The sequence below is a fragment of the Streptococcus infantis genome, assembly GCF_047460825.1.
Lineage (GTDB): Bacteria > Bacillota > Bacilli > Lactobacillales > Streptococcaceae > Streptococcus > Streptococcus infantis_V.
Genome location: NZ_JASHFO010000002.1, coordinates 57,672 through 107,923 on the forward strand (window position 1 = coordinate 57,672; position 50,252 = coordinate 107,923).

At 36.6% G+C, this 50,252-nt stretch carries 54 protein-coding genes (1 of these 54 only partly in view); 10 read left to right on the plus strand and 44 right to left on the minus strand.

Annotated elements, in window-relative coordinates:
• The 29 genes from QM911_RS01255 to QM911_RS01395 all read right to left on the minus strand — a co-directional run.
• Positions 1-1,731: the beginning of a phage tail spike protein gene (locus tag QM911_RS01255; protein ID WP_414312861.1), read on the minus strand. The gene continues 2,616 nt to the left of window position 1, outside the view; 1,731 of the gene's 4,347 nt are visible here — the first part of the coding sequence; the start codon lies at positions 1,729-1,731; its stop codon lies beyond the left edge, outside the window.
• Positions 1,732-2,454 carry a hypothetical protein gene (locus QM911_RS01260; protein ID WP_061421024.1) on the minus strand — a complete coding sequence of 241 codons (723 nt, stop codon included), beginning with the start codon at positions 2,452-2,454 and terminating at the stop codon, positions 1,732-1,734.
• Positions 2,451-5,504 carry a phage tail tape measure protein gene (locus QM911_RS01265; RefSeq protein WP_414312862.1) on the minus strand — a complete coding sequence of 1,018 codons (3,054 nt, stop codon included), beginning with the start codon at positions 5,502-5,504 and terminating at the stop codon, positions 2,451-2,453. Before QM911_RS01265 ends, QM911_RS01260 begins: the two co-directional genes overlap by 4 nt.
• Positions 5,505-5,686: 182 nt before the next feature.
• Entirely contained in the window at positions 5,687-6,106 is a 420-nt protein-coding gene (locus tag QM911_RS01270; protein ID WP_006153800.1) for a hypothetical protein, read from the minus strand.
• Positions 6,107-6,117: 11 nt separating this feature from the next.
• On the minus strand, positions 6,118-6,687 hold the full coding sequence (locus tag QM911_RS01275) for a major tail protein (RefSeq protein ID WP_045616007.1): 570 nt from the start codon (positions 6,685-6,687) through the stop codon (positions 6,118-6,120).
• Between the two features lie 2 nt (positions 6,688-6,689).
• Positions 6,690-7,016 carry a hypothetical protein gene (locus tag QM911_RS01280; RefSeq protein WP_045616006.1) on the minus strand — a complete coding sequence of 109 codons (327 nt, stop codon included), beginning with the start codon at positions 7,014-7,016 and terminating at the stop codon, positions 6,690-6,692.
• 7 nt (positions 7,017-7,023) lie between these two features.
• Positions 7,024-7,392, minus strand: a complete 369-nt coding sequence (locus QM911_RS01285) for an HK97 gp10 family phage protein (protein WP_414312863.1) — start codon at positions 7,390-7,392, stop codon at positions 7,024-7,026.
• A complete protein-coding gene (locus QM911_RS01290) occupies positions 7,370-7,723 on the minus strand; it encodes a head-tail adaptor protein (protein WP_075230071.1) in 354 nt (117 codons plus the stop codon). Before QM911_RS01290 ends, QM911_RS01285 begins: the two co-directional genes overlap by 23 nt.
• Complete coding sequence (locus tag QM911_RS01295; RefSeq protein WP_142557304.1) at positions 7,723-7,980, minus strand: head-tail connector protein; 258 nt, start codon at positions 7,978-7,980, stop codon at positions 7,723-7,725. Before QM911_RS01295 ends, QM911_RS01290 begins: the two co-directional genes overlap by 1 nt.
• 2 nt (positions 7,981-7,982) lie before the next feature.
• Positions 7,983-9,188, minus strand: a complete 1,206-nt coding sequence (locus tag QM911_RS01300) for a phage major capsid protein (protein ID WP_045616002.1) — start codon at positions 9,186-9,188, stop codon at positions 7,983-7,985.
• Between the two features lie 18 nt (positions 9,189-9,206).
• On the minus strand, positions 9,207-9,905 hold the full coding sequence (locus QM911_RS01305) for a head maturation protease, ClpP-related (protein WP_195916269.1): 699 nt from the start codon (positions 9,903-9,905) through the stop codon (positions 9,207-9,209).
• Entirely contained in the window at positions 9,898-11,184 is a 1,287-nt protein-coding gene (locus tag QM911_RS01310) for a phage portal protein (RefSeq protein ID WP_195916268.1), read from the minus strand. Before QM911_RS01310 ends, QM911_RS01305 begins: the two co-directional genes overlap by 8 nt.
• Before the next feature lie 69 nt (positions 11,185-11,253).
• Positions 11,254-11,592 carry a type II toxin-antitoxin system RelE/ParE family toxin gene (locus QM911_RS01315; protein ID WP_006153450.1) on the minus strand — a complete coding sequence of 113 codons (339 nt, stop codon included), beginning with the start codon at positions 11,590-11,592 and terminating at the stop codon, positions 11,254-11,256.
• Positions 11,585-11,878, minus strand: coding sequence for an antitoxin (locus tag QM911_RS01320; RefSeq protein ID WP_045615998.1), 294 nt, complete (start codon positions 11,876-11,878; stop codon positions 11,585-11,587). Before QM911_RS01320 ends, QM911_RS01315 begins: the two co-directional genes overlap by 8 nt.
• A 65-nt stretch (positions 11,879-11,943) precedes the next feature.
• Positions 11,944-13,536 (minus strand): terminase large subunit, encoded by a 1,593-nt coding sequence (locus QM911_RS01325; protein ID WP_414307747.1) that lies wholly within the window; start codon positions 13,534-13,536, stop codon positions 11,944-11,946.
• A complete protein-coding gene (locus tag QM911_RS01330; RefSeq protein WP_001007670.1) occupies positions 13,533-14,006 on the minus strand; it encodes a phage terminase small subunit P27 family in 474 nt (157 codons plus the stop codon). The genes QM911_RS01325 and QM911_RS01330 overlap by 4 nt, the downstream gene beginning before the upstream one ends.
• 44 nt (positions 14,007-14,050) lie before the next feature.
• A complete protein-coding gene (locus tag QM911_RS01335; protein ID WP_414312864.1) occupies positions 14,051-14,272 on the minus strand; it encodes a hypothetical protein in 222 nt (73 codons plus the stop codon).
• 11 nt (positions 14,273-14,283) lie between these two features.
• A complete protein-coding gene (locus tag QM911_RS01340) occupies positions 14,284-14,496 on the minus strand; it encodes a DUF4314 domain-containing protein (protein WP_414307748.1) in 213 nt (70 codons plus the stop codon).
• A gap of 51 nt (positions 14,497-14,547) precedes the next feature.
• The gene (locus QM911_RS01345; RefSeq protein ID WP_414312865.1) at positions 14,548-15,729 is read right to left on the minus strand and encodes a DNA cytosine methyltransferase; all 1,182 of its coding nucleotides are present in this window, start codon (positions 15,727-15,729) and stop codon (positions 14,548-14,550) included.
• Positions 15,726-16,982, minus strand: a complete 1,257-nt coding sequence (locus QM911_RS01350) for a site-specific DNA-methyltransferase (protein ID WP_247931846.1) — start codon at positions 16,980-16,982, stop codon at positions 15,726-15,728. The genes QM911_RS01345 and QM911_RS01350 overlap by 4 nt, the downstream gene beginning before the upstream one ends.
• Position 16,983: 1 nt before the next feature.
• Positions 16,984-17,415 carry a hypothetical protein gene (locus QM911_RS01355; RefSeq protein WP_061421036.1) on the minus strand — a complete coding sequence of 144 codons (432 nt, stop codon included), beginning with the start codon at positions 17,413-17,415 and terminating at the stop codon, positions 16,984-16,986.
• A gap of 263 nt (positions 17,416-17,678) precedes the next feature.
• Positions 17,679-18,044 carry an HNH endonuclease gene (locus QM911_RS01360; protein ID WP_414312866.1) on the minus strand — a complete coding sequence of 122 codons (366 nt, stop codon included), beginning with the start codon at positions 18,042-18,044 and terminating at the stop codon, positions 17,679-17,681.
• A 1-nt stretch (position 18,045) separates the two neighbouring features.
• Complete coding sequence (gene metK / locus QM911_RS01365; protein ID WP_414312867.1) at positions 18,046-19,083, minus strand: methionine adenosyltransferase; 1,038 nt, start codon at positions 19,081-19,083, stop codon at positions 18,046-18,048.
• A 49-nt stretch (positions 19,084-19,132) separates the two neighbouring features.
• Positions 19,133-19,327 carry a DUF6900 domain-containing protein gene (locus QM911_RS01370; RefSeq protein WP_049520278.1) on the minus strand — a complete coding sequence of 65 codons (195 nt, stop codon included), beginning with the start codon at positions 19,325-19,327 and terminating at the stop codon, positions 19,133-19,135.
• A 56-nt stretch (positions 19,328-19,383) separates the two neighbouring features.
• On the minus strand, positions 19,384-19,611 hold the full coding sequence (locus QM911_RS01375; RefSeq protein WP_414312868.1) for a hypothetical protein: 228 nt from the start codon (positions 19,609-19,611) through the stop codon (positions 19,384-19,386).
• Between the two features lie 186 nt (positions 19,612-19,797).
• Positions 19,798-20,280, minus strand: a complete 483-nt coding sequence (locus QM911_RS01380; RefSeq protein ID WP_045615983.1) for a hypothetical protein — start codon at positions 20,278-20,280, stop codon at positions 19,798-19,800.
• Between the two features lies 1 nt (position 20,281).
• A complete protein-coding gene (locus QM911_RS01385; RefSeq protein ID WP_414312869.1) occupies positions 20,282-21,649 on the minus strand; it encodes an SNF2-related protein in 1,368 nt (455 codons plus the stop codon).
• Positions 21,630-21,911 (minus strand): VRR-NUC domain-containing protein, encoded by a 282-nt coding sequence (locus QM911_RS01390; RefSeq protein ID WP_001208474.1) that lies wholly within the window; start codon positions 21,909-21,911, stop codon positions 21,630-21,632. The genes QM911_RS01385 and QM911_RS01390 overlap by 20 nt, the downstream gene beginning before the upstream one ends.
• 279 nt (positions 21,912-22,190) lie before the next feature.
• Entirely contained in the window at positions 22,191-24,476 is a 2,286-nt protein-coding gene (locus QM911_RS01395) for a phage/plasmid primase, P4 family (RefSeq protein ID WP_414312870.1), read from the minus strand.
• A gap of 305 nt (positions 24,477-24,781) precedes the next feature.
• Between QM911_RS01395 and QM911_RS01400 the strand changes: the two genes are divergently transcribed.
• The 5 genes from QM911_RS01400 to QM911_RS01420 all read left to right on the plus strand — a co-directional run bounded on the left by QM911_RS01400 (position 24,782) and on the right by QM911_RS01420 (position 29,160).
• On the plus strand, positions 24,782-24,916 hold the full coding sequence (locus QM911_RS01400) for a hypothetical protein (RefSeq protein ID WP_257994450.1): 135 nt from the start codon (positions 24,782-24,784) through the stop codon (positions 24,914-24,916).
• Positions 24,891-25,208: a hypothetical protein gene (locus QM911_RS01405; RefSeq protein ID WP_414312871.1), complete on the plus strand. Its 318-nt coding sequence runs from the start codon at positions 24,891-24,893 to the stop codon at positions 25,206-25,208. The genes QM911_RS01400 and QM911_RS01405 overlap by 26 nt, the downstream gene beginning before the upstream one ends.
• On the plus strand, positions 25,201-26,322 hold the full coding sequence (locus QM911_RS01410; protein WP_414312872.1) for a DUF2800 domain-containing protein: 1,122 nt from the start codon (positions 25,201-25,203) through the stop codon (positions 26,320-26,322). Before QM911_RS01405 ends, QM911_RS01410 begins: the two co-directional genes overlap by 8 nt.
• A gap of 4 nt (positions 26,323-26,326) precedes the next feature.
• Positions 26,327-26,872: a DUF2815 family protein gene (locus QM911_RS01415; protein ID WP_000208941.1), complete on the plus strand. Its 546-nt coding sequence runs from the start codon at positions 26,327-26,329 to the stop codon at positions 26,870-26,872.
• Between the two features lie 332 nt (positions 26,873-27,204).
• The gene (locus QM911_RS01420; protein WP_414312873.1) at positions 27,205-29,160 is read left to right on the plus strand and encodes a DNA polymerase; all 1,956 of its coding nucleotides are present in this window, start codon (positions 27,205-27,207) and stop codon (positions 29,158-29,160) included.
• A gap of 41 nt (positions 29,161-29,201) precedes the next feature.
• Here the strand turns inward: QM911_RS01420 and QM911_RS01425 are convergent, their stop codons facing one another.
• Positions 29,202-29,801, minus strand: coding sequence for a hypothetical protein (locus QM911_RS01425; RefSeq protein WP_414312874.1), 600 nt, complete (start codon positions 29,799-29,801; stop codon positions 29,202-29,204).
• Positions 29,802-30,168: 367 nt separating this feature from the next.
• Here QM911_RS01425 and QM911_RS01430 point away from each other — a divergent pair, with 367 nt between their 5' ends.
• Genes QM911_RS01430 through QM911_RS01440 form a run of 3 tightly spaced genes read left to right on the plus strand, consistent with a single transcriptional unit; the run spans position 30,169 to position 33,191 of the window.
• The gene (locus QM911_RS01430; protein ID WP_414312875.1) at positions 30,169-31,350 is read left to right on the plus strand and encodes an ABC-three component system protein; all 1,182 of its coding nucleotides are present in this window, start codon (positions 30,169-30,171) and stop codon (positions 31,348-31,350) included.
• The gene (locus QM911_RS01435) at positions 31,334-31,564 is read left to right on the plus strand and encodes an ABC-three component system middle component 7 (RefSeq protein ID WP_414312876.1); all 231 of its coding nucleotides are present in this window, start codon (positions 31,334-31,336) and stop codon (positions 31,562-31,564) included. The genes QM911_RS01430 and QM911_RS01435 overlap by 17 nt, the downstream gene beginning before the upstream one ends.
• Positions 31,548-33,191: a DUF2326 domain-containing protein gene (locus QM911_RS01440; RefSeq protein ID WP_414312877.1), complete on the plus strand. Its 1,644-nt coding sequence runs from the start codon at positions 31,548-31,550 to the stop codon at positions 33,189-33,191. The genes QM911_RS01435 and QM911_RS01440 overlap by 17 nt, the downstream gene beginning before the upstream one ends.
• A gap of 43 nt (positions 33,192-33,234) precedes the next feature.
• Here the strand turns inward: QM911_RS01440 and QM911_RS01445 are convergent, their stop codons facing one another.
• From QM911_RS01445 to QM911_RS01510, 14 genes are all read right to left on the minus strand, one after another.
• A complete protein-coding gene (locus QM911_RS01445; RefSeq protein ID WP_414312878.1) occupies positions 33,235-34,710 on the minus strand; it encodes an LlaJI family restriction endonuclease in 1,476 nt (491 codons plus the stop codon).
• Complete coding sequence (locus QM911_RS01450) at positions 34,710-36,818, minus strand: McrB family protein (protein WP_414312879.1); 2,109 nt, start codon at positions 36,816-36,818, stop codon at positions 34,710-34,712. Before QM911_RS01450 ends, QM911_RS01445 begins: the two co-directional genes overlap by 1 nt.
• Before the next feature lie 22 nt (positions 36,819-36,840).
• On the minus strand, positions 36,841-38,127 hold the full coding sequence (locus tag QM911_RS01455) for a DNA cytosine methyltransferase (RefSeq protein WP_414312880.1): 1,287 nt from the start codon (positions 38,125-38,127) through the stop codon (positions 36,841-36,843).
• Between the two features lie 593 nt (positions 38,128-38,720).
• Entirely contained in the window at positions 38,721-40,076 is a 1,356-nt protein-coding gene (gene rlmD / locus QM911_RS01460) for a 23S rRNA (uracil(1939)-C(5))-methyltransferase RlmD (protein WP_414312881.1), read from the minus strand.
• A gap of 74 nt (positions 40,077-40,150) precedes the next feature.
• Complete coding sequence (locus QM911_RS01465) at positions 40,151-41,125, minus strand: DUF1002 domain-containing protein (protein ID WP_414312882.1); 975 nt, start codon at positions 41,123-41,125, stop codon at positions 40,151-40,153.
• An 82-nt stretch (positions 41,126-41,207) separates the two neighbouring features.
• The gene (locus tag QM911_RS01470; RefSeq protein ID WP_223141039.1) at positions 41,208-41,810 is read right to left on the minus strand and encodes a lysozyme family protein; all 603 of its coding nucleotides are present in this window, start codon (positions 41,808-41,810) and stop codon (positions 41,208-41,210) included.
• Positions 41,810-42,784: a nucleoid-associated protein gene (locus QM911_RS01475; RefSeq protein WP_414312883.1), complete on the minus strand. Its 975-nt coding sequence runs from the start codon at positions 42,782-42,784 to the stop codon at positions 41,810-41,812. The genes QM911_RS01470 and QM911_RS01475 overlap by 1 nt, the downstream gene beginning before the upstream one ends.
• Positions 42,785-42,791: 7 nt before the next feature.
• A complete protein-coding gene (gene glyA, locus QM911_RS01480; protein ID WP_414312884.1) occupies positions 42,792-44,048 on the minus strand; it encodes a serine hydroxymethyltransferase in 1,257 nt (418 codons plus the stop codon).
• Positions 44,049-44,114: 66 nt separating this feature from the next.
• Positions 44,115-44,546, minus strand: a complete 432-nt coding sequence (locus QM911_RS01485) for a GNAT family N-acetyltransferase (protein WP_049527103.1) — start codon at positions 44,544-44,546, stop codon at positions 44,115-44,117.
• Between the two features lies 1 nt (position 44,547).
• Complete coding sequence (locus QM911_RS01490; protein ID WP_414312885.1) at positions 44,548-45,150, minus strand: L-threonylcarbamoyladenylate synthase; 603 nt, start codon at positions 45,148-45,150, stop codon at positions 44,548-44,550.
• The gene (gene prmC / locus QM911_RS01495) at positions 45,134-45,970 is read right to left on the minus strand and encodes a peptide chain release factor N(5)-glutamine methyltransferase (RefSeq protein WP_414312886.1); all 837 of its coding nucleotides are present in this window, start codon (positions 45,968-45,970) and stop codon (positions 45,134-45,136) included. The genes QM911_RS01490 and prmC overlap by 17 nt, the downstream gene beginning before the upstream one ends.
• Entirely contained in the window at positions 45,970-47,049 is a 1,080-nt protein-coding gene (gene prfA, locus QM911_RS01500) for a peptide chain release factor 1 (RefSeq protein ID WP_001028810.1), read from the minus strand. Before prfA ends, prmC begins: the two co-directional genes overlap by 1 nt.
• 9 nt (positions 47,050-47,058) lie before the next feature.
• Entirely contained in the window at positions 47,059-47,538 is a 480-nt protein-coding gene (locus QM911_RS01505) for a GNAT family N-acetyltransferase (protein ID WP_414312887.1), read from the minus strand.
• Positions 47,528-48,127, minus strand: a complete 600-nt coding sequence (locus QM911_RS01510) for a thymidine kinase (protein WP_414312888.1) — start codon at positions 48,125-48,127, stop codon at positions 47,528-47,530. The genes QM911_RS01505 and QM911_RS01510 overlap by 11 nt, the downstream gene beginning before the upstream one ends.
• A gap of 123 nt (positions 48,128-48,250) precedes the next feature.
• Between QM911_RS01510 and QM911_RS01515 the strand changes: the two genes are divergently transcribed.
• Positions 48,251-48,433: a 4-oxalocrotonate tautomerase gene (locus QM911_RS01515; RefSeq protein ID WP_001117401.1), complete on the plus strand. Its 183-nt coding sequence runs from the start codon at positions 48,251-48,253 to the stop codon at positions 48,431-48,433.
• A gap of 122 nt (positions 48,434-48,555) precedes the next feature.
• Positions 48,556-49,929, plus strand: coding sequence for a tRNA uridine-5-carboxymethylaminomethyl(34) synthesis GTPase MnmE (gene mnmE / locus QM911_RS01520; RefSeq protein ID WP_414312889.1), 1,374 nt, complete (start codon positions 48,556-48,558; stop codon positions 49,927-49,929).
• The last annotated feature ends 323 nt before the right edge of the window (positions 49,930-50,252 follow it).

Sequence of the window (50,252 nt, forward strand, 5' to 3'; positions counted from 1 at the left end):
AGTATTTATAGCATCTGCAGCAACTTGTAAATCAGCTTTGGTTTTAGATATTGCTAATGCGTTCTCTGATATTCTTTGGAGTGCTTCGTTAGCGGTTTGTTTAATATTTTCTACATAGGTCTTTTCAGCTTTTAGATTTATTTTATCCTTGGCTTGTGATATTTCCGTTCGTTGTTGCTCTACGGTATTTTTGATAGCATCAAAGTCTGTCTTTGAAACCTTGTTAGTAATAACACCCGTAAGCTTATCAATTGAAGATTCTACTGTCGTAATTTGATTCAATAAGCTAATCTTGCTGAGTTCAACTAACCGATTTGCTTCAGCAATAGCTTCTTTTTTATAATTTAAGGTATCTGTTAGTACTGTATTAGTAGTTTCTTTAACTTCTTTACTGACCTCTAAGGCATGATTAGCTAAATCTCTACTACTATTTACTTTAGCCAATACATCGTTGTATCTATTTTCATTCAGTAATTCATTAGATAGAACTTTAGAATCAACATCAGCAATCTTTCCTTCAATCTCTTGACGAATACCATCTGCGTAGACTTCTGCACTAGCTTTGACTTTTTCAATATCATCTAGAATTGATTCTTTTTGTTTAGTGAATTCGGCATCAAATGCTGTGTTCGCATTTCTCAAAGCTTTTTCAATTGCGACTTCTTGTAATGTGAAACCAGAGTCTAAAATTTCATTTGCCGCAGTTGAAATTGCACTATTTGAAGTTGAAGCACCTACCATTGGTTTATCATCAAAAGTAATCGAGATATATTCTTGTGTCAGTGCATCAAATTCATAAGCAACTGCCTTTTTGGGAATATCGATCCCATGTTTCAAACTCTTGATATTTACGGTATCCCCTAAATGTACAACCTGCCCATCGAGTTCATAGGCTTCAATCGTAATAGCATCCGATAACTTATCAATTCCTTCATTCTTAAACTTAGCCTCAGCCCACTTCCTTAACTCCTCAATGCTTTTAAGAGTATTATTTTCGTACTCTTTTTCATTGATATATGGATAGAAAGTGATTAGAGGACTATCGACAGTAATTTTAATTGTCTGGTCTTTATCTTTGCCATCTGGTTTAAATGTTGATTTTGCATGAATACGAGTAATGATTGATTGAGTTGATTTGGTTCTCTTGTAAGACTTTAGATTCTTATGTGTTGTTATGACAACACCCCTATTTTCACCTCTATTCTTCTTGATTGTCAGAGCCAGATTGTCACGAATCAACTCCCCTTCCCAAGTTCCTATGATAGAATGGGCGCCATCCATTAAGACAGCGTAGAGTGTCTTTACTTCGTGTGTATTGAAAGTACGGCGATCTGTAACATCACTCGTAAATGAAAAATCACCAAGATCGGTCTTAGTATTTTGAACCATTTGGGATAAGGCCATACCACAAGTAAGATTAGCAACACTAATTGGTTCAATAGACCGTTGCATAATATCATCTGAAATATGGTAGGCGGTTATATCCAAACTATCATCGTTTTCAATTGGCTTTTTAATACGAAATAGCTGGAATCCTAAGACAGGCACAGGAGCCTTGATAAGCATATCCTCTTTTATTTGTTTATAGATACCAGAATCGGTAATTGGATAGCGAATAGCTAAGGTGAAATCACCGTTCAGGGTTTCTTTTACAATAGCAGAGCTAGTTTCATGAAGAGGTAATCCATTCCACTTTGCAGTTCTAATATCTTTGTTCAACAAAAATAACATTTAAGCCCACCCCCAATTTGTTTCAAAGCTTAAAGAAGTAATACCTCTACCAAGAACAACACCTACTTCTTTTTTAGCGCTTGGATCAATAGTGATAAAATCACCAGACCATTTGATGTACTTTTTGCTAACCGTTAGAAAACTTGGACTATTTGGTTCGTTTACCATCACAAGAGGTTCTATAAGTTTTTCAATTTTAATAACCTGATCTCCAATCGTAAACTGAGTCTCAGTTGCCGAATTCCCCATTATCGTTATTTTGGGGAACGCTAGAGCCGTCCCTTGAACTCTAAGTACACCGTTTGATGTCAAAGTTTGTCTATCCATTGATTTAAAAAACTTTGTAGGATGACAAATAAAGGTAGCTTTCGTCGCATACACACCATCTCTCTCTTGTTTTACCTCAGTACATTTTACTCGGTAACACCAAAGACGTGTGGATTTCATCCGTTCACTCTCAAGCCAAAACTGCTCCTTGATAAATAGACCCATAAATTGATGAAGTTGTTCTTCTGAGGGCTTAACAATGTATATTGTATATGATTTTTCAATCAAATCTCGGTGCCGATTTGTTTGCGAAAGAGCGCCACTCATTCCTTTATGTTCTAATAAACTCGTCTTACTCTCCGCTAAGATAACAGAAGGCGATTCGTGGACAATCACCTTAAAAGGAAAACTAGAAGTTCCAATTCCATCTATGACTAACTCGTTTCTTTTAATCATATAGTGGCTCCTCTCAATTGTTTTTGACGTGCTAATTCTTCTGCGATTCGACTTGCTACTTCATTTGCTATTTTTTCAATATCTGCCTGTTCTCGGATAATATTTCCAGTAATCGAAATGTTGATGTCTGGCATTCTTAAATCCATCGTTCTTGCAATACCTCTTCCAATTGACCCAAGAGTAGATTCATTTAAAGGGAGTACCGCTTCGTTTCCTGCTTCTCCTCCTACCATTAGGGAATTCCCTATTGTTCCAAAGGCAGTTGGTTTTGTTAAAATTCCCCCTTTTGCATACCACTCAATTCCGATTCTAGGAATTTGTCCCTTTAACCAATCCAGAGGGTTTGCAGATCCTGACACACTAAAATGAGGTAGAGGAATGTGTGGCCACTGAAATCTGAAATTAAAGAGATTTTTGATAGCAGTTATAGCAGTTGAAACTGCATTTTTGGCAGTGTTAATTGCATTTGAAATCGTATTTTTTACTCCATTCCAAACATTGGACACTGTACTTGAGATTCCATTTAGAATACCTGAAATAGTTGAACTGATACTATTCCAAATTGTACTGACAACGTTACTAATTGCTGATAAGAGATTACTAATTGTGTTCTTAATCCCATTCCAGGTGTTTGATATAAGTTGACTAATAGTACTTAGAACTAAGCTTACAATTGACTTGATGGATTCCCATACTGTTGAAATAACTGCCTTTATTGTTTCCCATGCACCAGACCAATCTCCTGTTATAACCTGCATGATTGCTTTAATAATGCCTAAGACAAGATTGATTGTCGTTTCAACTACTTGTTTGATGATTTCCCAAGCTGTGCTTATAATCAGTTTTATATTTTCCCATGCTGCCTGAATATAGGGTTCTAGAATTGACATAACGGTAGTTATGACTGTTGAGATTGCATTCCAAACTGTGGTTGCAGCTGCAAGAATTAAATCTTGATTGTCAGTCCACCATGAAGTTAGAGTCCCCCAAATGCTTAAAATAAAGTCTGATATTTCTTGAATGATAGTAGATATAAAAGAATATATAGCATTCCAAATATCCATTACTGCTGTTCTAAATCCCTCGTTATGTTCCCAAAGTTCTTTTATTCCAACCATTAACAAAGCTAGAACAGCTACAATTCCTAATACTATAGCAATAACAGGTGCTACACTTGCTATTAAGCCACCAATTGTGACACCCATTGCTAAGGCAGCTGCCTGAAGTGCTAAAAATATAGGGAGTAATAATCCTAATCCAGTAATCAGGCTACCTACAATAATGATAAATTGTTTTACTGGCGTTGATAAACTAGAGAACCACTCTGCAACTGAACGTAACAAATCAGCTAAAATCTCTAGTATCGGTGCAAAAGTGACAGCAATAGCATCCCCAACTTCAGCCAATGCTAACTTCGCTTCATTTTGAGCAGTTGTAAATTTATCAATTGGATCTAGTGTCGCTTCATAAGTTGAGCCGACTGTTCCTGATGTTTTCTTTGCTGTTTCAGCTAAGTCATCAAAAGATAAAGCACCACGATTAATGGCATCCACCATTCGTGGAGCACCCTTAGTTCCAAATATATCTGAAGCGAGAGTTAACTTTTCAGTTTCGCTAGTTGAATTTTTAATTTTTTCGATGGTTTCAGATAAACCTTGCTGCAAAGTCTTTCCTGATGCCGCATACTTCACAGATGCTTTTGATAAGGATGATAAAGAGGCTGATGAATCCACACCAGCCTTTTCAAATTTCCCCATTAAAGCCACACCCTCATCAAATGAAAGTCCTAATGCCTTAATTTGTGGTGCTCCAGAAACAACCTTATCCATCAGATCTTGAACACCTACACCAGTAGCTTGACTGGTAAAGGTGACAGTATCAAGAACACTAGACAAATCCGATGCCTGTAAGCCGTATGCTTCTATAGCTTTCTTAGCTGAAATAGCTGATGAGGTAACATCACTCCCATTTATGGATGCGAATTGAATGAGATAACTTGAAGCTGATTTTAAACTATCGCCGGTTAAACCAAATTGTGTGTTCAACTCTCCGACTGCACTACCAACAGTATTAAAGTCTGTTGGAATTTCAGTAGCAAGGTTCTTTGCGATAGTTGTCATTTCTTCTAAAGCTTGGCCAGAAGCACCAGTTTTAGTGACAATGATATCCATCCCTTCATCAACTTCGTTAAAAGCTTCAAGCGACTGTTTCCCAAAATCAATCAATTTTTGTGATAATTCTGCTAAACGATCACTGAATTCCATTAGGATGTCTGCCTTCAAGAGATGATTGATTTCTGATAGATTATCCTTCGCACTTGTTGAACTAGTACCCATCTCTTCCATCTCATTTTGAAGATGATTATAGGCCGTTTTGGTATCATTTAGAGTCTGTTCCAGTTTATTGGCTTCAATCGAATTTTCGCCATACTGAGATTTTGTTAGTTCTAGCTGTTTCTCTAAATTCTGAATCTGTTTTTCTAGTAAGGAGGAACTTTCATTTACTTTTTTCTGAGCTAAAGCTAGCTTTTCAGATTCACTAGCATTTGAAGAAAGTTCACTTTCTTGCAATTTAAATTGACTTGTTAATTTTTCACTCTCAGAAGCTAGACGAGCTTGTTCTTGTTTCAAACTATCCCATTGACTTTTAGTACTACCTATTCGATTACCATTTTCCGATAAGGCTTGATTGACACCCTCTAGTTTGCTTTCATAACTTTTCAGTACTGTCTGAGTAGTTTCTACTTCCCTTTGAAAGGCTCGATATTGTTCCGCCCCAATATTACCAGATTTAAATTGTGCTTCAACTTGTGCTTGTGCCTGTCTTAAGGTAGCTAACTTTTCTTTAGTAGTTTCAACTTGTTTAGCAAGCACTTCTTGTTTTTGAGTAAGGAGTGTGACATTTCCTGTATCAAACTTAAGAGCCTTATCAATTTGTTTCAATTCTTTAGTTGATTCAGCGGCTTGTTTATTTACCCCTTTTAAGGCATTTTGCAAGGGTTGTGTATCACCACCAATTTCTATTGTGATACCTTTTATATTTCCAGCCATGTTCACATCTCCTTTCTATTAAAAATTATCAAAATCACTTTGATTTGCTTTTCTTGTGTTGCTTGTTTCATTTGTCCGCAAGTTTACATAATCAGTTTGATAATCAAGAGCCATCCCAATTGAAATATGTTTTAAGTCGTCTATGGATAAGCCAGTTTCCTTACAACAAAATAAATAGCTTTCTACCGTAAAGATTTCTTCACTTGCTGTTTCTGTTTGATCTGCTTTTTTCTTGTATTCATCCCTTGGTTAAGCATGTTCATTAAGATAGTTGCTACTTCTTGAACTGGAAACTCCTCCATCTCCATAAAGAATTCTTTGAATGGTTTAATTCTTGGATTAGCAGATTTCGCAAATACCCAAAAAATTCTGTGAAAAAAAGTCATATCAAAATTGGTCAGGATAGATAGATCAATGTCACCAGTTTCGAGTTTTTCTTCCTCATTTAGGTGTTCAATCTTATCGAGAATTGACTGCGTACTCACCATTGAAAACAAGTCTTGAAAATAATCTTTACCAAACTGTTCTTTATAAGCAATCGGTGTATAGGCATTAGTAGCTAATTCATAGGTCTTTCCTGAAATTGTAATACTATCTCTCATCTGTAACTCCTTTATTCACGAGGTTCAAAGACTTCCTTGAACCAATTCTGACGAATCTCATCACTTGTTTCTTCTGTCGTTTTGCGACGAACCACCTTATCAAGTGGCCGAGGACTTGCAGTAAAGTTTAGCTCAACCTCATTAATATCTGAACCAGATTTTGTTTTTGATCCCATTGACGGACGTGATGCGTAACAGTAATACAAAACATGAAGTGTTTCTTTCTTATCTCCTTCAAAACGAAACATCAGAGCGAAATTCTTCTTTTCAGCATTTGCGATTTCAGAAATTGTTTTAGTTGTTGGATCTAATTTTTCTCCTAAGACACGAGTTAAAAATTCTTGGGTTAATAAGGCGAGCTTCAATGTTCCCTCATAACCATCATTTGATTCCGAAGTATAAAAGTTGATATTATCTGCCTTGTATGAACCTTTGTCACCAGTCGGTTCCAAGGTTAGTTCTGCTGCACCTCGTAATCGTTCAACCGTCCCATAAGTCAATGCGCCATTTGAAGCTTCAGTTGTAACTTCTGCCCAATGAACATCTTGTAATCCAAAGGTAACTTTATTTTTTTCAGTCATAACTATCCTCCGTTTAATGAAATGTAATATGTAATTTGATACAGTTTTTCAGTTGAGATATAAGTCTCTACTTTGTCAAAAAAAATTGAATGACTATCAAATAAGTCATCCATCTTAGTTTCGATTCCTAAGTCCTTCTTTAAGGTATATAGTTCCACTTGAAGATTAAGAGTCTTATGATAGCTCCAATTATCAGCTCCAGTATTTTCAGAGTCCTTAACAAGATATACAATAAATGGTGGAGCTGGACTTCTTCCTTCTTCAAAATGATGATAAGCTACTGGCAACTTTGATTTTATTAAAATGTTATAGAAATCTTTTAATGTCATGAAATCCTCACAATCTTTGTCTCAGCCTATCTTCAAGTGACTTAACGGCACTTTTTTCAATGATTTCAATATGTTTTTGCCCTTCTACTCGACCACCATTTTGTTTAGCGTGACCATTTTCTAGGAGATGAGTTAAGCCTGGTGTTCGGTTATGAATGGTTTTTGTTAAGCCTGTAGGACTGTCACTTGTTGACTTACTTTTCCAACCTCGTGCATACTTACCAGTTTTTCGTGGTGAAGAGATCTTTAAAGTATCTACAGCACTGTCTGTTACTTCTTCTACTACCTCTCGCATTGCAGATGTCGTCTCTTTAATGTAATCACCCAACTCTTGATCAATTACTTTTTCCAACTCATCCATTCCTATCCTGTTCATAGTCATTCTCCTTAGTTGCTACAATATAAATCAATTGCCTAGGAACGCTATCACCATCAATTGAATCTATCGTAAAGTAGGCGTCTCTGTATCTTATCCGAGCTTTTAATGAACTTAGATTTAGTACCGCTTTGTCGTACCTTAGTGTAAATTGGATTTTATTATAAAGGAGTTTAGACACACTCCCCTCATTTTCTGTTAAGGTCAATGGCCGACTAGAACACCATCTTTGGAAAATGGTGTTCCAAACTGAAGATTCATTTCCAATTTCATCAACCACAATTTTACGCACTTCAAATGTAAGACGATCACGTAATGGAGCAATTTTCATCAAAAGATATCCTTCCTATCAGCTAATAGTAGGTGATATAACATTTGTTTTAACTCTTTATAATTAGCAGTTTCACGGTGTTCATAAAGATAGGCAACCCCATACAGGATTGCCATTCTTAGAACCTCACTGTAAGTATTCTGTCTTAATGTTTCTTCACAGAGCTTTTTACTCGTATCAATCAATTGCATAATCAAGTCATCTTCATCTGTGTTTTCTACCTTAAGGTAAAGTTTTGCTTCTTCTAGACTTATCATGATTATTTTGCTTTCACAGTTAAAATTTTTACTGCTTCTGGTAATACTAATTTCCCATCAACACGTTGAGAAGCTAGAAAACCAATTTGACCATTATTAGCATAAAGTTCATTAAGACGTTTAAAAGTACGTCCTTGGCGATCTGCAATCCAGTAATAAGAGAAATCACCAAATGCAATAGCTTTATTCCCCTGTTCAGGTAGAGGCGCAAAGGTAGATGTATAGTATGGACGGTTAAGAATTAAATCTGGTTGTCCAGCTTGTGTAGACGGTTGCCAAATGTAATTTCCGTTATTGTCTTTCAGTTTACGGATTGCTTTTACAGTTGTATCATGAAGAATCCATACTGCATTTTTACGATACGGAGCAGGAAGAGAATGATACAATTCAATCATGTCATCAAACGTAATGTCTTTAGTCGTCGTTGTAGGACCAGTAACATTTGCTTGCGTAAAGATTCCTGTTGGTTTCTTTGAGCCATCTCCAATAAGGAATGATTTCTCTTCTTCTGTACCAATACGTCGTGCAAACTCACTAGTCATATAGGATTCTAAATCAAATACTGAGTCATTTAACAATTCTTCTGAGATTCGAATAGCTGTTCCAATCTTATGTGAATCAAGTGTTACTTGACCAAATGTCTCATCAGTTTCAGGATAAAGTCCATTTTCATCCATCCATGACGCAGTTCCATGCCCTGTAACAACTGGAATCTTCCGCTCTCCACTTGATGTTTTAATGACGGTTGCTAGACTTCGGAAGAAATTCTCTTCTTGAAGACCTTGAACTAGTTTTTTCTCATACTCATCAGGTACTAAATGCCCACCCTCTGTATCTTCTCCAACACGAAGAACATCCTTAACATCAAAGAAGTTACGCTTACGGACATTCGTCCAAAAGGTTTTGGAATAGACATCAGACTTAGTTCCCTTCTTCTCATCTTCTACCTCACTATCTTTTAAGACCGTGGTAGGCTGTCTTGTCAAAGCCTGAGAAGTTGGTTGAGCAAGTTCTAGATCAATCTTTTCTTGTCGTTCTAAGCGAGCGATTTCTTGATTATAGCGATTGATTTTACTTTCCATTTCATCATAGCGTTGAGAATCTTCTTCTGAGACTAAACCATCTTCAGTTCGCACTGAGTCTAGGAAAGTTTTTGCTTGTTCCCAAGCTTGATTTCGTTTTTCTTTTAATTCAAGTAATTTAGACATAGGTTAGTTTTCCTTTCATTATTTCAATAAATCTAATCGTTTTCTTAACTGATTGAGAGGAGTCGTTGATAAAGGTTTGTAGCTATCTATTTTGGCTTGAAGTTTAACAACAAGGTTATGATCTGCAGTGGCTCTACTAAATGAATAACTGCTAAGTTCTAGCTCTTCTTTATGTTCATCTTTACCGAATAAAATCTTGTCCGCAAAGCCAAGTTCAACTGCTTTTCTCGCATTAAACCATGATTCAGAATCCATTAAATGTGAGATTTTTGCCCTAGATAATCGTGTTCTTAACTCATAGGCATTCATAATAGACTCTTTGATTTCCCCCAACATTTCAATGACCTTTTCCATATCCTTAGCTTCACCTTGTGCAATTGTCCATGGATTGTGAATCATCATCATTGCAACAGGACTCATGGATACTGTTGTTCCAGCCATGGCAATCACACTGGCAGCACTAGCGGCAAGACCATCAATTATGACATGCACATTTCCCTTGTAATCCATCAGCATGTTATAGATTTGTGCTGCAGCAAAAACATCACCCCCTGGACTATTAATCCAGAGGGTGATATCACCTTTTCCTGCATTTAAATCATTTTTAAAGAGTTGTGGAGTAACTTCATCTCCAAACCATGTTTCATCAGCAATCTGTCCTTCAATACGAAGAGTGCGAATATTCCCTTCGTCTGAAAAACTCCAAAATTTACGCATCTTCTTCCTCCTTTGGTTTTTCTTGAGGTTGTTCAATTACCTGTTTTGTCATAAAACCACCAGCATCTTTTAATTTAGTCATATTTCCGTTAATCAAATAAAGGTTTCCTCCTTCTTCATCTGTTAAAAGATTTAAATCTTCAAGTTCTCGAATATCATTTGTAGATAGCCAGCCATTCTGTCTTGCAATAGCATACCCACTCATACGACTTTGATAATCTCCACGTAATAAACCATCTACATTGAACTTAACAAAATACTTCTTCTTTTCTTCGGGTAAAAAAAGAGACCTCTTGAAGGCCTGTTCTAAACGAACTACCCAAGGGTCTAATGTGTATTTAACAAACTCTAGTGATTGTTGCTCGATATTTGAAAATGAAGATTTTTCTAAATCACCAATCATATGTGGTGGTATCCTATACAAACGTGCAATCTCATTGATTTGAAACTTCCGAGTCTGTAAGAATTGCGCTTCTTCTGGTGGAATACCTATTTGAGTGTACTTCATCCCTTCTTCTAGAACTGCAACTTTATGCGCATTTGTGACACCGTTATAAACCGCATTCCAAGAATCACGTACTCTTTTTGGATCTTTCAAAATCCCTGGATGTTCCAATACACCACCAGGATTTGCACCATTTTTAAAGAATGATGCTCCGTAATTCTCTGTAGCTAAAGTCATCCCAATTGCGTTCTTTGCTAATGCGATGGGAGAATAACCAATCAATCCATCAAAACCAAGACCTGGAATGTGAAGGACATCTTCTTGTTTTAAAATAACACTGCCTTTATCCTTGAAGTTTGGATTTTCTTCGGTCTGACGTTGATATTTGTAGTAAAGTTTCCCATTTTCATCACGGTGTACTGACATTTTATCTGGTAATAAGGGATACAAACTGATAACCTGACCGCTCTTATCCCTTATGATTTGAATATAGGCATTTCCCCATATCAAAAGATGAGTCATCAAAGTTTCACGAAAGACAAAAGAAGACATCTCTGGATTTGGTTCATCATGAAGTAAGAAATATAGAGGGTGTTCAAATTTTTTCTCCCTCCCATTAGATGTTCTTTCATAAATGTGAATGGGTAGAGAGGCGACAGCTTCAGCTAATATTCTCACACAAGCATAAACAGCTGTAGTCTGCATGGCCTTAAACTCATCCACATTCTCCCCACTGCTAGTTCGTCCAAAGAGATAGGAAAAGTCCTGTCCCTCATAGCTATTATGCGGTTTATCTCGTGATCTTTTTCTTCCAATAAATTCTAAAAATCCCATCTAATCCTCCATTTTTGAGTACAATAAAAGCACCTCTTTTGTGAGATGCTCTACGAATTAAAATTGAATTTACTTATTGAATAACTTAGCCCAATTCTGCTTGGAATTTAAAATTCTGGAGACATAAACCTCATATTTGTCGATATAATAAAAAGCTAAGTAATTTTCAATTGGCATATATCGATAACGTTTTCCGTCATCAGTTAATTCACCGTAACCTCGGCTCGACACCAAAGGGCATGCTTCTGGAAAGGTTTCTAAAGTTTCTAGCGCCGTTAGAATAAGGTCTAATTTACTATCGGCAGATTGTTGGCTGTAAAAATTCAGTACAATATAATCATGTATTTCTCTCAAGTCTTTCTTAGCTTGATCCGTAAGAGAAACATGGTAACGTTTATGATTACTCAAGTCCAAATTCCTTTCTTACATCTGCTAAAGACGTTAGTTTACCTTGCTCAATTTCTTGATGGCCCAACAAGATTTCCTTTTTCAAGTCTTCAAAAGCAACCTGATATTGAGTCTCTTGTGAATCACTAAATACGAACTCTTTGGGATCAACCGCACCTGTCGCAATTTTACGAAGTGCAGCATTAAAAATATCTGACAGGGTTAACTTTTCATCAGCTAAGATTTCTTTTGTTTGTTGGTAAAAAGTCGAATCCGCTCTAAAATTAACAGGTTGAGTACTTGCCATGATTAATACCTCTATGTAAAGATGATTTGTAAATACATTGTAGCATCTTTATATTTAAAATTCAACTAAAAGCTCAATATTCCTCGCTCGTCATAAATACTACTATCATTATTTTGGTGTCGAATACATCTATCAATCCCCATTATAAGAGCAACAATTCCATCAATTTTTTCAACTGATTTCTCCTTATCTGGCTTGATATTTCCTGCTGGGTCTTGGCGCATGACTACGTTTTGCGACATCCATTTTAGAACTGGTTGTCCTCCGTGTTGGACACGACCTTCCATCATGAGTTTGAATAATTCCTTGGACGGTGGACTCATATCCTTATACCCTTGACCAAAAGGAATCATCGTCAGTCCCATATCTTCTAGATTCTGCACCATTTGTGTTGCATTCCATCTGTCATAGGCGATTTCTTTTATATTGTATAGCTTTGATAATTCCTCAATGAACTTCTCGATAAAGCCATAATGAACAACATTACCCTCTGTCGTCTTTAGATATCCTTGCCGTTCCCATACATCATACAAAACATGATCCCTACGACAACGAAGTTCAAGAGTATCTTTTGGTAACCAGAAATAGGGTAGAATGATGTAATTTTCTAGTTCATTCCTAGGTGGAAAAACTAAAACAAAGGCTGTGATATCAGAGGTACTAGACAAGTCTAGTCCTGCATAACATTCACGACCTTTCAAACATTCAAAATTGATAGGTGCATCCCCTTTATTGTATACATGTTCTGGAATCCAAGCAACCGTAGAATTTGTCCACATATTTAGCCGTAGTTGCTTGAATACATTTTCTTCAGCAGGATTATCAAGTGCTTGTTTATAAGCTTCTCTGACACGCTCTAAGCCAATAGTATGACCTAATGACGGATTTGCTTTTAACCAGTTACTTTCGTCATTCCAGTCCTCTTCATCAGATAAACCATAAACGACAGGATAAAAAGATGTATCTTTCTTTCTGTCGTTTAAAATATCAAGTGCTTTTGTATGTAACTCGTAACAAATTGAATTCTTATCTGTTCCTGCAGTAGTAATGATAAAAAATAAGGGTTGTTCTCGTGCATCCCCTGAACCTTTAGTTAAGACATCATAGAGGTGTCGATTGGGTTGCGCATGAATTTCGTCAAACACGAGTCCTGAAACATTGAGACCATGTTTTGTACCAGTCTCAGCGGATAAAACTTGATAGAAACCTGCATTAGAGTAGTTAACAATTCGTTTCGTAGCACCCATTATTTTTGAACGTTTCTCTAAAGGTCGACTCATTAGTACCATTTGTTTTGCTACATCGAATACAATAGAAGCTTGATTTCGGTCACATGCAGCACCATAAACTTCTGCACTGGCTTCATTATCTGCATAAAGTAGATAAAGAGCAATTGCTGCTGCTAGTTCACTCTTCCCATTCTTTTTTGGAATTTCAATATAGGCAGTTAGAAATTGACGATTCCCATCTTCTTTAACAATCCCAAATATATCTCGTACTATCTGTTCCTGCCAAGGTAAAAGTATAAACTTCTGACCTGCCCATTTTCCTTTAGTATGACAAAGGTTTTGAATAAAAGTCACTGCTCTATCAGCCTTACTTTTATCATAATGTGATGTAGCTAGCATAAAAGGAGTTGGTTCATAATGAAAAGTCATAGTAAACCTCCCAACAAATCTTCCATTTCGTCACCGTTACCAACCTCTGAATCCATAGTAGCTAAACGATTCCTAGCGGATGGGGTTAGACCAAATTGTTCACAAAACTTCAGCATGATTTTTAAATTAGTTTGACTAATTGAAACTTGTGGAACTTGCTGTAAATACCCATTTGGTGTCTTCAAGATAGAACCATGTTTTGATAAAAACTCCTCTGCTTCTTTCCAACGTGCGTAAGCTTGACAATAACCTGCAAATGCGGTCATATCCATTTCCGTCAGTAATCCCATTTGTTCCAATATTTTTCCCATCCGCTTCCATTCCCTCTTAGCATCTTCTTCAAGCCACTGGGGGCAACGTGGAGCCTTCTTTTGAGGTTTTACTTCATTCGTTGGGAGAGGCCGTTTACCAGGATTACCTTCTAGAACTTTTAAATTTGTAGGTTTCGGTTTACGTCCTCTAATTGCCACTAATTCACCTCCTAAAATAAAAAGAACTCACATCGAGTTCCAAATTATAATTTATTGTATGTATCCACTATTTCTTGATAGATAATTTTATCAAAATCATCCATTCGGTCAGTGATTTTACCATATTCATAATGAAAAACTATTTCTTTATTTCGTTTAATTTTTAGGATTGCTATCCAAGCGCCATCAATATGTCGGTCATAGGTACTAAATTCCCTAAGAAACTCAATATGATAGGGCCGACCATTGAATTCTCTAGTAATCATTTCCCACATAACTATCCCAATTTTATTATTTTATCAATTCCGTAAAGTACATTTAAATTTTGTCCATTATCCCAACTTACTAAAATTGAACCAATATCATCAACTCCAATTACCGTACCGAGAGTGCCTATAGGTGGTGCAAATGGATCCTCCATTTCGAGTAATTTAACTCGAGTTCCATTTGGATACAATGATTTCAAAGTCTTGACTTTTAAGTTATCCATAATACAACCTCTTCTCTTTTGTTTAGTACATATTAACTCTAAAATTCATTTTTATCCAGTTATTTCTGATGATATTTTTGAAGATAATATGGCACAACCAATAGCATACACAACAGGTACTGTGACTCCGTTTCCTGCTTGTTTATAAAGTTGTGCATCTGAATTTACAGCTTTTGCCTTTTCAAATAAGTCATCACTGAAACCTTGAAGTCTAAAACACTCTTTTGGAGTAAGTTTTCTAATTTTGACAACACGACCCTTCCAAACTACGGCACCCATCTGGCAGCTACATGAAAGGTTGTGAGCTATTCCTCTCCCTACTCTTGCCCTTCTCGTTAATGAACTTGGATAAGAAAGGTCAACAGAATCACCAATCTCCGCCAATTGGTAACCTTGCTTTGTTCCGTTCCTAACCTTGATACCTTGTGACGAAATTGGTTGAACCTCAAGCACTCCAGAGTTCATTGCTGTTCGCTTTGTCGCACCAGCAGTATAACGAGCAGTTATACATCTTGCTTCTTCAGTTAACTTTGGTTCAGTTAGTGATTGGTCAATCAGATAAAGACCTGTCTTAGCTCCTACTCCCCCACCCTCTCCAACAAGTGTTGTTGCAATACCACTGGGGTCATAGACACGGTAGCTTTGCATACCGCCTATAAGTTGCTTAAGATGGCTACTGCTTTCTCTGCTGAGAGGTAGTACTTTTCGTCGACCTTTTCTTCTAAGATGTCCAATAGTATAGATGCGTTCTCTATTTTGTGGTACTCCGTAATCTTTTGAGTTGAACACTTGCCATTCAAGGTCGTACCCTGATTCATCCAAGATAGAGAGATAGTCGAGATAATCTCTTCCCCCACCACTTGATAAAAGTCCTTTAACATTTTCAAGGAGAACCCATTCGGGTTTATCTTCTTCTTTTTGGCTTTTGATGAGTTCAACAAATGTAAAAAAGAGTCCACTTCGCTCACCGTATAGGCCGGCTCGTTTCCCTGCGATAGACACATTTTGACAAGGGCTTCCCGCACACCAGAGATCTGCTTTTGGTAATCGTGTTGGATCGATTGTTGTGATATCGTCATGAAACCATTCTCCTTTCGTATCATACATTGCTTCATAAGATTTGCGTGCAAACTTATCTTTTTCGCAAAATCCTATACACTTCATTCCTGCTAATTCTAGCCCATGTCGAAAGCCACCAACTCCGGAAAAGAAATCTAGAAACGTTAATGTCATACTTGTTCCTCCAACTCCTTTAACACTTGGTTATAAGTTAAAACCTCATGATTACGTTGTACGGTTACTTCAGTATCGCCTGTAACTTCTATATAGCGTTTAACAATGACATCCACAAACTTTTCATCTAGCTCGATTCCATAACAAACACGTCCAGTCTGATCTGCAGCTATTAAAGTAGAACCAGAACCTAAAAATGGATCTAAAACTATTGTTCCACGCATAGAAGAGTTTTGAATAGGGTAAGCCATAAGTTGAATTGGTTTCATGGTTGGGTGGTCTTTACTAGACTTAGGACGGTCATATTCCCAAATGGTAGTTTGCTTCCGATCACTAAACCATTGATGCTTTCCTTTTTTCTTCCACCCATATAAACAAGGTTCATGTTGCCATTGATATGGGCTACGACCTAATACAAGTGAGTTCTTTTTCCAGATACAACACCCACTCAAATAGAAACCAGCATCTTTAAAAGCTTTACGGAAGTTGAGTCCTTCCGTATCTGCATGAAAAACATAGATAGACGCATCATCTTCCATGTGATTTTCTACTTGAGTAAACATAGAAAGGAGAAACTGATAGAAGTCTCTGTCAGACATATTATCATTTAGGATTTTCCCAGCCGTCTCTTCAACGTCAACGTTATAAGGCGGATCTGTTACAACTAAATTAGCTTTCTTATCACCAAGTAATTGGTCGTAGGTTTCTGATTTGGTAGAATCACCACAAATGACTCGGTGCTTTCCGAGTTGCCAAATGTCCCCATGTCTTGATACCGTTGGTTTCTTCAATTCTTCTTCCACATCAAACTCATCTTCAGACAACTCCTTGTCATGGACATTAGAGAGGATATTATCAATCTCTGGCGGTTCAAAACCAGTCAGGTCTAGATTAAAATCAGACTCCTGTAAATCCAAAAGTAAGTCCGCTAAGAGAGCGTCATCCCATTGACCTGTAATCTTATTGAGAGCAATGTTCAATGCTTTCTCATCTTCTTTAGAAAGCTTTACAATTACACACTTAGCAGTTTCATAGTCAAGGTCTTTAAGAACTGTCAAGCGTTGATGACCACCAATTACAGTTAAATCTTCATTGACAATAATAGGGTCAACATATCCAAACTTTAGAAGCGACTGTTTAATTTTTTCATATTCCTTATCCCCTTTTTTCAGTTTCTTTCGAGGATTATAAGCTGCAGGCTTTAATTCTTTCAGAGGAAGTTCTTTTATTTCCATTGTTGGTTGGTTCGTCATTTTAGACTCCTTTGTAAAATCTTATCTGTATGTAGCAGGCATGGCTACAATACTTTCTATTGGGATTGGCATAAGATAAAAATGACCTACCACAACACTGGCAAGTCATTTCTTCATATGCAGTTTGTTCCTTATCATGCTCCTCTTGATGATTTTTCCACCAATTTATTCTGCACCTATCTGAGCAAAATTTCTTCGGTCGTCCAGTTTTATTAGGAACCATAGGTTGAAAACATTGAGGACAGTTTGTACCATCTTGAACTCGTTTCTCAACCATCAAATACGGTAATGTTCCTTGTCCCTTTAACTCAGGATTTCTTTTACAATACTTTTTAACAGAGTCCTTAGATAGACCAATTACTTTAGCAACTTCACCGTATCCTAAGCCATTTTTTCTAAGTAACCAAATTTGTTCTCGTTGAAAGTTATTCATACCTGTTCCTCACTTTTATACTAAAAAATAAGGTTATTTTCGTACCTAAATTTAAACAAATTTACGAAAATAACACTCACTTAATTCTATATTCTTACTGGATTCTTTACTATTTTGAATTGATTTTTATATCCCACCCTATCAATTTTGCGAAATTTTACGTTTAAGGGGGCTTCGGTCTTTTACGGACAAGGGTTTAGAGATTTTATCCCCCCTACCCCAGAGAGAAAAAAAATAAATACTTTTAGAACGAATCTACAATATTAAAACCGATAGGTATATTCCACATATCTATCAGTCGTCTTGGTCTTTCTATCATGACAAGATTTACAGAGAGCTTGCCAGTTAGATTGATTCCAAAAGAGTTCTTGGTCACCTCGGTGGGGAGTGATATGATCAACCACTGTTGCCTTGGTCAGTCGACCTTCTCTTTGACAGTAAACACAGAGAGGATTGAGCTTTAAGTAACGAATCCTCGCCTTATTCCACCGTGAATTGTAACCTTTAGCTTTAGTTGTCCTGGCGTCAAGTGAGTGGTTAGTCTTGTGGTCATCGCAGTACTTATTTCCATAGGTCACAAGGTTTGGACAACCATTCTGCTTGCAGGGAGTTCTTGGTCTACGTGGCATCTTACTGCTCCCAAGGAAGAGTTGGTTTCGTAAAATGTCCGAAACATGTAGATTGAGTGTAGTCTACGTTTAGAAGACCCAACTCCTTGATAATCCCTTTCGGTGTTAAATCGTACCGTTCTTTAATCATTCCTACCAATTGTTTGCTCGTATAGTTACTTGTTCCAAATGTTTCTACATGAATAGAAACCGGTTCTGCAACCCCTATAGCGTATGCTAATTGAACTTCGCATCGTTTAGCATATCCTTCACGAACGATGTCTTTTGCAATCTTACGTGCCATATAAGCTCCTGAGCGATCCACTTTACTTGGATCCTTTCCTGAAAATGCACCACCACCATGATGGGCAAATCCACCATAAGTATCAGCGATAATTTTTCTTCCAGTAACTCCAGCATCTGCATAAGAACCACCAAGAACGAAACGACCAGTAGGATTCACTAAAACATTAAAATCAAGGTTTTGTCTATACCGTTTAGCAACTTTCATCATAGATTCTTTAACAATAGCTCTTAAATTCTCAATTGTTATTTTATCGCTATGCTGAATTGATACTAAAAATGTTGTAATTCTTTTATTGTCATAATCATAAGAAACCTGTGACTTAGCATCTTTCCCTAAGAGCGGATGCTGAAGTTCCATAAGATTCTCAAGAACACGAGTTGCTAAAACGTAGGGAAGCGGCAAGTATTCATCAGTTTCGTCAGTTGCATAGCCATACATCATTCCTTGATCTCCAGCACCACCTGTATCAACACCTTGAGAAATATCATCACTTTGTAATCCGATAAGATTTGTCACAATGATATTTTTCATTCCTAGTGGTTTAACGACATTTCGAACAACAGTTTTTAAATCAAATAAGGCTGTTGTTTTCATTTCACCAGCAACCACTATATGATTATCTTTGATAAGAGTTTCTACTGCAACCCTGCTATTCTTATCTTGTTCTAAACATACTGTTAGAACTGCATCTGAAATCTGGTCACAAATTTTATCTGGATGGCCATTAGATACTTGCTCACTCGTAATAATCATTATTTCCTCCACGCAAAAAGCCTTCCCATTTGGGTAAGGCTCTGTTTTTTTATTTTGCTTTTCTACCTGCTTCATAGGCTTGTTCAAGCATTTCTTTCAATGCCCAAACGCTGATGTCATAAAAGTCAAGGCTGTCGCTATTTCTCGTTTCTAGCGTTTCAGCGCCAATTCTATTTTTTGCGATTTTTGTTAAAATATCCTCTTTCTTCATGGTTTTATCCTCTTTCTTTTTTGTTGTAACCATATTACCTCTAAGAGCGCGATATATCCAGTCATTTGTGCATTATTTTAAAGATATTTTTAAACTTTTAAAGCTTTCAAAACCGCTTCTAGAATAGCTTCCTGTTCATCAGATTCTGGGTAGATATCCCATCCTCTGTCATAAGAAATGATAGTCTTTTCAGCAACCTCAACCTCTAATTTGAATACACATCCTAAATCAATACCTACATCTGATGGTTGGTCACTGACTTTTGCTATGTAATCAACTATTTGTTCGTGATAATGAATCTGACCTCTAGTCCACATGGTTATTCTCCTCTTGTTTTTCTAGGTGTATATTACCGTAGAACCATAATTTTATCCAGTGAAATTAGCAGATTTTTTTATCTTTTTTGACATCTTAAGTATATCACAGTTATTTTTAAAAAGCAGTACCATCTTAGTAACAACTTAGTAACAGGGTAGTACCACCTTAGTAACACCCTAGTATCATTATCCATTTATACTCAAGGTTTTACCTGCAAAACGGTAATATTCTTTTACTTGTTTTAAGGCTTTTTGTCTATATCGACTAACTGTCATTCTAGAAACATTATGCTTTGGTAGTAACTCATCCCATGTTAATCCAGCTAAAACTAAATCAACTACTACATCCCTCATAATTTCATCAACAGAAGAAACAGCAAGTTCAAAGAAATCGAGATCAGTTTTTAAATGACAATACTTTTCAAACAGTGACTCCTGATATTCTCTTTCCTCTGCTAAGAACTTATCATGAAAAGATAGAGCCATATTTTCTGTTCTAACATTAGTTTTACTCGTTTTAACACGTTCTTCATTTGTCTGTCTAGTAGCAAGAGAATAGAGAAAAGCATCTTCTGAAATGGGTTTATAGTTTTCAATCAAATTCTTCGCAATCGTTAAATCTCTTTTTGCATCTTGATAGTGTTGAAAATAGTAGTCTACTTTATCCATATCAACCTCCTACTTGTGCTTTTACTGCTTCAATCAAACGTGATTGTTGTGCGTCCTTGGCAGTTAAAGCTTTTAGAATATCATCATCAATTGTACCTTCCGTTACAATGTGCTGAATAATCACTGTGTTTGCTTGTTGACCTTGTCTCCAAAGTCGAGCATTGGTTTGTTGGTAAAGTTCAAGAGACCAAGTTAACCCAAACCACACTAAGTGATGACCTCCCTTTTGTAAATTTAGACCATGTCCTGCACTAGCTGGGTGTAGCAAACCCACAGAGATATTCCCTTTATTCCATTCATGAATATCAGTTTCACTTTTAAGAACTGTACTTTGAATCCTAAGTTTGTTCAATCGTTCTTGAATACGAAGTAAATCATGCTTGAACCAATAAGCGACCAGAACTGGTTCTCCATTTGCAGCTTCAATAATATCTTCCAGTGCATCAAGTTTTTGATCATGTAACTTGATAATTCTATGATCATCAGAATAAACTGCACCATTTGCCATTTGAACCAGTTTATTGGATAAACTAGCAGCATTTGCTGCTGTTACTTCAATTTCGTTAGAATCAGAAATAACAGATTCCTTTTTAAACTCTTTATATCTTTTTGCTTCTGCGTTTGTGAGATGGACTGATTTTTTCGTTGAGATTAATGTCGGCATTTGTAGGTAATCCATTGCTTTCATAGAAATTGTGATGTCATCAATCTTGTCAAAGATTTGACACTCTGCATAGTCCATTGGAATATATTCATAGACGACGTTTCCATTTCTACGTCCCTCTCTAAAATAACGACTTCTGTATTCTCCGATAAAACGTCCCAAACGAACACCGCCATCAATGACCTTGAACTCCGCAAACAAATCCATCAATCCGTTGGAACTCGGTGTACCTGTTAAACCTACCACTCGTTTCATGTAGGGGCGCATGGCCATAAAAGCTTTAAAACGTTTTGATTGCCATGATTTGAATGAACTTAATTCATCAATGACAATCATATCCCACTTGAAATGCGGATGACACTCTTCAACTAACCAAGTGATATTTTCACGATTTACAATGTAGATATCCGCATCTTTTTGGAGTGCTTCTTGTCGTTGTTTAGGAGTACCCACAATTTTTGAATATCTCAAATGAGACAGTTCTTGCCACTGCTCTATTTCGTCACTCCATACTGTATTTGCGACTCTAAGCGGAGCAATTACCAAAACCTTTGAGACCTCATAACGGTCAAACATTAGTTCGTTAATGGCTGACAGGGTTGTAGCTGTTTTTCCCATCCCCATGTCTAAAATGACTGCTACATGAGGATTTCTTATGATGAAGTCTTTGGTGACTTCTTGATAGTCATGCAGTTTCAATTTCATCCAATATTTCCTCAATATCTTTCTTATTATCTAAAACATAGACTCGAAATCCTAAATGTTCAAATAACTTATGCCGTGACACCTGCAAAGCTCTAGGATGTTGATTAGGTGCTTTTACTTCCACCAAACCAAACTTGCCATTGGGTAAGAATACCAGTCGATCAGGTACTCCTGAAAAGGAAGGTGATACCCACTTTGGACAGATACCACCACGCTTTAAAACCTCGCTTGCTAACTTTTGTTCGATCACTTTTTCTCTCATACTTGTCCTCTCATCAGATTTAAATGGTGGAGGTCTAATGAGGTCATATCCTAAACTTTCCCTATATACTTTTTCTTAGTTATATTTCCTATAGAGATAGTTTTAGAAAAGACCATCATTGACTTACACTAAACAAAAAAATGGAAGTCGTGGAACTTAATCCATAAACTTTTTAACCATACTTCACAAATTACTTTTCACTGAATACTTCAACGACTTACACTCCAAAAATACTTGATTTAAAATCTAGTGGAGATACACCCTCACTTGTGTAAGTCATTAGTTTAGAAAATCATCGTCATCAGCTTTTAATGATAACCCCATAATAAAATTCCCTTTATTAGTTCGTTTTCGTTCATAACCAGCTTGATTAAGTGCAGCATAGAAATCAGTTGTACTTCGTGTGTATTCTAAATTTTGAAGGCAATATGCACGATACTTACTGTACAATTCTCCTGATTTCTCACTTAATTTTTCACCCACGACACAACTTTCATTGATGAAATGCCCCAACCAGTCATTAGCTTCACGGTAGGATTTGACAGAATTTATTACTGCTTTTGGAACTGTTGTTTTAAAATTTGCTTTGATGGCTTTCTCCGCTCCTTCAATAATCCACGATAAAATTGCTGGCCCAGCGTTATCGTACAGATAATCCGCAAAATTCTTAATATCTGAACGACCAGTAATTTTGGCATTAAATGGTATAACAACCAAACGTCGCCAAGTTCCTTCATCGTTTGCTCCAACTTTTGGTAAATGATTCGTATAAAGTACCAGCGTATGAGATGGAACAAAATGAAATGGATCCTTATACTTCTTTTCTGCTTGAATTTCGTCAGTTGAGGTAATCTGCTTCACAACTGCTGTATTCAATCTCATTCCTTCTGCCATTTCAGAAGCAATAACAAGACGTTTCCCTTTTAACTCAGCAAGTTCTGGACTTACATTTCGTTTATTATTCATGGTTAAAGCATCTGCAGATAATTTGCCAGAATAGCTTCCAAGTACTCTAGCTATTGTATTCCAAAAGGTTGATTTCCCATTGGCTCCTCCGCCATAAGCGATAATCATATGTTCTTGATAGACTTTTCCGATTGCTGTCATACCGATGATTTCCTGTACATAATCAATCAACTCCTGGTCATTACAGAAAAAAGTAGCTAAAGTTTCCTTCCATAATCCCAAGCCTTCATCACCTGGAGAAACCGTGGTTATCTTAGTGATGTAGTCTTTTGGGTCATGTTCATGGTAATCCCTAAGTCCATTTCTTAAGTTGTAGGTAGCGTTAGGAGTATTGAGCAACATATCGTCCTTATCAAGTTCTGATAAATCAATGGCTAGCATTGGTTTTGCAGTATTATGAGTCGCAGTAATATAGCGATAATCTCTTCGCTTCATAACAAACTGATAATAAGCTTTTGAGGAAAGATAAATAGAATGAAGTTTTTGTTGAATCGGTGTTTCAATCACTTTAGCAAGAGCTTTACCACCTTCACGAACTACTGATTCATCAATTCCGGAGTTGACTAACTCTATAACGGACTTTTCGTATTGTTCAAGAGCATCTGCTAGTTGAAAGTCCATAAACTCAAGAACCTTTCCTATGGCCAATTGTTTATCTTCTTTCCAATACTGACCATTAAAAATTAAATAGTCTGTCGCATTTGTATAAGCTAAAACATCGCCATACTCTCTAGCTAATACTCCGGCTTCTCCGATATCAGAAAAATCATCCGGTTTTAAAGAAGGCCGATTAAAGGTATCTGGCGAAACATAATCATCTGAATCTTTAATAGTCTTATTGTAAAATCGAACCGCGCTTCCCCAGATTATGTCTAGTTCAGATTTCTCTAATGGCGGTTCACATCTAGATGCCTGCTCATCAAAACCACTTCTTGCTTCTTGTGTAACTCCTAATCTTTTAAGAATTTTAGCCGCAAAAACTGACATGGTTGAATTTCGACTTCCCTCAGCGATAGGTCCTTTAGGTGGTCTATAAAAGTCAGCATCAAAATCTTCTTCTAGCTCTATAGAATTAAGTTGAAGTAAACCTTCGTCGATAGTCATCCAGGAATCATTCCATATGACTTTTGCATTTGGATTGCCAAAGAAAAACCTTGCTGCATCTTTTGCATTATCATCAAAAAATTGATACCTATTCGTGAGCTCTTCTTTCATAGCAACATAAGTTTCTCTATTGTTCGTTTCTTTAATTGGGAAATAAATATGAAATTTTGGACGTGCTATCATGGCACCCTTAGACAACATATGATTTCGGCTAGTAACTAGAGCAAAGTCATAATCAATAAAGATTTCTTTAAGGTTCTCTTCTGTAACCCACTCGTTAGGGTTATCAGTCTTGTCATTATCAATATCCATGACAATAACATCTGATTTTATAAAATTTGAGTTTGAGCGAGTATGATTGGTAAACTCTGCACCTACATGATCGTATTGAACTGTATTCAATAATGATTTGTCATCTGTTATTCTGACTTCATTGGGATATACAGTACTTGTTTGGATACCTGTCTTTCCAGAATGACATAACGAAAATTGCATCCGCAACTCCTCCTTAATCTGCTAATAAATTGAGAGTCTATTTCTCTTTCTACTTTTATAGGTAAAAATTGCCTGCTATTTTCCGGTTCAGTAGAAATTTATTTCAAAAAAAAATTACTCTTCCTTTATATGTCAAAGGGAGAGTTTTCTTTGTTTTAAATTTTTTATTAATTTTTGAAAAAACCGGAATTCAATCATCTCATTTTACCTATACAGGTGTAAGAATTAGAAATCGAATAGAAAAATATTTTTGAAATCCGGAAATTCTAAAGTGATTCTTACCTATAAAGATAGGAGGATGTGAAATGACAAAAGAACAATTGATTGAACACGATGAACAATTAGTAGATACACTAACTGCCATCAGTGTTATCTCAAAACAACTAGCTAAAAAAATTAAAGAGGACGAACAATATGAGCAAAATGAAACAACTGAATGACTTATTAAATGAGATGAAGGAATCAACAAAGTGCCAGTTAAAAATGATAGAGGAGTTTCAAGAACTACTGACTGAGGAAAACACTTCTTTAAATCACGAAAAAGTTATGGAAGAACCAAGACATGTTACTCTTGAAGAACTTCGAGGTGTGCTTGCTACAAAAGCTAGTGAAGGATTTAAAGATGAGATTCGAGCTTTGCTAAAAGCTTATGGTGCTGATTCACTTTCAAAATTAGATCCTAAAAACTACTCAGCTTTAATGGAAGAGGCTGGAGGTATTGGTATTGACTAATCATGCTGTATTATCCGCTTCTGCTTCTCATCGTTGGCTAAATTGTCCACCATCAGTAAGATTAACCGAAAAACTAGAAGATAAGGTATCAACGTATGCTTTGGAAGGAACGGATGCCCATGAGTTGTGTGCCTATTTAGTTGAGAGTGCACTTGGACGTAAGGCGCGTGATCCTACTGAAAACTTAACTTTCTATAATGAGGAAATGCAACATTGCGCAGAAGAATATCGGAACTATGTAGTTGAACAGATAGAAATTGCAAAAACATATTCTAGAGATCCAACCGTTCTTGTTGAACAGCGACTAGATTTCTCAAAATGGGTTCCAGAAGGTTTTGGTACAGGAGACTGTATTATTGTAGCTGATGGTTTACTCCAAATCATCGATTATAAACACGGTCTCGGTGTGCTGGTTGATGCTGATCATAACCCCCAAATGATGTGCTATGCTTTAGGTGCTTTAGAAATGTTTGAAGACTTATACAGTTTTGATAAAGTGACAATGACTATTTTCCAACCACGAAAGAATAATGTCTCAACATTTGAAATGGACAAAGAAAAACTACTACACTGGGCTGAAACTGAACTAACTCCTAAAGCTGAACTAGCTTTCAGAGGTGAAGGAGAAATGAAATCAGGAAAACACTGCCAGTTCTGCAAAATAAAAAGCATCTGCCGCAAACGTGCAGAAGATAATCTAGAACTTGCCAAGATGGAATTTGCTGATCCTGCTACTCTCAGTAATAAAGATATATCGGAGATTTTACCAAAAATTGAACTATTGATAACATGGGCTAACGATGTTAGAAATCATGCTTTAAATCTAGCTACAAATGGCCATACAATCCCAGGTTACAAGCTAATTGAAGGACGTTCTATTCGAAAATTCTCAGATGAAAATAAAGTAATTCAAACAGTAACTGCTGCAGGATTTGACCCCTATGAAAAGAAATTACTGAACATTACTGGGATGACTAAATTGCTTGGAAAGCAAGCCTTTAATGAGCTTCTTGGTAATCTAATTATTAAACCAAATGGAAAACCTACACTCGTTCCAATTGATGATAATCGTCAAGAAATGAACCTAGCAAAAACAGATTTTATAGAGGACTAAACTTATGACAACAAAAGTAATTACAGGAAAAGATACACGTTTTAGTTATTTAAACGCTAATGAACCAAAAGCTATTAATGGTGGTAAACCAAAGTATAGCGTGTCACTCATCATTTCAAAAGATGATGTTCAAACTATTGATAAAATTAAAGCAGCAATTGAGCAAGCCTATAAAGAAGGTGAATCTAAACTAAAAGGGAACGGAAAATCTGTTCCATCCCTAGAAGTTTTGAAAACTCCACTTCGTGATGGCGACTTGGAACGTCCTGATGATGAAGCTTATCGCAATGCTTACTTCGTAAATGCGAACTCTCCACATAAACCTGGTATTGTTGATGCTAACCGTCAAGAAATCATTGATACTTCAGAGTTATACTCCGGTATCTATGGACGTGCCAGCATCTCCTTCTACGCTTTCAATTCAAACGGAAATAAGGGAATTGCTTGCGGTCTTAATAACCTGCAAAAATTGCGAGATGGTGAGCCTCTGGGAGGTCGTACAAGTGCTGAAGATGACTTCGCTACAGACGATGATGATTTCTTAAACTAAGAAAGGAGATATGAAAGATGATTTTTTCAATTTTTATGACTATCTTAATGTCAGTTTGGCTATTCACTGGACTATATGCTGCATTTATGACAATTCGAGATGATATCCGATCAGAAAAAGAGAGAAAACAAAAAATGGTGAATACAAATGACAATAATTGAATTTCTATGGACTGTTGCATCTTGTCTCACAATCGCTTTACTCAGCCATCTTTTATATGTTAGTATTCGCAATGACATCAGATATGAGAGAGAACGATTCTTTAGTCGCAGAAATAAACACTAAAACATGGTGGCAGTTCTTCCTGCCACCTTTTTATGAAAGGATGAATTATGCAAATTAAAGAACTATCAGTAGACATAGAAACTTATTGTGATGTAGACCTACGGAAAACTGGAGTTTATCGCTATGCGGAAGATGAATCTTTTGAAATCCTTCTACTAGCAGTATCTATCAATAATGCTCCTGTAATTGTTTATGACCTAACTAAGGATGAACTTCCAAATCTCATCCTACAAGCCTTGCTTGATGATACAGTCATTAAATGGGCTTTCAACGCAACATTTGAGCGCATTTGCCTGTCTAATTGGATTAAGAAACAATACCCTACCTTACTTAACGAGAACTTTTTATCCCCAAACTCTTGGCGATGTAGCATGATTTGGTCTGCTTATTTGGGATTGCCCTTGTCACTTGAAGGTGTAGGTACGATTCTTAAACTTAGTGAACAAAAACTAAAAGTTGGGAGTGAATTAATTCGCTACTTCTGCCTTCCTTGTAAACCCACAAAAATAAATGGTGGTCGAACACGTAATTATGAAAATCACGCGCCAGAGAAATGGAAAAATTTCATCGAGTATAATAAACGAGATGTAGAAGTTGAACTAGCAATCAAAAAGAGGTTGCAAAACTTCCCAGTTCCTGACTTTGTATGGGATGAATACCACCTTGATCAGAATATCAATGACTGCGGTATTGGAGTTGATGTTGACTTTGTCCAGTCAGCTATCAAAATTGATTCAGAGAGTAAAGCAAAAATCCAAGAAGAATTAAAAGCTTTAACAGGTCTTGAAAATCCCAACTCCGTTCTACAGATGATTGGTTGGTTACGTGAGCACAATATTGAAACAGATTCACTCGATAAAAAGACCGTAAATAACCTTTTACAAAAAGTTGATGAAAAAACTGCAAGGATTCTAAAATTACGTCAGCAATCAGCAAAATCAAGTGTATCCAAATATCAGGCAATGATGAATTGTGTTTGTAAAGATGGACGTGTAAGAGGAATGTTCCAATTCTATGGAGCAAATCGGACTGGGAGATGGGCTGGACGATTAGTACAACTTCAAAACCTACCACAAAACCACTTAACAGACATAAATGAAGCCAGAATACTCTTTAAGACTGGAGATAGTGATACTGTTGAATTTCTCTACGATGTTCAAGACACACTTTCACAGCTTATTCGAACATCTTTTATTCCTAGTAAAGATAAAAAATTTATTGTTTGTGACTTTTCTGCTATTGAAGCTCGTGTCCTCTCCCATCTAGCAGGTGAAACGTGGAGAACTAAAGTTTTTAATAAAGGAGAGGATATTTACTGCGCCAGTGCCAGTAAAATGTTCCATGTCCCAGTAGAGAAACATGGAGTTAATGCACACTTACGTCAAAAGGGAAAAATTGCAGAGCTGGCTCTAGGATACGGTGGTTCTGTGGGCGCTCTTAAAGCAATGGGAGCTATTGAAATGGGATTAGCTGAAGAAGAACTAAAACCTCTTGTTGATTCTTGGCGATCAGCCAATCCTAACATCGTTCTGCTGTGGGGGGATATCGATAATGCAGTAAAGACTGCTATCAAGGAACAAACCGAAACGGAAAGTCATGGAATTCTATTCAGTGTTGAAAAAAGAATGTTATTTATTACTCTCCCATCTGGACGTAGATTAGCTTATGTGAAACCGAGAATTGGAGAGAATCAATTCGGAGGTGAATCAGTAACTTATGAAGGAACCGGTTCTGCAAAACGATGGGAAAGATTGGAAAGTTATGGTCCAAAGTTTGTAGAAAACATCGTCCAAGGAATTAGTCGAGATATACTAGCCCATTCGATAAAACAACTAAAAGACAAGAAAATCGTTGGCCATATTCACGATGAGCTTATCATCGAGTGCTTGCCAAAGCAAAATCTAGATGAAATATCTAATCAAATGTCCATTTCTCCAATCTGGATGAGAGACATCAATCTACGAGCTGAAGGGTATGAATGTTACTTCTATCAAAAAGACTAAAGAAAAATCCGCATCCTTAATAGGATAGCGGACTTCTTTTATTATTGGTTTAATTCTCTGTAGACTTCTTTGGCCATTACTTGAGCTTTCTTAATAGCCTCATAACCTTGAGTCTTTTTCATTCCAAGTGTAGAAATAATATCTTGTTTTGCGATATCCATATTCTCATAAATAAGTCTTAGGATTTGACCATATTTCTTATTTCGACGTTCTACTTCTTCTATCAGTTCACGAATTGTTTCTAACATCATAATAATCTCTTCGTGAGAGTCTACTCCAGTAGGATCGAAACCTACTTCTTCGTTATTAGACATTTTATCCAACATCTCATCTAAAGATAAGTCATTACCTTTCGTAAAACGATTAAGATACTCGTTAACATCCATATTGAAGATTTTAATGACGTTGTCAAAGTCCTCAATAAAGACTGGTACAAAACCTACAAGTACAGCTTTGCCATAAAATTTAAATGTTTTTAAGTTTTTAGCGTTGATATCTTTACTCTGTCTCATCTCTTTATCTCTAATAACAAAAGGCGCGAGAACTTGATTAGGTTCACAAGGTACATCGTTATAGGCCTTTTCATTTTCATATCTTGAAGGGTTATACTTTGATTGACTATGGTTGACTGGATTTGTCATTTTTTGACCTCTCATTCTTTGACCAGCAAAGAATGAAGGTATGACAACCAACTTTTATTAAATTTGACCTCATAAGCAACATCCTTTGCTTTGGGTCAGCTAACTTCACAAACTGAACTGTTGTTCCCAACCTCCACCTTTGAAGTTAGTGGCCGTGTCAAGGGCAAGGTTTTAGTTGGGTTTTGACTAATGAAAGTGGTTACATGGATATTTCACACTTTATTAAAGTTTCGTGATATAATAAAAGAAAACTAGAAATTCCGAGTAACTTACTTACACTACCATTGTAATTTAATGAGGTCAAAAAGTATTTGCCCTCTTTTTGACCAGTTTTTGACCTATTTTTTCATAAAAAGGAGAATATTATTTGCAAGAATTTAATTTTTCCTCGTACATAAAACTTCTATTACCTGGGATGACTACTTTAAAGCAGGGTCCACTCGGTATAACACTACTTGAGCCATTATCTAATTTTAACGGTACTACAACATCTATAGATGACCGTAAAATTACTCGCCTTGTACAAAGAAAAATAGAAGTCGATAATGCTTTTATTCAAGCATCAAATGATGATGATCTCATCAAATCTACACTAGAGAATTTTGAAAAGAATATCTTTGTCGACCTCCGCATACATAACAAACAAGATATTTTTGAAAATATATTAAAATGTATCAATAATGATTCAGAAACTTCTCCAAAAAAGTATGATGAACTAGCAACATACTTGGAAAATGGACAAGAAGTTGAATTCTTGGCTTACTCTTTTCTATATGCTCTTAACAAGACTAATAAGATGACTGAATCTGCACCTAGAATTGATGATATTGAACTTTTACACCAGGTTCATAATAAATGTCCACTCTGCCAAAAACCATTAACACGTCAAAGAAAAGATACTACAATCCGTGCATATAAAATAGTAGATATATTCTCTTCTGATCTTGACAAAGATACTGCAGATAAGTTTAGGAATTCAATGACTCCACCAGCTAACTTAGATTCATTTGAAAATAAAATCGCACTATGTATCCAAGACGCTGAAGAATATGAAAACTATGCTGATATAGATGAATACAAAAAACTACTCTCTATAAAACAAGAAATCCAGAAGTTAGCAGAACTTCAAGACATTCTAAATAGTGGAAATATTGAAACAGAAATTACAGAAGTTTTAGATGCGCTAAATGACTATACTGGAGATTTAGACCCTACAACTCTGAACATGACTGCACTTAAACTGAAACAGAAAATCCTACCTGAACACAGTGTTTTAAAAGGAATTGTTCAATATCACGTACTTACTTATTTCTCATACATTCAAGATATATTTGCTGAAAACAGTAATTTCATAATAATTCAGTGTGATATAAAAAAAGTTTTTACTCAATTAAATACCAACAACCTTTCTCAACCAGAGATAGTAGAATATCTTGCCAACTGGCTATTAAAACAATCAAAGCTTAATAATGGACATTTAGACGCCTGTAAAATTATTGTGTCCTATTTTATACAGAATTGTGAGGTGTTCAATGAAATTACCGAATAAAGCAATTTCATATAAGAAAAGTGTATTACCACTCTTTCCTATTATCTTAGATACATTGCATAATAGTTACTACTCTCCAAGAGAACTCTATCAAAAACTCAATAAAAAAATAGACAATATCACACAATTTACTGATGCTGTGACTTGCCTATATGCACTTGGTAAAATCGATATGACTGAAAATGGGGTACTATACTATGTTGAAACAAATTAGTTGCGATAAGTTTTTAGAAAATGGACACATTAGAAAACCAATAGAATTTCATCCAGGATTAAATACAGTCATGGGGGGAGAAAATGCTGCTAACTCAATTGGTAAGTCTACATTTCTTCTTATCATCGATTTTATTTTCGGAGGAAGTGACTATGTAGAAAAAGCCTATGATATCATAGAGAATGTAGGTCATCACACAATCAAATATGAATTTGTATTTGATAATCAATCATACTACTTCTCTCGTTCAACTGATAATTCTACTAAATTCCATAAATGTGATGAGGACTATAATTTAATTGAACTTCTTGACAAGGATACCTACTGTAATTTTCTAAAACAAAAATATAAGATGAATGAACCATTCATTCAGTTTAGAGCATCAGTAAGCCCTTTTATCCGGGCTTGGGGTAGAGAAACTATCGATAATAAAAAGCCCTTAAAAGCTGCTAAGGACTCTCCAGATAAACAAGGCATAGATACATTATTACGAATGTTCAATAGATATAGTGAAATAGAGCAACAGAAGGAATACATTGAAGAGGCAGAAAAACGTAAAAAAGTATTTGTTAATGCTCAAAAATACAAGTTCATTGCTACAGTTCAGAATAAAACTGAGTATAAAGATAATGAAAAACGGATTCAAGAACTGGAACAAGAAATAAATCAGCTAACAAGAGAAAGCGATAATGGTTTGGTTGATTTAGATTCTATCCAAGCTCAACAGTTAGCGGATCTTAGACGACAGCTATCTGATGCAAAACGCCAGCGTACTAGCTTGTTGTCACAAAAACGAAGCTTTGAGGCAGAGCGTAATCCTCAGAAACAACAATTTCAAAAAGATTTTGAATCTCTACAACAGTTCTTTCCTGAGATAAATATCAAAAAGATTACTGAAATTGAAACTTTCCATCAGAAACTGACATCAGTTTTGAGCGCGGAATACAAAGAATCAGCTAAAACTATACAAAATCTTATTAATCTTACTACTGCTCAAATAAATCATTTAGAGGAGAAAATATCCCAGATTAGTAACATATCTAACGTTTCACAGTCAATATTGGAACAGTACGCTAATTTACAGCGAGAAATCACTCAACTTAGGGATTCTAATGAAAATTTCAAATTAAAAGAAAAATTGTTGGATGAAATTCGTTCTTTAAATAATGCCTATAATCAATTAATGAGGGCCATCCTAGATGATATCGAGAATAAACTCAATTCAAAAATGTCTAGCATAAACGATAAAATCTATAATGGTACTAAAACAAGTCCAAGAATATCATTGAAATCAGCAAATTCTTATGACTTTTATACACCTCAAGATAGAGGAACTGGATCTGAATACAAAGGACTTATTCTTTTTGACTTAGCGATGCTTCAAATTACTAGCCTTCCAATAAATGGTCATGACTCATTCTTCCTAAAACAAATTCAAGATGAAGGACTAGAGGGTATCTTGCAGTGTTATCTTGAACAAGAAAAGCAAGTATTCATTACTTTTGATAAAGAAAAATCATATTCAAAAGAATGTCAAGAAATTCTAAGACAAACTGAGGTACTTAGGCTATATCCTAATGGTGGAGAACTATTTGGTAGTTCTTGGAATAATAAAAAAGCAGAATAGATAAAAAGGTTGGCGACTCACTTCAGAGTTACCAACCTTTTATCTAAAATTTTGATAATAGTTCTTGATCCAATTTATCATCTAAATATTTTTGATAAATATTAGCTGCATTTAGCTTCGCAACCTTAACTGACGAAAGTCCTAGATTATTTAGCAATTGCATATCAACTTGAGCAAAATTTAAAATTGTATCATTTTCAGTGGGCATTAAAAAATAATTTACTGTCTCAAGATTATTTTTATCTGCGAATTCTCTATAAGCTAAAGCATATAAGAATTGTTTCGTGACATCACCAACACCTGGATTTCCAGCTACTGATTTTGCACTAAATCTCAGATTATAATATTTACCATCAAGAATAAGCAATCGTTTATTTACTACTGTGATAATATCAGGAATCAGAGTAGCAGTTTCAAAAACATCTTTATTATTTTGGGTCCACTGCGGCTTATCGATAATATTTTTGATTTTAGTATTTTTAGTATTTGTACCAGTTGGCTCTAAACCTAAACCACCAATAGTTACATCAAGTTTATCGTTCAATACATTGGCACAAGCTTTTTCCCAAATTCCTTGAAATGAATTAGTCCCAAATAAACTTGCATATTCGTCTCGTTCAGCTTCATATTTTTGTGATACATAGCTATATAAAGCTTTTAGAAGAAGTTGTTTACGAGTATTAAACTCTTGACTCAGTTCTGAATCTATCATATATAAAATAAAGTCAACGTCACCTAGATCAGTCAATTCCTCATCTGTAAAGTTAGTCAATGTCAAATCTAATAAATCAAGAAGACCATTTAATTCTAATGTTTCTGAAATACGGCTAAGCACAACCTCGTGAAGTTTCTTTATGAAATTATCGTCTTCAACAACACTTCGCCTATTGAAATAATCAATATAAACAGGTCTGTTATCTGAGAAAAAGGCAAAACTATCATTTACCGTTTTATCCCAAAGAATCTCTCCATTACCATTCATTTCAACTATACTATGCTGATTTGAATATAAACCATTTTGGAAATAGTCCTCTAGCAAGAATAAACTAACTGACAAATCTCCATAGGCTACTGATTCATCTATATCGTTCAGACTATAAAGTGCTTGTTCTCTAGTGCTTTTAGAGTATTTTTCAATAACTTTTATAATCTGCTTAAACTCAGCACTCTGCTTATCAGTAGGTTTCTCTTTTGGATTTACTTCAATATATTTAGGAAAAGAATACAAGATGTATGATTTTACAATAATTAAGCCAACAAATTTGAATTTATATAAAAATTCAGTAGAATTAGGGTCTATTTCTACCACATCAGCTATATCATCATCAATATCAGATAAATCTGCTTTAGAAAGTTCAAAACCCTTCGGAGTCCTTACTTTAGAAATAACATTCACTCGCTTTAAACGAGTTAAAACATCTGCAACCTCTTCTTTTTTGGCTATTTCATTTGGAAAGAGAAGACTAGCAAATTCCTCAAAGCTATAACCAAATTCTTCTCTACAATAGATAACTTTCATTATTCTTTACCATATTTAGATGGATCATAAGAATGTAACAACAAATTCTTTTCTTGGAAAATATCAAATAAGGATTCAATATTAGTCACAAGTTTCCCATCAGAGTCAAAATTTGAATCAAATTTAGAACAAATTTGAGAATATCTAGTTAAACCAGTAGCAAAGAGTTGACCTCTTCGTTGTTTTGCAGCATCATCGAATAAATACATGATGACTTTATTTTTAAATACTATGTTAAAAGTCTTGCCATCCATAATGTAACTATCTTTTGGAGCAATACTCTTCGGATTAACAAAGAAAGGACCCAACAATTTATCTTCATTAATTTTGAATTTATCAGTTGATAGCAATTCGTTGATTGACTTACGTAATTGATTCCAATTCAAATCATAGTCAGTTGAATAAGGAGAAACTTTTTCATCATTATCATCAATTCCAAAATATTCAAAATCCCAACGTCTCTTAAATGCAGTATCCATAGGAAAAACTCCTTGGTCAGCACTGTTCATAGAAGCCCAGATAAACAAATTATCAGGAAGTTTGATTTCAGTTAATGAACTAGGTTCAAGTATTACACCATTGTCTCTAAACTGTTTAATGATATATTTCTTCATATCTTCAGATAAATTAATAGCATACTCACTAATCCCATTACCCCTATCTAAGAGTTGGAATACCTCTCCGAATACCGCTGAAACATTAGCCCTATTTATTTCCTCTACAATTAATAAATAAGGATTTTCAGACTCTGAATTTAGCAATGCCTTAACTAAAATGCGCATGAAAGGTCCTGGAACATATTCGTATGTGATTTTTTCATCATCGATAGGTACAGGTTTATAAGTTCCAACGAATTGACTATAAGAATAATCTGGATGGAATGTTACACGTTCATATTCACCACCATTAGCTAGCAATTCTTTTCTTTGTTTCTCTAATTCATAACTTTTACCAGTACCTGGTGCACCAAAGAAAATTCTATTATAACTATATTTACCTTTTTCCCTACAATTTGAATTTATTTTGATGTCCAAATCAAAAATAGTCAACAAATTTTCATCTTGATTAACTACTTTATCATTAACATCTTCTTTAGTACTAGAATTGGTTAAATACCAAAAGTAATCTGTTGGAATATTAGATAATTGTGATAATTGTGATATTTGAAAATTTAATTTTAATTCAGAGCTCTCTGGAATAATTTTAAAGGCATCTAAAATTTTAATTTTATTATCATTGTTAAGCTGAGAAACGAAGATTTCTGGGTATAGAATATGAAAATATTTTTTTACCCAAATTCTTTCATTAAAAAAGTTAACTGCATGACCATCCATAAAATTCCATAGATCTTCATACTCATTAAGATTTGAAACTCCATTATTGGAATCTATATAATTACAAACGTTCTGTACAAAGCTAATAAAATCATCCTTATTCCAATTAGCAGGTATGGTATTACTCTGCTTAGCACTACCAAAAATATTATAGTCAGGATTATCACTCAGATTATATGCTAAAGAATCGTCTTCTTTCTTTCCAAATAGCTTAGAACTAGAAAAATTACTTAGTTTATCTACAGAAAACTTAGCCAAAAAATTTGTACGAGTATCACTTAGTTTAGAATTAAACTCAGCAAAATCATTGCTATAATCTTTCTGAACTATATATTGTAAATATTTAGCTACTGCTGAGAGGCTGTCAATCAGATAATGATCATCTGAAATTATAACTGGATTTTTACGATTTCTTATTAATGAGTTCAATCCGTCATATTCCGAATCTCCTTGCTGAATAATTTCAACTAAATTATCTCTATCAGAAATTTTTAAAATATCATCAGCATTAAATGCTTTGACATTATCGGTTACAAATTTCGAAAGTGATTTACCACCCCGTTGAGCTGATGCGAATCGAAAAGAATTCGCATTTCCATCAGCTTGGGAAATTCTATAGCTTTCAGACTGCCCATTTGGAGCTGTCAACCTAGTTATAACTGATGCACCTTTAGTGCTAGAATCACCACCAAAAAAATTTTCAAACGCATCTAAAGTCGTTTCAATTTGTTTCTTAGTATCATTATTAGTTAATTTTCGCAGATATACTTTCACAAAAATAGCCCCTTTTTAAATATTATTTTTGAGAATAAAATTTATCCAGTGTTTTATTACATTCTTTAGCGATAGCCTGAGCCAACAGTGGAGGCACAGCATTTCCCACGTGCTCACATCTTTTACTATGTGTTCCAAAGAATTTATAGTTGTTAGGGAATCCTGTAATCGCAGCTGCTTCACGGACTGTAATTGAACGATGTTCCTTTGGATGAACTGGAAAATTGCTATGGCCTGGAACCAATGTAGGACTTGGCTTATCTCCAGCCAATCGCATAGTACTACCTCTTGAATAAAACTTACTAATTTTAAGTTCTTCCGGTAATTTATCAATATGTTTAGCTATTGATTCTCCTTCAGGTATATACTTGAATCGTTCAACTGTTTTAGCGGCATGTGACATAGGAACATTATCAATATCTTCCTCGTTTGTATAGTCAATTGTTGCTAAAGCATCATTTACCGTTACTGGTTTATTTAATTTCAGATACTCTATAGGAAAATCTTTTTTCATCAAAGATTCGTCCATATGTGTTGGTTTTGGAAACTCAAACTCAAGATTCAAATCTTTTTTAGTAGCAACTATAATAACACGTTCACGTTTAGTAGCAGCACCATACCAAGCTGAATTTAATATTCGGTATTCAACATCATAACCTAATTCATTGTATCGCTCTACAATATCATCCATTACTGAGACAAGATATCCCTTGGCTTCAAGAGTTTTTAATGTCTGTTCTTTACTCTTTCGTAAAACATCTCCCTCATCAAGAACTTCTTGAGTTAACTCATCAGACTTACGGAGCTTAGCCTTTTTACCTTTATAGTTTTCTAGTTCTTTCCAAAGAACATCAACTCCTTCTTTAACAGAATCAGGAGTTGATTTACTTAAAACCTTTGCACTTAGAATACCTATAACATTTTCAATGATACTTATTTTAGGTCTAAACTCTTCAACAAGTTCTAACTGCTTGTGATAGAAATAATTACGTTCATCACTTGGAGATTTTTCACCTGCCAGACTAAAACCTTTACAAACTACACCACCAAATATTACATCTAGCTCGCCTTGTTCAAGATTTAACTTTTCACGCAGTTGGGCAGGGTTTATGTCGATAATGCTTGTATTATCCAACATGGTTCCTTCAAGCTCTAGGTTGGGGTTATTATATCTTAGAGTCTCTAAGCATTCGTCGACAAAATCATTCACATATACAGAAACAAAGTTCTCTCTCATAAAACCAATATGAGATCCACCAGCTCCTACAAAAGTTTCTAACAGCTTATAACCTGTATTTGCCTTTACCACACTATTACTCCATTCTGTAAATTTTTATAAAAATCCTCTACTATCATACCACATTTGCACTATAATAGCTATAACGAGCCCTGATTCTCAGTATCCTTCTCAATTTGGTAAATTCTCAAAGACTATATTATAAACTCAAGAAAAACAGATCTAATGATGCTGATTCTGCAATTATCAGTAAGCTTATTACTCTACACCATTACGGAAGTTTGGTAGCTCTTCATATTCTTTCATTTCAAATATAAATGCCTTATCTACTGAGACATGTATTCCCCTCAAATTTGTAACATTAATCTTCTTACTATTTTTCCACCTTTCCAAAAACTACCTCTTTATTATACCGACTTCAAATGATAATGAATTCTAAAAACTATAGCAACTCCAAAGCCAAAAGGGAGGGGACGTTTCTATTCCAATATACCCATTAGGTATCGAGAGAAACGTACCCCCTATGCGTATGTGGAAATAGATTTTATTTCCATCAACTATCATTTTAACACACCCAACTTTATTGCTTGCTTTTATACTTACCCTCTAAACAACAAAAAGCCTTGCACTCAAGGCTTTTGATTATCCCTTTCGTTACAAGGTTTCTAGGCTTTTACCAGCAAAGCTACACACTCCACGTGGTGCGTTTGCGGAAATAGGTCCACCGGCTGGACTTTCTTAAATTCGTAGCCCAACTCTTGATAGAGTTTGATATCACGCGCCATGGTGGCGACGTTACAGGAGATATAGGCGATGCGATCAGCTCCTGTTTGGGCGCTTGCTTTTATAAAGCTTTCAGTCAAGCCCTTACGTGGTGGGTCGACTAGGATGGCGGTTGGTTGGATGCCTTCCTTAAGCCAATTCTTCATGACGTTTTCTGCTGTATCACAAACATAATGAGCATTGGTGATACCGTTTAGACTAGCATTCTTCTGGCTATTCTCCACGGCTTCGGGGATGACCTCAACTCCATAGACTTCTTTGACATGCTTGGCAACTGATAAGCCAATGGTCCCAATTCCGGAGTAGGCGTCAATCACGATATCCTCTGCTCTCAAGTCCGCAAAGTCAATAGCTGTCTGATAGAGTTTCTCTGCCATTTCGGTATTGACCTGATAAAAGGCTGGTCCAGAAATTTGGAAGCTATTCCCCAACATTTGGTCGGTAATATAGTCTTGACCGTAAAGAGTACGCCATTCTTTCCCGAAAATCGCATTGGTATTCTGGTCATTGATATTCTGCATGATAGATACAATCTCTGGAAATTGCTTGATGAGTTGTTCAATCAACTGTTCCACACGGAAAATTTTAGGACGAGTTGTCACTAAGATAACCATAATCTGACCTGAATGATGTCCACGACGAACAACAAGGTTACGAATCAAGCCAGACTGCTCCTTCTCATCATAAGGCTTCAAGTCATATCGACGGAGTAAATCACGTAGGGCTAGAATAACCTGATCAATAACTGGATTCTGAATGTAAAAATCTTCCAAGGGCATAAGGTCGTGAGAATTCTTACGGAAAAAACCAGTCTCCAGAACACCGTTGACTCGACGAACTGGAACCTGAGCCTTGTTACGGTACTTGATCGGATGTTCCATACCAAGAGTATCAGTAACCTCAACATCCGTGATTCCAGCAATCTTGTATAGGCTGTCTTTTACTTGCTTGGTTTTAAACTTAAGTTGCTCAGGATAAGCTAAATGACCCAAGTCAGCAATTCCCGAACGCAAATAAGCCAAATCCAAATCTTTGTTACGATGAGGTGATTGAACGAGATACTCCTCAACCTTACCAAAACCAATCTTTTTATTAACTTTAAGGACACGCATAAGGATTTTCTCAGTCGGTAGAGCATTCTCTACAAAAAAGACCAAGCCATCTACCTTGGCCACTCCTGCACCTTCATGTGTCAAATCGACAATCTCTACTTCTACAATATCGTTTTTCTTTAACATATGTTTCACTTTCTATGAGCCGACAAAAAAAGACGGCAACAATTCTGTTACCATCTATTATACCATGAATTGACCTAAGCACCAAAACTCTTGAAGAAATCAAGGATTGCTTGCCAAATAGAGCTAAGGATGTTCCCACCGTCTTGAATAGCTTTATTGGCGTCAAAGTTAAGATCGATATTGCTGAAACTGTCACCAGCTTGCGCAACGATACTTTGTTTCAGATCTTTTAGCGTCTTAGTAAAGTCTTCGTTATTAAGAATATCGCTCTTTGAAAGATTAAAGGCAAAGTTGATGATGACATTGATCTGGTTTCCTGTTATAACCTGATCCAGCTTATAATTTTTCAACGTATCTTCAACGATCTTACGAACATCATCTTCAGTAAGCTCACCCTTAGACTCTTTAGCTTTAGCGATAGCAGATTTGATATCGGCAAGGGCTACATTGAGTTTATTGGCATCATAGCCTGATTTGTCCTTGTTTTCATCGTTAATGTCTGACAAGGCTTTTAGCTCTTCCTGAGCTAGGTCTTTATTTTCTTGAGGAAGTTGAACACCATTAGCTTCTAATGAATAGTAAATACCTGCTAGGGCACTTTCACCTGTTACAGGGATTGGAGCAGCTACGGTTATACGAGCATGTTCCACACCCAAGGTAACGGCCGCATTACGGTACATGTCTTGGGTCACTTTAGTGATATTTTCAGGGGTTTCAATCTTCACTTCAAGTGGAGATTTTTCACCTAATTTTTGAATTTTGGCAGACGAATAGAGCTGGAGACTAGAGTCATTGGCGACGTTCATAATCTTTGAGTAGACATCTGGCGTCATAGTCTTCAGTTCTTTGGTATCTGTAGAGGCATTATAGCCGAGTTTTTTTAATGTTTGATTTTTTTGATCTTCAGTAAGAGAAGAACCCAAGACGTACTCAGGTTGAACATAAGTTTCATCAATTACTTTTTGAACATCAGTGGCTGCTTGAGCGCTTTGCAAAGTTGCAACTGCTAAAAGAACTGCAGCACTAGTCAGAAAGAATTTCTTTCGCATGAGACGTTCCTCCTTTTCCTATCTAGGATAGTAAATTAGCCTTAAAGAAAGCTTATAAAAGCACCTAGAATTTTCTAAGTGCTTAAAATAGATTAAAAAATTTAATAATGTAGAGATTTAGTTGAACCTGTCTAGAGTAATAATAGTTTCCACCATCCACATAGAGTTCTCCACCTTGAAAGATGGAAATTGGATTGACGTAGCGGTAGGTTTTTCCAGTTGTATTTCCTAATGTCGGCGCAACGGTATCTCTTGAGTATTTCTTGGCTAGTGCAAGGGTATTTTCTTTCCCATTTTGGGCGATAAAATCAATATAAGCTGGACCAAAGTTATAGGCTTGTACAGCAGTCCAAACATCTACCCCCTTTTCTTGTGCTAAATAAAGATTTTCAGTCAATGTTTGAATTCCCTGACGAATACTGCTCCTATTGTCAGAAATTGTATTTGTAGTTCCGCTAGCAGACTCACTAGACTGCATCACGTCGCTTTCTTTACCTTTAGTTTCGGTATAAATCATGGCCAGGACTAGTTCTTCATTTGCTGGAGTATCTTGCTCACTTAAAACCTCTCGTACCAAGGATTGATAGGTCATGACCTGCTTCACATCCCGATACATATGAAAAAGTTTATAGCCAGTAAATAAGATAAGAACAAGCACCAAGACCCTTCTTATAAATTTAAACATTATTTGCTTTGTATATCCTCGATGTTTTTGATTAAGATAGAGTAGGTACCATTGTCATTTTGGATAAATTCGACCGACTCAGCATCTTGGTAAATATTATTGGGTACGATTAACTCAATCCCATTTGACAGAGAAAGCTTTTGGTTTTCAAATTTCTTTAATTGACGACTGGCATCAATTTCATCAAATTGAACTGGCTCTGGCACTGCTTCCTTGACTTGGTCAATAAAGCTAAGACGTGCAGTGAGATTGTTGTCAAAGAGGTCATTGGCCAATTTTTCAGGAGACAATTCATTGCTTTCTTCAAGGTTATTGAAAATAGCAGACTTGACCTTAGATTGAAATTGAAAATCATCTGTATTAAATGTTTCAGCAATTCTCTGAGCTGTTTTTTCCAGTTCCTTGATTGACTTCTTAGGTGAAATCTTAGGCTGAGCCTGAATCAGATTCTCAGAAAAATAGTTCAAAAAAGTTCCGTTATACTTGATTCGTTTCTCAATCAGGTGATATTTTCGGCTTTGAAGATTGACCACCAAGGCTTCGTCAGCCCCTGTACCAAAACCTGGAAGATTGTTTTGAGTCAGCTTGATTGGATTATCAACCTCTCCACCGAGGTGGGTCAAGGTTTCACGCAATGCAATTCGTAGGAAGGCAAAATGCTCTACTCCTTCTTTAGAAAATTGCACAAAAATCAAGTCATTGGTCTTAAGATTTTCGGAAATGCTGAATTCCTCTTTCCAGAGGTTAGCCAGCGTCACCGATGTCTCCAACAAATCGTCCGTAATGTGATTGAAGAAGGGATTTTCTTCTTCGAAAATCCCAGTCTTAGCTTCATCTGAATACACACGTTCGATTTTCTTGCGCAGGTATTCTTCGATTTTTGGAGTGATATTGAGAAATTTATCCGCTAGAAACAAGTCCGTGTCATCTGGGCTGAACTGATGGATAATGGCTTTCTTAATATAAATGTCCATAAAAATTTTAGTCCTCGTATAATGGGAAGGCATCTGTCAATTCTTTAACTGCGCTTCTCACTTCTTCTAAAACAGCTTCATTTTCTGCATTCTTAAGAGCTTTAATGATGAGCTCAGCCACTTTACGGCTCTCTGCTTCACCAAATCCACGTGCAGTTGTTGCTGCAGCTCCGATACGAATACCACTTGTCTTAAATGGTGACAAGGTTTCGTAAGGGATTGAGTTTTTATTTAGGGTAATATTGACTTCATCCAGCAAGTTTTGAGCAACTTTTCCGTTCTCTACAACCTTAGTTACATCAACTAAGAAAAGGTGGTTTTCAGTTCCGCCAGAAATGATACGGAAATCAGGGTCTTGCAAGAAGACATCTGCCATAGCCTTACTGTTCTTGATGACATTAGTAGCATACTCTTTAAAGGCAGGATCCAATACCTCTTTGAAAGACACAGCTTTAGCAGCGATAACGTGCTCCAAAGGTCCACCTTGGATACCTGGGAAGATAGCAGAGTTAATTTTCTTAGCTAGATCTTCGTCGTTGGTCAAAATCAAACCACCACGTGGTCCGCGAAGAGTTTTGTGGGTCGTTGTTGTTGTAATATGCGCATAAGGCACTGGACTTGGATGAAGACCAGCAGCAACCAAACCAGCAATATGTGCCATATCGGCCATGAGTTTAGCACCAACAGCATCAGCAATTTCACGGAATTTCGAAAAGTCAATAATTTGAGAATAGGCTGAAGCACCAGCTACGATGAGTTTAGGTTTTACTTCTTGGGCTTGTTTCAAGATAGCGTCAAAGTCCAAGAGCTCTGTTTCTGGATCTACGCTATAAGAAACAAAGTTGTAGGTTTGACCAGAGAAGCTGACAGGAGCTCCGTGAGTCAAGTGACCACCTGCTGCCAAATCCATTCCCATAACCGTATCGCCAGGCTCAATCAAGGCCATGTAAGCAGCACAGTTGGCTTGACTTCCTGAGTGGGGTTGGACATTGGCAAACTTGGCACCAAAAATTTCTTTTGCACGTTCAATAGCTAGAGTTTCGACGACATCTACCACATCAGTCCCACCGTAATAACGACGTCCTGGGTATCCTTCGGCGTATTTATTGGTCAAGATAGACCCTTGAGCTGCCATTACAGCCTTAGAAACGACGTTTTCAGAAGCAATCAACTCGATGTTGTTTTGTTGGCGTTCTTCTTCCTTAGCAATAGCATTCCAGAGATCTGCATCATATGCTTTAAAATCATCTTTGTCAAAAATCATAGGTCTTCTCCTTTATAGTGTGACAGGTCTTTAGTTTGTTTTTGCAACAAGAATATAAAATCCAAACTAAAAAATGCGAATAAACCGTTTCTGCACTTTATCGCAAGTATAACCAACTTTTTCGTAAAATGCATGGGCACCTAGACGATGGTCTGCAGAATTTAAGCGAATAAAGTTATAGCCTCGTTTTTTTGCTTCTTGTTCCAATCCTTGGAGCAAAGTTTTTCCGATACCCTGACCTTGTGTTTGAGGCAAAACAGCTAAAGCTAGGATATTAAAGCCTGGTTTTGAATAAAGGGATTCATAAACCTCGGCATGAACATAACCAAGTAAGTCATGGCTGGTCGAATCCTCGAAACCCAGTAGGTAGTGATGAGAGTCCTGAGATAACTTAGCTAGTTGACTAGCCGTTTCCTCTAAACTAAACGAATAACCTAAAGCTTCTTTGTTAATCTCACAAATAGCTGCAACATCTGTTGTTTTCAAATCACGTAGCATATTATACCTCCTCAAAAGGAATGGCTGGTATCTTGGCTAGGATATCTTCTTGAGTAATCGCTCCTTGACGTAGAATCTTCATCTTATCGCCAGATAAGTCTAAAATAGTCGAATCCTGACCTGTTAAAAATGCATCGTCTTCAAGTCCCAAGACCTCTTGGTCAAAATCATGAAGAATCTTGTGATAATCAACTCCACTTGATTGACCTGAGATATTGGCGGAAGGTCCGATTAAGGGGCCAAATTCACGAATCAACTCCAGAGTTACTGGATGACTCGGCATGCGAAATCCAACTGTCGTCAAGTCTGAATTGACCCAGTAAGGAACCTTGTCATTAGCTTCTAAGATAATGGTCAAAGGGCCCGGCAAAAAACTTTCAACCAGTTTATTGAGATAAGGTGGCTGATTCTTAGAAAAGTTCAAGATATCGTCTAAACTTGCGACATTGAGATTGAGCGCCTTGTCTCTAGGACGACGTTTGAGCTGGTAAACATGGTCAACTGCCTTCTCATCCAAAGCTTTCGCAAAAAGACCATAAACTGTCTCCGTTGGCAAAACTACAGCTCCACCCTTTTCAAATTCTTGCTTAATTTTCTCCATCATCAATGACAACCATCCTATCTTGGCCAAATTGGTCTTTGAGCGTTCGAACTCTCTTCTCGGGAAAATTCTCCTTGAAAAGAACTGGAACGCTTTGTCCTTGTTTGTAGCCAATTTCAAGATAAATCTTACCACCATCATTTAGATAATCCTTTGATTCTTCCGCAATTCTGCGATAGATCGCTAGACCATCCTCATCTGCAAAGAGGGCTACATGTGGCTCTGAATGGAGAACATTCAAACCTACTTCTGCCTCATCTACTCGAGATATGTAAGGTGGATTGGATACAATTATATCATATTTTGAAGAAATTTCGGAGAAACAGTCAGATTTAATAAAAGATAATGTTAGACCTTGATTATTAGCGTTTTCCATCGCCAAATCCAAAGCATCCTGAGAAATATCGGCAGCTGAGATTGTCCAATCAGGTCTATTTTTAGCTAAGGCAAGAGCAATAGCACCACTCCCAGTTCCAATATCCAGAACTTTGAGATTTTCCTTTGGATTCTCAGCCAAAATGAGTTCCACCAACTCTTCTGTCTCTGGTCGAGGAATCAAGACCCGCTCATCTACTTTTAACTGCATCTCAAAGAATTCAGCATGACCGATAATATACTGGGCGGGTATATGATTTGCCAGTTTCCTATAAATCTCCTCTATAAGCTGTAACTCTTCATCTGTTACCTCTTGCTGGAGAGCAAAGACAAAATCTGTAAATGACAGATTTTTTAGGCTACGATAGACAAAGGAGAGGCTTTCTGCTTCCTCTCCTTGTGCTATCAACTTTTCCTCAAAATCCTTAAAAATTTGAGCTAATTTCATTATTTGTTTAATTCTTCCAATTTTTGAGTTTGGTCGTAAAGAACCAAGGCGTCCACAACTTCATCTAGTTTACCAGACAAAATCGTATCTAGTTTTTGAAGAGTCAAGCCGATACGGTGGTCTGTCACACGGTTTTGTGGGAAGTTATAAGTACGAATACGCTCTGAACGGTCACCAGTACCGATAGTAGATTTACGTTCAGCATCCTGCTCATCTTGGGCAATCTGTGCAAAGTGGTCAGCAACACGCGCACGGATAATCTTCATAGCCTTCTCACGGTTTTTCTGCTGGGTACGTTCTTCCTGCATTTCAACCTTGATATTGGTTGGCAAGTGAACAATACGAACAGCAGTCGCAACCTTGTTGACGTTCTGTCCACCAGCACCAGAAGCGTGGTAGATATCGACACGAAGGTCTTTTGGATCAATATCGTATTCTACTTCTTCGACTTCAGGCATGACAAGGACAGTTGCTGTTGAGGTATGAACACGCCCTTGGCTTTCTGTCACAGGGACACGTTGCACACGGTGGGCACCAGACTCATACTTGAGTTTAGAGTAAACTGACTGACCAGAAACCATGGCAACCACTTCTTTAAAACCACCAACACCGTTCATTGAAGCTTCCATAACTTCAAAACGCCAGCCCTGGGCTTCAGCATATTTTTGGTACATGGTTAGCAAATCACCAGCAAAGAGGGCTGCTTCATCACCACCTGCAGCTCCACGGATTTCAAGGATGATATTTTTGTCATCGTTTGGATCTTTAGGAAGGAGCAAAATCTTTAGTTTTTCTTCATACTCTTCTTTTTCAGCCTTAGCGTCTTTCAATTCTTGCTTAGCCATTTCTTCCAAATCCGCATCTCCGCCTGATTCTTTAATCATCTCTTCGGCATCAATGATATTTTGAAGGACTTGTTTGTATTCGCGGTAGGCTGTTACGGTATCACGAGTAGAAGCTTCTTCTTTTGAAAGCTCCATGAAACGTTTGGTATCAGAAACCACATCCGGGTCACTCAGCAATTCTCCCAACTCTTCATAACGGTCTTCTACAGCTTGTAGTTGATCATAGATATTCATTCTTTCTCCTTATTTCTCAATTGTTAAATCATAGATTGCTACTACTTCGTTCTCAAATATTTCCCCAGTTTCTTTAAATCCATAACTGAGGTAACAAGATCTTGCATGTTCATTTTCTGGTTCATAAGACAACCAAAGTTTATTGGATAAACCTGCTGGCGCTGTCCGAACATAGTCTAGCACCTTATCCATAATTGGTTTAAAATATCCTTGATCTTGAAAATGCTTATCAATCATGAAACGAAAAAGTAAATAATTTCCATTACTAATTCCGATTTTTTTATCATATGCTAACATCACAAAACCTATGATTGCATCATTATCGTAAACTGCCAATGGAGCTACAAAATCTTCATTTTTTGTGTAGACATATGCTTCAGCTAAACTAATTGCGTTGGTAGCAATAAATTGTTTTTGATATTCCTTGACATCCAAATTCAGAACATCAAAATAATTTTCCATTGTAACATCTCTTAGTTCAATTGTCATAGTCTTGTTCCTTTTTGGATGTTATCAGTGGTGCAAAATAATGTCTACGGCATACCGAGATATAGGTTTCATTGCCACCTATCTGGATTTGTTCACCATCATAAACGGGCAATCCGTCCTGCGTACGCAAGACCATGGTCGCTTTTTTCTTGCAATACTGGCAAATGGTCTTGATTTCGTCAATCTTATCTGCTAAGAGCAAAAGATATTTTGAACCTTCGAATAGTTCATTACGAAAGTCATTTTTTAAACCAAATGCCATGACAGGTATATCTAACTCATCGACAACACGAGCTAGGTCGTAAACATGGTGACGCTTTAAAAACTGGGCTTCATCGACAAGTACACAATAGGGCTTTTCAGGTAAATCTCGGATGAACCCAAAGATATCCGTCGTTTCCTCAATAGCAACTGCTGGTCTTTTAATCCCAATTCGACTTGAAACATAGCCAACACCGTCACGCGTATCCAGAGCCGAAGTCATAATCACAACTCCCTTTCCTTGCTCCTCATAGTTATAGGCTACCTTGAGAATCTCAATCGTCTTGCCTGAGTTCATGGTCCCATAACGATAATACAACTGTGCCATGCTTCTATTTCACTTCCATTTCTAAAGTTTTGCTACATTCTAGTATACCATATTTTCTCAAAGCTTTAAATGGCAAATTGTGGTAAAATAGAAGAAATCAAATAACTAGTGGAGGACGCAATTATGCCATTTGTACGCATCGATTTATTTGAAGGACGCACGTTAGAGCAAAAGAAAGCCCTAGCCAAGGAAGTTACGGAAGCTGTTGTTCGCAACACTGGTGCACCTCAATCTGCTGTTCATGTCATTATCAACGATATGCCTGAAGGAACCTATTTCCCACAAGGCGAAATGCGCACTAAGTAAAGCTTAAGCAATCTGCTTAGGCTTTTCTTTATAAGTGCCATTCGTTGAATAAAACACTATATTTTGTTACAATTTTAAAAGATATTAGTCTATACAAACAAATAAACTATAAAGGAATTGAAATGATTACACGGGAATTTGATACCATTGCAGCAATCTCCACTCCACTAGGTGAAGGGGCTATTGGGATTGTTCGTTTAAGCGGAACAGATAGCTTTGCTATCGCCCAGAAAATCTTTAAAGGCAAGGACTTGAGTAAGGTTGCTAGCCACACTCTTAACTACGGTCACATTGTTGATCCTCAGTCAGGCAAGGTCATGGATGAGGTTATGGTTGGGGCTATGAAATCTCCAAAGACTTTCACTCGTGAAGACATTATCGAGATCAATACCCACGGTGGAATCGCCGTAACCAATGAGATTCTCCAACTGGCTATCCGTGAAGGTGCACGTATGGCAGAACCTGGAGAATTTACCAAGCGTGCCTTCTTGAACGGTCGTGTCGACTTGACTCAGGCTGAAGCTGTCATGGATATTATTCGCGCCAAGACAGACAAGGCTATGAATATTGCGGTCAAACAGTTAGATGGCTCCCTTTCTGAGCTCATTAACAATACTCGTCAGGAGATTCTCAATACACTTGCACAAGTTGAGGTTAATATCGACTATCCTGAGTATGACGATGTGGAAGAGGTTACTACTGCTGTTGTCCGTGAAAAAACTATGGAGTTTGAACAACTCTTAACCAATCTCTTAAAAACGGCACGTCGTGGGAAGATTCTCCGTGAAGGGATTTCAACGGCTATCATTGGTCGTCCAAACGTTGGGAAGTCTAGCCTTCTTAATAACCTCCTGCGCGAAGATAAGGCCATTGTAACGGATATTGCAGGAACTACCCGAGATGTCATCGAAGAATACGTCAACATCAATGGTGTACCACTTAAGTTGATTGATACTGCGGGTATCCGTGAAACAGATGACATCGTCGAACAAATCGGTGTCGAGCGCTCCAAAAAAGCTCTCAAGGAAGCTGATTTGGTACTGCTTGTCTTAAACGCCAGTGAACCTCTAACTGCCCAAGACCGACAACTTCTTGAAATCAGCCAAGATACCAACCGTATCATCCTACTGAACAAAACTGACCTACCTGAGGCTATTGAAACTCAGGAACTTCCTGAAGATGTCATCCGTATTTCAGTCCTCAAAAATCAAAACATTGATAAGATTGAAGAACGAATTAACAACCTCTTCTTTGAAAATGCTGGCTTGGTGGAACAAGATGCAACTTACTTGTCCAATGCTCGCCACATTTCTTTGATTGAGAAAGCAGTTGAAAGCTTACAAGCTGTTAACGAAGGTCTTGAGCTGGGGATGCCAGTTGATTTACTTCAAGTTGATTTGACCCGTACTTGGGAAATCCTCGGAGAAATCACTGGTGATGCTGCTCCAGATGAACTCATTACACAGTTGTTCAGCCAATTTTGTCTGGGTAAATAAGAAAAAACTAGTTCAAAAAATGCTAGTCACCTAAAAAGAGGTTGGGACAAAAAGATCCCGACCTCACTTTTTATTATCAATCATAATTTGACGCGGTAGCTGATTGAACTTTTTGTTCGTCTTTTGGACTCCAAAAAGCTCCTAATCATCCTCGCGGGGCTGGAACTACGAAATCAAGACTTTGTCTATCGATTTCTTATACGAAAACTCAAAAGAGCGCAAAAAGACTCCCCTTGTGATATAATGAAGGTGAAAAAATTGTATTAGGCTACTGGCTCGTCTCTAGTAGCCTTTTTTGTAGCACAAACTCCTGATAAGTGAGA

Bases quoted from the DNA above. Each gene is read 5' to 3' on its own strand.
- QM911_RS01260 (WP_061421024.1), bottom strand. From the start codon at position 2,454: ATGATTAAAAGAAACGAGTTAGTCATAGATGGAATTGGAACTTCTAGT.
- QM911_RS01265 (WP_414312862.1), bottom strand. From the start codon at position 5,504: ATGGCTGGAAATATAAAAGGTATCACAATAGAAATTGGTGGTGATACA.
- QM911_RS01270 (WP_006153800.1), bottom strand. From the start codon at position 6,106: ATGAGAGATAGTATTACAATTTCAGGAAAGACCTATGAATTAGCTACT.
- QM911_RS01275 (WP_045616007.1), bottom strand. From the start codon at position 6,687: ATGACTGAAAAAAATAAAGTTACCTTTGGATTACAAGATGTTCATTGG.
- QM911_RS01280 (WP_045616006.1), bottom strand. From the start codon at position 7,016: ATGACATTAAAAGATTTCTATAACATTTTAATAAAATCAAAGTTGCCA.
- QM911_RS01285 (WP_414312863.1), bottom strand. From the start codon at position 7,392: ATGAACAGGATAGGAATGGATGAGTTGGAAAAAGTAATTGATCAAGAG.
- QM911_RS01290 (WP_075230071.1), bottom strand. From the start codon at position 7,723: ATGAAAATTGCTCCATTACGTGATCGTCTTACATTTGAAGTGCGTAAA.
- QM911_RS01295 (WP_142557304.1), bottom strand. From the start codon at position 7,980: ATGATAAGTCTAGAAGAAGCAAAACTTTACCTTAAGGTAGAAAACACA.
- QM911_RS01300 (WP_045616002.1), bottom strand. From the start codon at position 9,188: ATGTCTAAATTACTTGAATTAAAAGAAAAACGAAATCAAGCTTGGGAA.
- QM911_RS01305 (WP_195916269.1), bottom strand. From the start codon at position 9,905: ATGCGTAAATTTTGGAGTTTTTCAGACGAAGGGAATATTCGCACTCTT.
- QM911_RS01310 (WP_195916268.1), bottom strand. From the start codon at position 11,184: ATGGGATTTTTAGAATTTATTGGAAGAAAAAGATCACGAGATAAACCG.
- QM911_RS01320 (WP_045615998.1), bottom strand. From the start codon at position 11,878: ATGGCAAGTACTCAACCTGTTAATTTTAGAGCGGATTCGACTTTTTAC.
- QM911_RS01325 (WP_414307747.1), bottom strand. From the start codon at position 13,536: ATGACTTTTCATTATGAACCAACTCCTTTTATGCTAGCTACATCACAT.
- QM911_RS01335 (WP_414312864.1), bottom strand. From the start codon at position 14,272: ATGATTACTAGAGAATTCAATGGTCGGCCCTATCATATTGAGTTTCTT.
- QM911_RS01340 (WP_414307748.1), bottom strand. From the start codon at position 14,496: ATGGATAACTTAAAAGTCAAGACTTTGAAATCATTGTATCCAAATGGA.
- QM911_RS01345 (WP_414312865.1), bottom strand. From the start codon at position 15,729: ATGACATTAACGTTTCTAGATTTCTTTTCCGGAGTTGGTGGCTTTCGA.
- QM911_RS01350 (WP_247931846.1), bottom strand. From the start codon at position 16,982: ATGACGAACCAACCAACAATGGAAATAAAAGAACTTCCTCTGAAAGAA.
- QM911_RS01355 (WP_061421036.1), bottom strand. From the start codon at position 17,415: ATGAATAACTTTCAACGAGAACAAATTTGGTTACTTAGAAAAAATGGC.
- QM911_RS01360 (WP_414312866.1), bottom strand. From the start codon at position 18,044: ATGCCACGTAGACCAAGAACTCCCTGCAAGCAGAATGGTTGTCCAAAC.
- metK (WP_414312867.1), bottom strand. From the start codon at position 19,083: ATGATTATTACGAGTGAGCAAGTATCTAATGGCCATCCAGATAAAATT.
- QM911_RS01370 (WP_049520278.1), bottom strand. From the start codon at position 19,327: ATGGTTACAACAAAAAAGAAAGAGGATAAAACCATGAAGAAAGAGGAT.
- QM911_RS01375 (WP_414312868.1), bottom strand. From the start codon at position 19,611: ATGTGGACTAGAGGTCAGATTCATTATCACGAACAAATAGTTGATTAC.
- QM911_RS01380 (WP_045615983.1), bottom strand. From the start codon at position 20,280: ATGGATAAAGTAGACTACTATTTTCAACACTATCAAGATGCAAAAAGA.
- QM911_RS01385 (WP_414312869.1), bottom strand. From the start codon at position 21,649: ATGAAATTGAAACTGCATGACTATCAAGAAGTCACCAAAGACTTCATC.
- QM911_RS01390 (WP_001208474.1), bottom strand. From the start codon at position 21,911: ATGAGAGAAAAAGTGATCGAACAAAAGTTAGCAAGCGAGGTTTTAAAG.
- QM911_RS01395 (WP_414312870.1), bottom strand. From the start codon at position 24,476: ATGCAATTTTCGTTATGTCATTCTGGAAAGACAGGTATCCAAACAAGT.
- QM911_RS01400 (WP_257994450.1), top strand. From the start codon at position 24,782: ATGACAAAAGAACAATTGATTGAACACGATGAACAATTAGTAGATACA.
- QM911_RS01405 (WP_414312871.1), top strand. From the start codon at position 24,891: ATGAGCAAAATGAAACAACTGAATGACTTATTAAATGAGATGAAGGAA.
- QM911_RS01415 (WP_000208941.1), top strand. From the start codon at position 26,327: ATGACAACAAAAGTAATTACAGGAAAAGATACACGTTTTAGTTATTTA.
- QM911_RS01420 (WP_414312873.1), top strand. From the start codon at position 27,205: ATGCAAATTAAAGAACTATCAGTAGACATAGAAACTTATTGTGATGTA.
- QM911_RS01425 (WP_414312874.1), bottom strand. From the start codon at position 29,801: ATGACAAATCCAGTCAACCATAGTCAATCAAAGTATAACCCTTCAAGA.
- QM911_RS01435 (WP_414312876.1), top strand. From the start codon at position 31,334: ATGAAATTACCGAATAAAGCAATTTCATATAAGAAAAGTGTATTACCA.
- QM911_RS01440 (WP_414312877.1), top strand. From the start codon at position 31,548: ATGTTGAAACAAATTAGTTGCGATAAGTTTTTAGAAAATGGACACATT.
- QM911_RS01445 (WP_414312878.1), bottom strand. From the start codon at position 34,710: ATGAAAGTTATCTATTGTAGAGAAGAATTTGGTTATAGCTTTGAGGAA.
- rlmD (WP_414312881.1), bottom strand. From the start codon at position 40,076: ATGTTAAAGAAAAACGATATTGTAGAAGTAGAGATTGTCGATTTGACA.
- QM911_RS01465 (WP_414312882.1), bottom strand. From the start codon at position 41,125: ATGCGAAAGAAATTCTTTCTGACTAGTGCTGCAGTTCTTTTAGCAGTT.
- QM911_RS01470 (WP_223141039.1), bottom strand. From the start codon at position 41,810: ATGTTTAAATTTATAAGAAGGGTCTTGGTGCTTGTTCTTATCTTATTT.
- QM911_RS01475 (WP_414312883.1), bottom strand. From the start codon at position 42,784: ATGGACATTTATATTAAGAAAGCCATTATCCATCAGTTCAGCCCAGAT.
- glyA (WP_414312884.1), bottom strand. From the start codon at position 44,048: ATGATTTTTGACAAAGATGATTTTAAAGCATATGATGCAGATCTCTGG.
- QM911_RS01485 (WP_049527103.1), bottom strand. From the start codon at position 44,546: ATGCTACGTGATTTGAAAACAACAGATGTTGCAGCTATTTGTGAGATT.
- QM911_RS01490 (WP_414312885.1), bottom strand. From the start codon at position 45,150: ATGATGGAGAAAATTAAGCAAGAATTTGAAAAGGGTGGAGCTGTAGTT.
- prmC (WP_414312886.1), bottom strand. From the start codon at position 45,970: ATGAAATTAGCTCAAATTTTTAAGGATTTTGAGGAAAAGTTGATAGCA.
- prfA (WP_001028810.1), bottom strand. From the start codon at position 47,049: ATGAATATCTATGATCAACTACAAGCTGTAGAAGACCGTTATGAAGAG.
- QM911_RS01505 (WP_414312887.1), bottom strand. From the start codon at position 47,538: ATGACAATTGAACTAAGAGATGTTACAATGGAAAATTATTTTGATGTT.
- QM911_RS01510 (WP_414312888.1), bottom strand. From the start codon at position 48,127: ATGGCACAGTTGTATTATCGTTATGGGACCATGAACTCAGGCAAGACG.
- QM911_RS01515 (WP_001117401.1), top strand. From the start codon at position 48,251: ATGCCATTTGTACGCATCGATTTATTTGAAGGACGCACGTTAGAGCAA.
- mnmE (WP_414312889.1), top strand. From the start codon at position 48,556: ATGATTACACGGGAATTTGATACCATTGCAGCAATCTCCACTCCACTA.